This is a genomic window from Rhodoferax sp. (assembly GCF_028688795.1).
Taxonomy (GTDB): Bacteria; Pseudomonadota; Gammaproteobacteria; order Burkholderiales; family Burkholderiaceae_C; genus Rhodoferax.
Genome location: NZ_JAQTXM010000002.1, coordinates 57,316 through 114,535 on the forward strand (window position 1 = coordinate 57,316; position 57,220 = coordinate 114,535).

The following is a 57,220-nucleotide window of genomic DNA, read 5'->3' on the forward strand; positions in this document are numbered from 1 at the left end:
GGCATGCTCATCCAAATCATTGACGCCATCGAGCATGCAGTACTCAAACGTGATGAAGTCCCGGGGTGCGTGCAACAGGTAGCGCTGGCAAGCTTCCATCAACTCGACCAATGGGTATTTAAGATTTAGCGGCACCAACTGGTTTCGCAACAAGTCGTTAGGTGCATGCAACGAAACGGCCAAAGCCACCGGACAATCAAGCGACAAACGATCCATCATTGGAACCACGCCCGAGGTAGAAACAGTGACTCGTCGCCTTGACAAACCATAACCATGATCGTCAAGCATCACACGCAAAGCAGGCAACAGTTCCGTGTAATTTTGAAGCGGCTCGCCCATGCCCATCATCACCACATTGGAGATCACTCGATCATCGCGCTTCAGGTGTTTGCGCAAGAAATGCTCGGCAAACCAAAGCTGGGCAATGATTTCGCCGGTTGTCAGGTTTCGGCTAAAACCCTGATGCCCGGTTGAACAAAATCGACAACCCACCGCACAACCAGCCTGCGAAGAAACACAGAGTGTGCCGCGATCGTCTTCAGGGATGAATACGGATTCCACTGCATTGCCATCACCGACATCAAATAGCCACTTGATGGTGCCGTCAGTTGACAAGTTTTGCGACACCACAGGCATCGGCTGGATGCAAGCCACGCCTTTAAGCTTCTCGCGCAAAGATTTGGCAAGATCGCTCATGTCGTCAAATTGGCTGGCACCTTTTTGGTGAATCCAGCGAAACAACTGAACGGCGCGAAAGCGCTTTTCACCCAGCCGTTCGCAAAAAACGGCCAAGCCCTCGAGGTCGAGATCGAGCAGGTTGACCGTCATGCTATGAATTAACGCGAGTAAACGTTCATGCCAGCGAAGAAAAACCCGATTTCCACGGCAGCAGTTTCAGCGGCATCAGAGCCATGCACAGCGTTGGCATCAATGCTGTCCGCAAAGTCAGCGCGAATGGTGCCGGCAGCAGCCTTCTTGGGGTCGGTTGCGCCCATCAGGTCGCGGTGTTTTGCAATTGCGTTTTCGCCTTCAAGCGCCTGAATCATGACTGGGCCAGAGATCATGAAATCAACCAGATCCTTAAAGAAAGGACGTGCTTTGTGAACTGCGTAAAAAGCCTCGGCCTCACCGCGCGACAGGTGTGCCATTTTGGCGGCTACGACTTTCAAACCAGCTGCTTCAAAGCGGGCGTAAATTTGACCAATGACATTTTTAGCCACGGCGTCAGGTTTGATAATTGAAAGAGTGCGTTCGATAGTCATATGTTTTCCTAAGCAATTAATATAATTTTGACCCATTGGCCAAAGCCTTTGATCTTAACCTGAACCGGTCAACCTTTCATGGCGACCCGAAAGGCAAAGCCACACCGAGTCGGCGCCTCACGAAGATTTTCAGCGACTACGGCCCGTCATCGGACGACCGCCTTTCGAGCCTGAACCGCCGCCACGTTTTTTACCAGCCTCTTCGCGCTGGCGCGAAAAACTGTCTGCACCGATGTAGCCAAACGTCGTTTTCATCGGATCAGGCTGCGCTTGTGATGGCTGAGACGCCCGGCCGGGCTGTTTTTGTCCATTGCCCGAGGAACTGGGCACACCAGCCGAGCCTGATCGAGCACCCGGCCCACGGCCACCGGGTCGTCCTGAGCGAAGCGGCGCACCAGGGCCACGCGGCCTACGTTCGCCAGTGGCGGGAGCCGCCACCCTGTCATCACCGGACGCCGAATCCAGCACGGGCCGAATCAGCGCTGCACGGGTGAGTTGCGCAATATCGATCCCATCAAGCTCTATCCATGCACCACGTTTTAACCCACGTGGCAGCACCATGGCACCGTAGCGAATGCGAATCAGGCGGCTCACTGCATGGCCCACCGCTTCAAACATGCGTCTCACCTCACGGTTTCGTCCTTCTGAAATGGTGACCCGGTACCAGCAGTTGGAACCCTCGCCACCGCCCTCTTCAATCGACCCAAATTGCGCCATACCGTCGCCGAGTTGTACACCAGTCAACAGCTTTTGCTTCTCTTCAGGATTGAGTCCACCCAATACGCGCACGGCATACTCGCGCTCAAGGCCAAACCGGGGATGCATCAAATTGTTGGCCAATTCACCTGAACTGGTAAACAACAACAAACCTTCGGTATTCAAGTCAAGCCGCCCTACTGATTGCCATTTACCTTGAAACAATTTAGGCAGTTTTCGGAACACGGTAGGCCGATTTTGCGGGTCATCGTGCGTCACGACCTCGCCGGCAGGCTTGTGGTAAGCAAGTACCCGGGTTGGCGGCGGATCAATCCGGAAACGGATGGGTTTGCCATTGACCTTGACGTGATCACCAAACTGCACCCGCTGGCCAATGTGGGCAGGCTCATTGTTGACGGTGATGCGGCCTTCCATGATAAGTTGCTCCATTTCAAGCCTGGATCCCATGCCAGCCTGCGCTAGCACCTTGTGCAGCTTGGGGGACTCCGGCTGGGGAAGCAGCACACGTTTCAAAGGTGTCGTGTCCGGTGTGGATTCCTCGGCATCAAACTGCCCCGACACCACATCTTCGAACCGGATGGCATCAGATGCGGGAGCCGGGGGCTGCAGGTTTGGCAAAATCTCTTCAGTTGATGTAGTCATGGTTGCTCCCCTGAGGGGGACGCTTGTTGGTTGTCAATTTCCACAGATGCATCTGCGGACCAATTCAATTCAGGTGTATCGGCGGATGCCAAAAGGCCAATACTGCGCTGCCCAGCACCAGAAACTTGAGTCGAAGCAGCCTCATTTGCCAATATTTCAAACACATCTGTCGCCATGGTGGGTGACTCCAGAAGCGGCAGCTGATCCAAAGACGCCAACCCCAAATCATCCAAAAAATGACGCGTGGTGGCGAATAACGCAGGTCGCCCCACGGTGTCGCGGTGTCCAATCGCTTCAATCCAGCCCCGCTCTTCAAGCTGCCGTAGCGTCAACGCGTTGACCGTAACACCCCGAATATCCTCAATATCCCCCCGCGTAACCGGTTGCCGGTAAGCAATGATCGCCAAAGTTTCCAACGTAGCTCGCGCGTAGCGCGGAGGCTTTTCGGGGTGCAGACGATCCAAAAAGACACGCATCTCTGGTCGACTTTGAAACCGCCACCCACTTGCTAACGCCACAAGTTCAACACCACGCAACGACCACTCCTTCTGTAAATCAGCCAACAAACGACGGATCGTGTCCTGCGTGACTTCTTCACCCAGCAACGTCCGCATGTCGCGCACCGACATCGGTTGTTGTGAGCAGATCAGGGCAGTCTCAAGGACGCGTTTGGCATCCAGCGTGTTCATGGTTCACCAATAAAAAGCACCTTCAGGCGCTTGGTAAAAAAGATGTGGGTGACGCTTGTGGGCCAACAGACTTATTGGCAGCGTGGGCAAGAACTTAGGTGAAGTTCAGAATAAATTCAAGTCGGATTGTACTGGAGACCCCAGTGAACCAGCGCTTGCGACAAATCAAGCGGCAAATCCGCGCCAAAGACCAGCGCCTTGGCAGTCACAGGATGCGTGAATGCCAAACGAAAAGCATGCAATGACTGGCGCTGCATACCAACAGCGGCAGACCCACCATAAACCGCGTCGGCTACCAGCGGGTGTGCAATAGAGGCCATGTGGACCCTGATTTGATGGGTTCGTCCAGTGTGCAGCGTGCATTTCACGAAACAGCCCTGCGAACCGTTGGCGAGCAGTTCAATGTCTGTTCTGGCCGTCTTACCTGCATGCGTTGCCAATTCCACCACGGCCATCCGAAGCCGATTGGCAGGATCGCGCCCAATCGGCGCATGGACCTCGCGCCGGACGTCACCGCGCCAGGGGCCATGCGCCAAAGCGAGGTACTGACGCTTCACCTCACGCGCTGCAATCGCTCGAACCAGTGCATCCATGACGGCACGAGTGCGCGCGACCACCATTAACCCACTGGTGTCCTTGTCAAGCCGATGAACAATACCTGCACGCGGCAGATTGAACGCCTGGGCATCAAACCCCAGCAAACCATTCATCAAAGTTCCGCTCCAATTGCCCGGCGCAGGGTGCACCACCAACCCTGCTGGCTTGTTGATGACCATCAAATGTTCGTCTACATAAACCATGTCAAGGGCCATGACCTCGGCTTTAAAGGCCTGGCTTTGCGGTGTGGGTCTAAGTTCAATGCTGCCGCCATCAAAGGCCTTGACTTTTTGCGATGCTTTTTTTACGGTCTGACCCTTGATGCTGACCGATCCAAGCTCAATCAACTGTTGCAAGTAGCTACGCGAAAACTCAGGCACCAGATCCACCAATGCTCGGTCAAGTCGCATACCATGCTGGGCTGCAGAAAAGTCAAACTGGCGCAACTCCACCTCAGCGTCTGCCTCTGGCAATGGGTCAGTGTCATCACACCCCTGTGCCCCCGATATAATCATTTTGGAATTTTTCAAGAAAGCTAGTCCTACATGCGAAGCACCAAATTATCTGTCGTCTGCACAAGCATCCTGGCGGGTACCTTATTGTTGAGTGCTTGTTCCTCGACACCCATTGACCCGACAGCTGACTGGAGCCCGAACAAAATTTACGCGGAAGCCAAAGACGAGCTTAGCACTGGCGCTTACGACAAATCTGTTCGCTTGTTTGAAAAGCTGGAGGGCCGCGCAGCTGGCACACCACTGGCGCAACAAGCTCAAATCGACAAAGCGTATGCGCACTACAAAGCGGGCGAGCCTGCACTCGCAGTGGCTACGCTGGATCGATTCATGAAGTTGCATCCGGCAAGCCCGGCGATTGATTACGCGCTGTACCTCAAAGGCATTGTCAACTTCAACGACGACCTTGGGCTATTTTCCGCGGTCACGCGCCAAGATTTAGCCGAGCGTGATCAAAAAGCGGCCAAAGAGTCTTTTGAGTCATTCAAAGAACTTGTGGCCCGTTTTCCTGCATCGCGTTATGCACCGGATGCGGCTGCACGCATGAATTTTATTGTGAACTCTCTGGCACAGTCTGAAGTTCACGTGGCGCGTTATTACTACGAACGGGGTGCCTATTTGGCGGCCATCAATCGGTCACAAACGGCCATTCGTGATTATTCCGGCGTTCCCGCGCTGGAAGACGCCCTCTTCATCATGGTCAAGTCTTACGATGCACTCGGCATGACCGACCTGCGTGACGACACCCAACGCGTGCTGGCGAAAAATTATCCCCAAACCCCATATCTCACACAGGGCTTCAAGCCCAAAAACGACCCCTGGTGGAAAATTTGGTGAGTGCATGAGCGCCAAGGGCTACCGGCTTAGTGCTGCGACTGGCATTCACAAGGGCGACCGGGATTACCAACAAGATCAGGTTGTCCTGCTGAGCCATCCGCGGGTAAAGGGATGTGTTCTGGCGGTGCTGGCAGATGGCATGGGGGGACGCAGCGGCGGCCGCAAAGCTTCTGACCAAGTCATGATGACCGCGAAGCAGTTGTTTGACCGCTACTCACCCGAACTTGACGACCCGGTGGCCACACTGAAGCAAATGGTGCTGGAAGCGCACACCGTCATCCGTCTCACGGCCGTTTCATCCGAGGAAGAACCCCACAGCACCATCGCGGTTTTTATGGTTAACCCGCGCGGAGACTGCTATTGGGCCCATGCCGGTGACTCACGGATTTATCACTATCACGGCAAACAGTTGATTCATCGCACACTGGACCACTCCTATGTGCAAACTCTGGTTGACCGTGGCGAACTGACTGAAGATCAGGCCCATTTTCACCCTCAATCAAATATTTTGATGGGGTGTTTGGGCACCAACAAAGAGCCATCGGTAACCAGTCATTTCATGGCCCAAATCAAACCGGGCGATACTTTGATGGCGTGCAGTGACGGGTTATGGCATTATTTCAGCGACATGGAACTTGGCTCGGTGCTCTCGGGATTGTCGCCCCGGGAGGCCAGTGAATTCCTGATTGAAAAAGCGCGGGCGCGGGCGAAAGGCACGGGAGACAACCTGTCCTTGGTCATCCTGAAGGTAGAGCCGCTCAACCCACCAGAGGCAAGCAACACCAACTAAGAAGGTTGGCTATGGCTCACTGACCGACAGGGATGGGCAAAGAGTCGACTCTGTCAGCCTCACCTTGCTGGCGTTCCGGCGACAAATTGCGCTGAACCCGTTGCCGTTGCGCCAGCGCCTTGGCTTGACGATCCAGATCATTCAGCCGCACTTCTTGGCGGCGAAGTGGTTCCAGCGCTGCGCGGCGCTCGCGGCTGACCCGGCTCAGGCAATCCGACACCGCAAAGCGGGCATAGCAGCCTTGTTGCTTCGGTATATACAGAGCTTCGGCCTCGGAACGCTGCTGAGCGATGCGGCCCCGCTGAGCAGCGATATCCAGTGGCGTTTCTGTGGAGTTTTCAGCTTGGCCCATCATGGGCACAGACACGGCCATCAAACAAAATATAAAACGGAGGATCTTCATGTCAGGTGGGTGTCCACGTCACGACGTTCCAGAGCCAGAAACTCAGCCGACTGCATTTCCTGAATGCGCGACAGTGTGCGAGCAAACTCATTGACCATCATGCCTTCAACGTACAACTCAGGCGCAGGCACTTCCGCGGACATGATCAGCTTGACGCGCCGGTCATAAAGTACATCGACCAGCCAAGTGAAACGCCTGGCTTCGGACGACATGCGCGGCGGCATCTGCGGCACGTCACTCAACAACACGGTATGAAACTGCGTGGCAATTTCCAGATAGTCATTTTGCGAACGCGGGCCGCCGCACAAGGTCTTGAAATCAAACCACACCACACCCCCCGCCCTGCGGTGCGCATAGATCTTGCGTGCCTCAATTTGCAGCACCGGGCTCTCATCCTGGGTTTCAGCCAAGCGCTCAAACGCATCCTGCATGGCCGCCGCAGCCGGCTCACCCAGCGGCGTGTGATACAGGGCCAGTTGCTCCATGGTACGGCCCCGATAGTCAGTGCCGTTGTCAACATTGACCACATTGAGACGCGAATTGAGCAAGGCAATCGCCGGCAAAATCCGGTCACGGTGTAAACCGTTGGGGTACAAATCATCCGGCTTGAAATTGGACGTGGTCACCAACCCCACACCCTGTTCAAACAAGGCTGCAAGCAAACGATGAAGAATCATGGCGTCGGTGACATCCGACACATGAAACTCGTCGAAGCAAATCAACCGGTATTTCTCAGCCATGCGTTTGGCCAGCAAATTCAGCGGGTTCACAGTACCGTGCATCGCCGCCAACTCGCGATGCACTTCGCGCATGAACTCATGAAAATGCAAGCGAGTCTTACGTTTCAACGGAACCGCGTTGTAGAAACAGTCCATCAAAAAACTCTTGCCCCGCCCTACCCCGCCATACATGTAAACACCACGCGGAATGAGCGGACGGTTAATGAGCTTCTTGATGGCGTTAGAACGCTGCTCGCGGTATGCCGTCCACTCGCGCGCGCAGGTTTCCAGCGCCTGCACCGCCCGCAATTGCGCCGGGTCAGCGCTGTAACCGCGTGCTTCTAGCTCGGCCAGATAAATTTTCTTGACTGTCACAGTGAGGTGATGCGCTATATTAAATATAGCTTCTAGCGCTTATTTAATAATGGCTAGAAGCCAATTTCTTATATAAGATTAGAAATTAAGCGTGCGCTTGTCAACGGCCAGCGCCGCTTCTTTGGTTGCTTCGCTCAAGGTCGGGTGAGCATGGCAAATGCGGGCAATGTCCTCGCTGCTGGCGCGGAACGCCATCGCCACCACACACTCGGAAATCAGTTCACTGGCCATCGGCCCAACAATGTGCACACCCAAAATCTCGTCCGTGCTCGCATCGGCCAGCATCTTGACCATGCCCGTGGTGTCGCCCAGTGCGCGGGCGCGGCCATTGGCCAGAAACGGGAAAGTACCCGCCCTGTAAGCCACGCCGTCTGCTTTCAATTGCTGCTCAGTGCGTCCCACCCAGGCAATCTCGGGGCTGGTGTAAATCACCCAGGGAATGATGTTGAAATCAACATGACCGTGCTGACCCGCAATGCGTTCAGCCACGGCCACACCCTCTTCTTCGGCCTTGTGCGCAAGCATCGGGCCACGAACCACGTCACCCACGGCCCAGACACCGGGCAAGTTGGTTTTGCAATCGCCATCAACCACAATCGCACCGCGCTCGTCAAGTTGCAGCCCCACGGCTTCGGCATTCAAGCCGATGGTGTTGGCCACACGACCAATCGACACAATCAATTTGTCAACTTCCAGGGTCTGTGCTTCACCTTTGGCATTGGTCCAAGCCACGCTAACACCCTTTTTCCCCACCTTGACGTCGCCAACCTTCACGCCCAGCTCAATCTTCAGGCCCTGTTTGACAAACGCCTTGTGAGACTCTTTGGCGATTTGTTCGTCCACCGCGCCCAAGAACGTCGGCAAGCCTTCGAGAATCGTCACATCTGAGCCCAAACGGCGCCAAACCGAGCCCATTTCCAGACCGATAACGCCCGAGCCAATCAAGCCGAGTCTTTTCGGCACTGACGTGATGGCCAAAGCACCCTCGTTGGAAAGCACCAGCGATTCATCGAAAGGTGCGCCAGGCAAGGCGCGCGCATTCGAGCCAGTGGCCACAATGATTTGTTGGCCAACCAGTGTTTCGTCCGCAGCGCTGGATACCTTGATCTCGTAGCCCCCCTCGACGGCCTTCACAAACGAGGCGCGGCCATGAAAGAAGCTGACTTTGTTCTTCTTCAACAGGTACTGAATGCCGTCGTTGTTTTGTTTGACCACCGCATCTTTGCGCGCCACCATCTTGGCCGCGTCCATGCTGACACCTTTGACCTCAATGCCGTGCTCGGCAAAATGGTGGTTGGCGTGGTCAAAATGTTCTGACGACTGCAACAAAGCCTTGGACGGAATGCAGCCGGTGTTGGTGCAAGTACCACCCAAAGCCGGGCCACCCTTGCTGTTTTTCCACTCATCCACACACGCCACGTTCTTGCCCAATTGGGCGGCACGGATGGCCGCCACATAGCCACCAGGGCCGCCGCCAATCACGATCACGTCAAATATCTTGCTCATTTTTTCGCACTTTCTAAGATGTTAAGGACAGCGCTGACGACTCTTGGAGTTGCTCAGTTCTGTCACGCAAAGTTCTTCAAAACCAAAAGACCCACCGACCGCTTGCACTGAAAAAGCGCCGCGCGTGGTGGGTCAAACCGGAAGGCTTAAATATCGAACAGCAGGCGGGCTGGGTCTTCCAGCGCTTCTTTCATCGCCACTAGACCGAGAACTGCTTCACGGCCATCAATGATGCGGTGGTCATAACTCATGGCGAAGTAGTTCATAGGGCGAACCACCACTTGGCCGTTTTCGACCATGGCACGGTCTTTGGTGGCATGCACACCCAAAATAGCGCTTTGCGGCGGGTTGATGATGGGGGTGGACATCATGGAGCCAAAGGTGCCACCATTGCTGATGGAGAACGTGCCACCGGTCATTTCTTCCATGCCCAGCTTGCCGTCACGCGCTTTAACGCCGAACTCGGCAATCTTTTTCTCGATGTCGGCAAAGCTCATTTGATCGGCATTGCGCAAAATGGGCACCACCAAGCCGCGCGGCGAACCCACGGCAATGCCCACGTCAAAGTAACCGTGGTAAACGATGTCGGTGCCATCCACAGATGCATTGAGCACCGGGAATTTTTTCAACGCGTGCACTGCGGCTTTGACAAAGAAACTCATGAAGCCCAGCTTGCAGCCGTGCTCTTTCTCAAAACGCTCCTGCATGCGCTTGCGCATGTCCATCACCGGCGCCATGTTGATTTCGTTGAACGTGGTCAGAATGGCGTTGGTGGACTGCGATTGCAGCAAACGCTCAGCCACTCGGGCACGCAGGCGGCTCATGGGGACGCGTTGTTCAGGGCGACCTGCCAATTGCGCGGCCAAACTGCTGGCTGGTGCCGCAACTTGTGGCAACAATGGGGCTGCAGCCTTTGCTGGTATTGCAGGAGCAGCTACTGCCTTGGGAGCAACTACACCAGCAGCAACAGCGGCCAGAACATCGCCCTTGGTGACACGGCCATCTTTACCAGAACCTGCCACCGACCCTGTCGCCAGGCTGTTGTCAGCCATAAGCTTGGCCGCCGCAGGCATGGCCACACCAGCCATTGCACCGCCGGCAGCAGCGGGTGCTGCGGCGACTGGTGCAGGCGCAGCAGCGGATGCCACCACAGGTGTGGCAGCAGGTGCAGCCACAGCACCGGCCACACCTTCGGTGTCAATGCGCGCAATGAGCTGCTCAGCTGCCACGGTGCTGCCATCGGGCTGCACAATTTCGATGATCACACCAGCAGATGGCGCGGGCACTTCCAGCACCACCTTGTCAGTTTCAACATCGATCAGGATCTCATCCACAGCGACAGCATCGCCGACTTTTTTCTTCCACTGCAACAGGGTGGCTTCGGCCACGGATTCAGATAGCTGCGGTACTTTGACTTCTACGATTGCCATAACAATTCTTTCAAAAATATTCTTGGAGGTGTGCGCGGCGGGTGATGTGCCCGCCGCCAATAGTTTTTAATGGGCGCAATGTCTTATTTGGTCAGGACAAAGCCCTTGAGCTTGCCAAACGCACCTTCTACCAGCGCCTTTTGTTGCTCCTGGTGGAGGTGTGAATAACCCACAGCAGGTGATGCCGATGCGGCCCGGCCGGAGTAACCCAGCTTCTGCCCCTCAAGCATATTTTCGTGAATGTAGTGCTGCACAAAAAACCAGGCGCCCTGGTTTTGTGGCTCATCCTGCGTCCACACCACTTCGGTCGCATTGGGGTATTTCTTCAGTTCAGCTGCAAATGCCTTATGCGGGAACGGATACAACTGCTCGACACGGATGATCGCAACATCGTCTGAACCCCTTTCTTCACGCTTTTTAGCCAGGTCGTAATAGACCTTGCCTGAACAAGCCACCACACGCTTGACCTTGTCTCCCTTGAGCACCTTGTTCTCAGGGATGATGGTCTGGAAGCTGCCTTTGGTGAACTCGGACAAGGGCGACGCAGCGTCCTTGTGACGCAGCAGCGACTTGGGCGTGAAGATGACCAGCGGCTTGCGCAGGTTGCGCACCATCTGGCGACGCAACACGTGGAAGATCTGGCTGGCTGTGGTGGGTTGCACCAATTGCATGTTGGTGTCGGCAGCAAGCTGCATGAAACGCTCAACTCGGGCCGACGAGTGCTCTGGGCCTTGGCCTTCATAGCCGTGTGGCAACATCAAGGTGATGCCGTTGACGCGGCCCCACTTGACTTCACCGGAGGCAATGAACTGGTCAATCACCACTTGGGCGCCATTGGCAAAGTCGCCAAACTGTGCTTCCCAAATCACCAGCGTGTTCGGATCGTTGGAGGCGTAGCCGTATTCAAAGCCCAACACCGCTTCTTCTGACAGGATGGAGTCAATGACCACAAAAGGAGCTTGATTTTCGGCCACGTTTTGCAACGGCACATAGGTACCCACATCCCACTTTTCGCGTTTTTGGTCATGAATGACAGCATGGCGGTGGGTAAAGGTGCCACGACCGCAGTCTTCACCCGACAGACGCACAGGGTAACCACTGGCCACCAAAGAGGCAAACGCCATGTGCTCGCCCATGCCCCAGTCCACCGGAATGTCACCCCGCCCCATTGCAGCACGGTCGTCGTACACCTTTTTGACCAGCGAATGCGCTGTCAAACTGGCTGGCAAGGTGGTGATTTTTTCAGCCAGACGCTTCCACTCTGCCATGGGAATGGCAGTGTCGCCCGCATCGGTCCACTTCTTGCCCAAAAACGGGGACCAGTCCACCGCATATTTGCTCTTGAAATTGGTCAGCACCGGGTTGACCGTGTGTTTGCCAGCGTCCATCGCAGCGCGATAGGTCTTGAACATGTCGTCGCCCAAGGTGGCGCCAAGGCCTTGCGCAGCCAACTTGTCAGCGTAGAGCTTGCGAGTGCCTGGGTGCTGGGCAATCTTTTTGTACATCAACGGCTGGGTCAGCGCGGGGGTGTCTTGCTCATTGTGGCCGAGTTTACGGAAACAAATGATGTCAAGCACCACGTCCTTGCGGAACTCCATGCGGTAGTCCAGCGCCCATTTCATGGCCATCACGACCGCTTCAGGATCGTCACCATTTACGTGCATCACTGGCGCCTCAACACCCTTAACGATGTCGGTGCAATACAGCGTGGAGCGGTAGTCGCGGGGGTCAGAGGTGGTGAAACCAATCTGGTTGTTGATGATGATGTGCACTGTGCCGGCCGTGGTGTAACCACGGGTTTGGGCCAACGCCAGGGTTTCCTGATTGACGCCCTGACCCGCAAAAGCGGCATCACCGTGCACCAGCACCGGCAATACCTGACGCCCGGTTGGGTCAGCACGGCGGTCCATACGGGCACGCACCGAGCCTTCAACCACAGGGTTAACGATTTCAAGGTGAGATGGGTTGAACGCCAGTGTCAAATGCACGGGGCCGCCCAGGGATGTGACATCCGAGCTGAAGCCCTGGTGGTATTTCACGTCACCTGCGGGCAATTCTTCAGGCGCGGTGTGGTCGAACTCGGCAAACAAATCAGCGGGCATTTTGCCCAAGGTGTTCACCAGCACGTTCAGACGGCCGCGGTGAGCCATGCCAATCACAATTTCCTGCACACCCAAGCCACCGGCTTGTTGGACCAACTCGTCCATGGCTGCGATGAAACTTTCGCCACCTTCCAATGAAAAACGCTTTTGACCCACATACTTTGTGTGCAAGAAGCGCTCAAGGCCTTCGGCAGCGGTCAAACGATCAAGAATGTGTTTCTTTTGGTCAACATTGAAATTGGGCTTGCTGCGCACGCTTTCGAGCTTTTGCTGCCACCAGCGCTTTTGCGTCTGGTCGGTCAGGTACATGTACTCAGCGCCAATAGAACTGCAGTAGGTTTCGCGCAGGGCATTGAGCAGGTCACGCAAGGACATTACTTCTTTGCCAAAGAAGGTGTTGCTGGTGTTGAAGACGGTTTCAAAATCAGCGTCTGAAAAACCGTAGAAAGACGGTTCAAGCTCAGGAATCGCAGGGCGTTCCTGGCGTTTCAGGGGATCAAGGTCAGCCCAGCTGGCGCCGACGTTGCGGTAAGCCGCAATCAGTTGCTGCACCGAGACCCGTTTGCGACCCAGATCAGAGTCAGCACCGGCAGCCACCACCACTTTGGTGCCGCCGGCTTTGGCGCGCTGCGCAAAGGCATCAATGACGGGTTGGTGGGGGACGTCTTTGGCGTTGCTGCCGTCTACGGCCGGAACGTGTTGCAGAGCGTCAAAATAGTCACGCCAAGTGTCTGGCACGCTGCCTGGATTGGCCAGGTAGTTTTCGTACATCTCTTCGACGTACGGGGCGTTCCCACCAAAAAGGTAGGTGTTCGCCTGGTAGGCTTGATAAACCGTGTTTGTCTCACTCATGTTTCGCTGACTTTCATTTCCCTGGGGGAAACTTTAGCTGGTTAAAGCTGATTGTTGATTAACCTCCCGCGTCACGGCTTGACCGTTTGGCGGATGCGACAGTGGCGTTGGAAGGGCCTGATACACCGCAGAATTGTGCCACTGAAAGGCAGCACAATTCTTACAGTCAGAGATTGTCTTGGGGTCAGGCGCTGATCAAATCCTTGATTTGCTGCAGCGCAGCCGGGTCGTCCATGGTGGTCAAGTCGCCTGGGTCGCGGCCTTCACACACGGCGGTGATGGCGCGTCGCAGGCACTTGCCACTGCGTGTTTTGGGCAACACGGTCACAAAGCGGACGCGGGCCGGTCGCGCCACGGCACCCAGGTCGCGGTCGACCAATTTGAAGATCTCGGCCTCCAGCTTGGCTGCGCTGGCCTCATCCACCACCAGGCTGGCGTCCTTGAGCACGGCAAACGCCATCGCCACCTGGCCCTTGAGCTGGTCAGCGACGCCCACCACCGCCACTTCGGCAATGTTGGGATGGGCCGCAATGCTTTCTTCGATCTCGCGGGTACCCAATCGGTGTCCCGCCACGTTGATCACGTCATCGGTGCGACCCAAAATAAAGAAATACCCATCGGCGTCGCGCACCCCCCAGTCGAAGGTGCTGTAGACCAGCTTGCCGGGCACACTCTTCCAGTAGGTTTCAACAAAACGGGTGTCATCGCGCCACACGGTTTGCATGCAGCCCGGTGGCAGCGGACCTTCGATGGCGACCACACCTTTTTGGTTCGGGCCAACCAACTCTTCACCGGTTTGATCGTCCAGCAACTTCACGTCGTAGCCATACACGGCCTTGCCCGGCGAGCCAAATTTGCTTACCGCTTTTTCCACGCCATTGCACAGCGACAAAATTGGCCAGCCGGTCTCGGTTTGCCAGTAGTTGTCAATGATCGGCTTACCCAAACCAGCGCTGATCCATTGCGCAGTGGGCTCGTCCAGCGGCTCGCCCGCCAAAAACAGCGCACGCAGGCTCGATAAATCATATTTGCTGAGCAAGGCCGGGTCTTGTTTTTTCAGCACACGAATCGCCGTAGGGGCGCTGAACATCACGGTGACCTTGTACTTTTCAACCAGGCTCCACCAGATGCCGCCGTCAGGGCGAGTTGGCAGGCCTTCGTACATGATGGTGGCCATGCCGCCAATCAAGGGGCCGTAAATGATGTAGCTGTGCCCCACCACCCAACCAATGTCGCTGGTTGAAAAATAGGTTTCGCCCGGGTTGCCAGCGTAAATGTGTTTCATGCTGGCGGCCAGTGCCACGCAATAGCCACCGGTGTCGCGCTGCACACCCTTGGGCTTGCCCGTGGTACCGCTGGTGTAAAGCGTGTAGCTCGGGTGAGTCGCGTCGACCCATTCACATTCGACCACCGTGCTGAGGTTTTTTTCGCGCAGCGGGCCCCACAACCTGTCACGGCCTTCGACCAAATTCATAGGCACAAGCCCACGGTCCACCAACAGCACAGATTCAGGCTTGTATTTTGAGAGACTGATGGCTTCGTCCAGCAGCGGCTTGTAAGCCACGGGCTTGCCGCCACGCGAACCCGCGTCGGCGCTAATGATCACCTTGGGCTCGGCATCTTCAATGCGTGACGCCAATGAGCCCGAGGCAAAACCGCCAAACACCACCGAGTGAATCGCGCCAATGCGGGTGCAGGCCAACATGGCAAAGGCGGCCTCGGCAATCATGGGCATGTAAATCAGCACGCGGTCACCCTTGGTGACACCCAGCTCTTTCAGAACTGCCGCCATGCGCTGCACCTCAGCATGCAACTCACGGAAGGAATAAACCTTTTCCTGGTTGGTTTCAGTCGAGACAAAAATCAACGCCGCTTGGTCGGCACGGTCTTTCAGGTGGCGGTCTACCGCGTTGTGGCACAGGTTGGTCACACCACCAACAAACCACTTGGCAAACGGCGGGTTGCTGTAATCGCAAATTTGCGTGGGCTGAACCTTCCAATCCACCAACTGGGCTTGCTCGCCCCAAAAACCATCACGGTCGGTGAGTGAGCGTTGGTGAAATTCGGCGTATGAGGTCATGGGTTGTCTCCGGTGGTTATCTTTAAGCTATTTTTAAACTGAATTCATAATTATGAACGGTGAGCTTGCACGGCCCTGACTTGGTCGCAGAAAAGCATCCTGAACGCTCGCAAGGATGGGGCTGCGTTGAAATGCTTACCAACATGCCGAAAGCCTTTGACCGGCAATTCTTCGTGGGTAAGCGCACAAAGCCCCAAGCGCACCATGCCGCACAATCCTCGCCATGACATTCAAGCGCACACATTTTTATTGGGCTGGGGCTTTGCTGATCGTTGCAGCGGGGGTATTCGCATGGACGCAGCGCGGTCAGGCGGTAGACATGGTTCGGGTGGCGCAAGGCCCAATGGTTCAGTCGGTGGTGACCAGCGGTCGTATTGACAGCGTGGCGCGCATGGACATAGCCAGCCAAACCACTGCGCGCATTGACAGCATTTTGGTGCGCGAGGGCGACACCGTGCAAGCAGGTCAAGTGCTGGTGCGCCTGCAGGGCGATGAGGCCGCAGCCAATTTGAAGCTGGCGCAGGCCGCCATGAACGAGGCCCAAGCGCGACTGCGCCAACTCAAGACAGTTCAAGTGCCGGTGAGCCTGCAGCAACTGGCGCAAGCGCGCAGCGCCTCCGTGCAGGCTGAGCGCGAATTGTCCCGCGCGCAAGACCTGCTCAAGCAAGGGTTCATTTCCCAGTCCCGCCTGGATGACGCCATGCGCCTGGCCCAAAGTGCCCAGGCCCAAGTGCTGGCAGCGTCCGCACAGGCCCAGGGCAACCAGGCCGGTGGCGCTGAAGCCACGGCCGCGCAGGCCCGCCTTGAACAAGCCGCTGCCAACGCAGCCGCTGCAGCCACCCGGCTCAACAGCTTGAGCCTGCGCGCGCCAGTGGCGGCCAACGTCATCAGCCGCAGCGCCGACCCTGGCGACACCGCACAAGCCGGGCGCGTGATTTTGACGCTGGTCAGCGGTGCTGAGACGCGCATCCAAACCAGTGTGGACGAGAAAAACCTCAAGTACATCCGTCTGGGCCAATCCGCTCGCGCCAACGCCGATGCCTACCCGGAGCAGCCATTTCCTGCCACCTTGATCACCATCGCACCTGCCGTGGATGCGTTGCGCGGCACGGTTGACCTGAAACTGCGCGTCGACAAGGCCCTTGAGTTTTTGCGCCCCGACATGACCGTCAGCGTGGAAATCATCACCGCACAGGTGCCCGATGCCCTGATGCTGAGCACCGACGCGCTGCGCCGCGACGCCAGTGGTGCCGCGTTTGTGCTGGTTGAACGAGATGGGCGTGCGGCGCGCTCGGACGTGACCCTGGGTTTGCAAGGCATCGGCACCACGCAAGTGCTCAAGGGCCTGGCCGTCGGCGACCGTGTGATTTTGCCCACCACGACGGCAGCGCCTGGCGACAAGGTACGCCAGAAAAGCGAGCCTGTGGCCCGCGGCAACGCACAACCCATTCCTGGACTGACTCAGTAAGAAACGCATGACCAACGTTCCATTCATGCCATCGCAAGACGCCAGCACCCGGGTGTGCTGGCCTGTGATGCGGTGACTTTCCGTATGCTGCGCCTGCCCTTTGCCCCGATGGTGTGCCTGCGTTACTTGCGTGAAGGGCGCATGCAAACGGTGCTGATTCTGGCCGGCGTGACTGGCGGTGTGGCAGTGATCATCTTTTTGACCACCCTGATCAGCCAGCTGCAGACGTCCATCATCGACAAGACTCTGGGCAGCCAGGCCCACATCGTGCTCAAGGCGCCGCAAGCCGTGAACCACACCACCCTGCCATCCGAGCAGACGGCAGCCATCATCCAACCCCGCGCACAACGCCTGCAGTCCATTGACCAATGGGCGGCAGTAGCCAAACTGGCTGAACAAACCCCCGGCGTGCTGGCCGTCTCACCCATGCTCTCAGGCGCGGGCTTTGCCACACGGGCCGATGCCCGCCAGGCCATTTCCATGATGGGGGTCGATGCACAGGCCTACCAGCGCATTGTGCGTATGGAAAAATACCTTAAGGCAGGCCGCTTTGATGTCAGTGGCACGCACGCCGTGATCGGGGTGGAGCTGGCCAAAGACCTGGGCGTGACGGTGGGCGACAAGATTCGGCTGGTCACCATGGATGGCCGCGATGACCTGTTCAGCGTCACCGGCATCTTTGACATCGGTAACCGCGACCTGAACCGGCGCTGGGTCTACACCAGTGTCAAAGTTGCTCAAACCCTGCTGGACTTGCCCGGCGGCATCACCCAGATTGACCTACGCGTGGCCAACTTGTTTGATGCCGAAAGCATCGCGCGGCCCTTGCAGGCACAAACGGGTTTGAGTGTGGACAGCTGGATGCAAACCAACGCGCAGTTGCTCTCGGCGCTGAAAAGCCAGAGCGTGTCCAACAACCTGATCCGCGCCTTTGTCACCGCCATTGTGGCGGTGGGCATTGCCAGCGTGCTGGTGGTGTCGGTGGTGCAAAAGCAAAAGGAAATCGGCATTTTGCGGGCCATGGGGGCCAGCCCGTGGCGCATCATGTCAGTGTTTTTGCTGCAAGGTGGCTTTTATGGCTTGATGGGATCGGCACTGGGTTCAGCACTGTCACTGGGGCTGCTGAAATTTTTCTCCAAAATCACGCGCAATGCTGATGGCTCGGCACTGGTCAGCCCAGATTTGGATGTGTCGGTGGTGCTCAGTACCTGCGCCATGGCGCTGGCAGTGGGGCTGCTGGCTGCAGCCCTGCCCGCCCGCCGCGCCGCCAGGCTCGACCCGGTGCAGGCCATTCGCATTTGATGGCTGGCCCACGCCCGTGACCACCAACGACAAAGCCTTGAAGCCACACCCACCCCATCGCTGACATGGCCCACATCGTCGAGTTAAAACAAGTCCGCAAAAGCTACGGTGAAGGCACGCCGGTGGTCACCGAAGTGCTGCACGGCATTGACCTGGTCATTGCCGAAGGCGAGTTTGCGGCACTGACGGGCCCATCCGGCTCGGGCAAAAGCACGCTGCTCAACATCATTGGCCTGCTGGAGCATGCCAGCAGTGGGCAAATGTTCATCAATGGCGAGAACACATCCGAGATGGATGATGCCCGGCTTACCGACTTGCGGGGGCGCAGCATCGGCTTCATTTTTCAGTTTCACCACCTGCTACCGGGGTTCAGTGCACTGGAAAACGTCATGATGCCAGCCATCATCGACAACGGCTGGCCCACAGCCCGGGCCCAAGACGATGCCATGCGCCTCCTGACCCAAGTGGGTCTCAAGGACGCAGCGCACAAGCGCCCGGCACAGCTCTCGGGCGGCATGCAGCAGCGCGTGGCCATCGCCCGTGCGCTGGCCTTGTCCCCGCGCCTGATCCTGGCCGACGAGCCCACAGGCAACCTCGACACCCACAGCGCCAACGATATTTTTGAGTTGCTGGAAAATATCAACCGTGAGCAACAGTCTGCTTGCCTGATCGTGACGCATGACCCTGCGCTGGCTGCGCGCTGCATACGGCAGATTCAGATTGTGGACGGCCAATTAGTATGAATTAAATAGCTACTTGCGCAATATTTACAAGGGCCAGAGCCTAATTCATTCAAAAATTTTTATCCCGTGTGGGTAAGGGCTAAATGCTTCATATTCAGTAGCTACTCACGCTTTAAGCATAAGCTCTAGCGCCTTATTTAATCAAAGAATGCAGCGCTTTGAATTGCGGATGTTCGGCACTGCCAAGCCACTCAAACACCACCATCTCCGTGGTCACCAGTTCCGCGCCAGCACCAGCGAGGCGGTCAAACGCGGCGTCGCGGTTGCGCTCAGTACGCGAACTGCAGGCATCGGTCACCACCCACACCTCAAACTCATCTTCGAGCAAATGCAAGGCTGTTTGCATCAGGCACACATGCGCTTCACAGCCGGCGATCACGATGCTGCTGCGCTCGGTGGGTGTGTTGGACGGTTTTTGCAAATGCTTGGGCAGGCTGCGCGCATTACCGGCAGGCGCTTTCATGGGCGGACGCAACCATTCGCCCAAACCTTCTTCAACCCCGCTGAACTGCATTTTGGCCAGCGTGTTTTGGCACAAGCTACGTATGTCGGGTGGGTTCTGGCCCAATTTGGACGGATTTTGCTCGGTGCCCCACACCGGCACCTGCAGCAATTTGGCGGCTTGCGCCAGTCGTACTGCATTTGCCAGCACCAGCGGGGCCTCAAAAATGGCGGGCATCAGGCGCGCTTGGTAATCCACGAGCACCAATTGGGAGAGTTCAGCATCAAGCAGCATGGCGGGCTTTCTATAAATAAGGGAACAAATCTAAGCGTGATTAAACCGCAGGGCAGTCAATCCACATTAACCCATCAAAAACACTATTGAAAAAATAGCTACCTACGCTTATTTAATAAGGGCTATAGGCCTATTTCTTATATAAAACGAATTCGAGTAATACGTAAAAAGGCCCTCCGCCATGCGTACACTACTTGCTGTAACCCGCAGCGCACGCCGGGAATCCGACTCCGCGAATGTCCCCCGGCTTGCGCTGCGCCCAAGCCTCCTCCTTGATTTCGCTACGTCGGATACCCAGCGCACACCGCTAGTCGCGGTCAATGCGATTTCATGTTTTGGAGTGGCCATCTTGACCGTGCGTGTCAGCCCTGAATTTTCACCACGACACGACCACGCACCCGCCCGGCCATGAGCGCCTGCGCTTGGGGAATGCAGTCGTCCAGCGCCACCTCATGCACCATGGTTTCCAGCAGCGCCAGGTCCAGGTCTTGCGCCAGCCGGTCCCAGGCCCGTTGGCGTTTGGCCAGCGGCGCCATCACCGAGTCAACCCCTGCCAGCGTGACGCCACGCAAAATGAAGGGCATGACCGTGGTCGGCAAGTCCAAGCCCTGCGCCAAACCACAGGCCGCCACCACGCCGCCGTAGCGGGTTTGCGCCAGCGCGTTAGCCAGCGTGTGCGAGCCCACCGCGTCCACCACACCGGCCCAGCGTTCTTTTTGAAACGGCTTGCCAGGCGCAGATAACGTGGCCCGATCCACGATGCTGCTGGCACCCAGCGTTTTCAAGTAAGCCTCTTCACTGGCCTTACCCGTGGCCGCCACCACTGTGTAGCCCAGCCTGGCCAGCAAGGCAATCGCCACACTGCCGACCCCGCCAGTGGCACCGGTCACCAGCACCTCACCTGCGCCCGGCTTCACGCCATGGTCTTCCAGTGCCAGCACACACAGCATGGCGGTGTAGCCCGCCGTGCCAATGGCCATCGCTTGGCGCGGTGTGAAGGCGGTTGGCAGGCGCACCAGCCAGTCGCCCTTGAGCCGTGCTTTTTCAGCCAGGCAGCCCCAATGGGTTTCACCCACGCCCCAGCCGTTGTGCACCACCAAGTCACCCACCTGCCAATTCGGGTGGCTTGATTCGATGACCGTGCCAGCACCGTCAATACCTGCCACCATGGGCCAGTGCCGCACCACCGGACCGGTGTTGGTGATGGCCAAACCATCCTTGTAATTCAGCGTGGAATACGCCACGGCCATCGTCACATCGCCCGTAGGCAAGCGCGATTCATCGACTTGCGTCAAGCTGGCATGAAAGCCCTGTGCGTTTTCTAACAGCAATGCCTTGAACATATAAATCCTTTAAATCAATTACAAATCAACAAGTTAAGTGCAAATCAAAGAAATCAGTTTGGTCTGGCAAAGCAGGTAAACTCAAGCCATGCTACAACCCTTGCGAACCACCATCCTCTCTCTGAGTTTATTGTTGGCTAACTTCGCACATGCAGCGCCGCCTGAAATCCCCGATGACATGGGCCGATTGCTCGCCAAAAAGGGCTTGCTCAGTCAAATTGACCAGGTTCGTCAATCTGTCACTCACAAAGCCTCCGACTTGGTGGTGAACGCTTTGGGATTTTTGGGCGTGCCCTACAAACGCGGTGGCAATTCGGCAGACACCGGGTTTGACTGCAGTGGTTTTGTCAAAGCCATGTACGAACAAACCGTTGGGTTGATCTTGCCGCGCAAGGCCGAACAGCAAGCCGCCGCCACCCAGCAAATCGATCAGGGCGAATTGCGGCCCGGTGACTTGGTGTTTTTCAACACCATGCGGCGCGCCTTCAGCCATGTGGGCATTTACATCGGTGAGGGCAAATTCATTCACGCCCCTAAGCCTGGCGCAGAAGTTCGGGTGGAAAGCATGGGCTTGTCGTACTGGAGTCGCCGCTTTGACGGCGCACGTCGGGTTCAATCCTCGGCAACTGACGTCGCCTCACCTGCGCAGACTATCGAACCGAAAATGTAACCACGGGTGCGCCAAGGTCACCAAAAGGTGTGCCTAGCGCAATTTCACCCCGGCCGTGCAGCACACACTCTTCACGGCGCAACAGCAAATCGGACCCGCCGCCAAAAAATCTGACCCAGCAACCATAAGAGCTGACGTCTGTCAGCACCACACTGCCATTGCGCCAGTCAAGGCGCGCGTGTTTTCGTGAGACATGCAGGTCACTCACCACAAACTCCGCTTCGCGCATGCGCCCAATGTGCATAGGAAGTTCAAACGCCTTGAAAGTTTTGCGGCTGTCCAGATAGGACAACTCAATCTGACTGCCCAAAACATCACGCTGCGACGCATCAAAACCATCGGCCAACGGCGACTGGATGGTGAAAAACTCTGAATCGACATCTTCCTGCCATTCAATCTGGTACACCGTGCAGGGTTCCGCTCGCCCTCTGACATGAATCGGACCGAGCAACCGGGAGCGAATATCCGGCGACAACTTACCCCCCCCAATGGCTTCAGCATTGACCCAAATCTGGTGTGGCCCCGTCAACTCACTCAAGCGCGCTGCAATGTTGACGGCATCCCCGTAACAATCATCCTCTACCATTTCTACATCACCCCGTGCCACGCCAATGCGAAGCGGCATGTAAACGCCCGATCCGGCTGAGGTCAAGCGCTGCTCATAGGCTCGCTGAACATCGACCACCGCGGCAAGGGCGTGACGGTTTTCCTTGAAAAGAACCAATACCCCGTCACCCAGAAACTTGACGACACGGCCCCCGTTGGCCTTGAATTTTTCTGCCAACCAGGCAGTGATTTGCGTCACCGCCTCCGTGGCTTTGGCGTTGCCCAGGGATTCAAAGACGCCCGTGCTACCAAACAGGTCAGCAAAAACGACAGTGGATTGAACGCCCATGAACAGTGAACTCTTGAAGTGGTGTGCTGAGTTTAGGTGAACTTGATCAAGGTTTGGTTACAAATGACCCCAAACCAGCAAGGCATCACGCCCATCCACGCCCAAGTCAACTTTCGCACCGACCGGCAAAATCACCTTGGTTTGCACATGACCGTACGGCAAATTGGTCAACACAGGTGCCTTGACCTTTTGCCGCAACCGATCAATGACGGTCTGCAATTTAAATCCACGGTCGTGGCTAACAAGCTTGTAGTCGGTAAATTGCCCCAGCAAAATCGCCTTCTGGCGTGCCAACACACCCGCGTGTAACAGCTGTGTGAGCATGCGCTCGATGCGGTAGGGGTGCTCGCCCACATCTTCCAGAAAGAGCGTGCCGCCTTTGATATCCGGGAAATATGGCGTGCCAAGCAACGATGTCAGCACGGTCAGGTTACCGCCCCATAAAACTGAATTATTAACATTAAATGAGGCTGTAGCCCCTATATATAAAGCGTCGACAGCTAGACTATCAGTAGCAACCAGTGGGCGTTCCAGAGCTTGCCGCCAACCCGTGCCTTCCCCCTGCTCTTGCAGCAAATCATCAAAACAGGCTTCCATGATGTCATCAGGCACCGAGCTGGCACCTGCATCATGACCCACCGTGTCAGGCTTACCGCCCACGCCAAAGCCCTCACACAGCGCCGGACCAGCATAGGTGATGGCGCCGGTTTTTGCCAGCACGGCATTTTGAAACGCCGTGAAGTCGCTGATGCCGACAAACAGCATGCCCTTGTCGATGGCCTTGGCTACTTTTTTGTAATGGATGCCAGGCAGGATGCGGGTCAGTCCGTAGCCGCCGCGTGAAATCAACGCCACGTCAGCGCCACTGGCAGCTGACCGGTGGATGGCATTCAGGCGGGTGTCATCATCGCCCGCGAAGCGCTGGTAGCTGGTCAATGCATCGGCATCAATTTCAACTTCATGGCCCAAGGCTTGGAGCCTTTTGATGCCGCGCTTGAAGGCGGCCTTGTCGCGCACTGCACCTGAGGGTGAGTAGATGTAAATGTGTTTTTTCATGTATTCTGGCCAGAGAAAGAAGATGTGGTGCGTTTGGCCCTGGGGTTTTGAACCCATGCGCGCTGGGCCGCACGGTGACCATCGTCAGGGTATGGCGCATTCAAGGCGTCAGCCTTCAATGGGGGGAGTTGGCGCGTATCGCATCGAACAACTCGCTGCTGCGCCAGCGCCATCACAAGTTGCCCGAGTGTCTGATGCGGCAACCCATGCTGCGCCTCGGCCGCAGCATGCTGGTTTATCGCATCGTCGCACAGAGCGTCACCCACCAACTCCAGCACCACCACGTTTATCAAATTCAGTCGCTCCATCCATTGCAGAACAACTTGAGCATGCCAGGCAAGCGTGTGCATGGCTTTTTTCTTGGGTTTATCGCTCTTGCCAAAGCCAATCAGGTCCAGCGCCAGCACGCGCTCGCCCTGCACTACCCGCTCGACCATGAAAGGCTGCCACACCTGCGACCAACTGCGAGGGCCATGCAGACACAAAGTGACTTGGATCGCATTGACCGCACCGGCATCGACATAGTGCAGCCGCAACCCATTCAACGCCGGCAGGTCGCTGATATGGTGCGCCACGCCGGGCAGGGTCGTCAAGGCTTCAAATCGGCTCGCCGGGGTGCGCAGCGCGTCCTCACGCAGCGGGCTGGCGTTGATGGATTTTTGTTGCCGCTGTTGCCTGAAAAAATCCTGTAATAACTCTGAACATGCTGGCGCCAACACTCCACCTTGCACTTGGGTGTGGTGGTTAAGCTGAGGGTTGGCAAACAGGTCAATCACCGACCCGGCAGCACCCGTTTTGAGGTCAGATGCACCGAACACCACACGTTTGAGGCGTGCATGCAACATCGCCCCGGCACACATCGCGCATGGCTCTAGCGTGACAAACAGTTCGCAGTCATCCAACCGGTAATTGCCCAGATGCAAGGCTGCCGCCCGAAGCGCTGCCATTTCCGCGTGGGCGCTGGGGTCATGGGTGTGAATCGGGGCGTTGTGCCCGGCACCAATGATTTGACCGCGGTGCACGACGACAGCGCCTACCGGCACCTCGCCAGCGTCCCGAGCTGTCTGCGCTGCCTTCAGTGCGATGCGCATCCACTGCGCATCTGTCGCTGCGTCAGACGAGCTCACTTGTCGTCCGGCATGGGGCGCGCCTGCATGGCACTTTCCACGGCCTGCTTCATCTGCTGTTGAATCTGCTGATTTTGTTGAGCGACATTACCTGGTGTGGGCGATGCATTTGCTGGCCCAATGGCCGGTGTTTCCAGCGTGGGCAACGTGACCCGAACCGCTGTCATCTGCTTGCGCACCAGCGTGCCCACGATGACCAGTGCCAGGAGCAAACCCACCAGTCCAAACCATCCGCGCATCACGCCTCTCCCTGAACGTGGCCCACCATGCCGAGCCGCTCCATCCAGTCGGCCAGGGCGCGCTCATCATCGTTGCCACCTGAATAGGCAGCATGCAGGGCGACATGCGATTCTGGCCGATGCTGGTTCAACTTGAGCTTGCAATGCAGTTGGGTCACCTTCAACTCAAACGCCTGGATTCCGGCCATCATCTTGTGCTGAAAATCTTCACCGAGACCCCGCCATTGCTCGGCGTAGGTGGGATCGTGATCCTCGATCAGGTGTTTCAACAACCGGTCTTTATCCTCAAAGGTGTCAATCAACCGCGCCTGCACCACACAATGCACCATCAGGTAATTCCAGGTGGGTACGCGCGCCAGATCAGGGTAGACACGTGGACTCATGTAGGCCTGCGGCCCCATGAAGGTCACCACCGCTTGCGGGCGCGCTTGCAAGTAGCGCCAGTGTGGATTGGGTTTGGCGCAATGGCCCAACAGCAACCAGTCATCGCCCTCATCCAGCAAATGAAGTGGTAGCGGCGTCACAAACGGCAAGCCGTCATCCGCGACTGAGATCATGCTGGCCAGTGGGTACGCACGGATCAAATCACGCGCATAAGACCGGTCTTGGGCAACAAATTGAGGAGGCAAATACATTGGGCAATTATTGCAGCGCCACGCCAGTCACTCCCCACCGGGAAGTGATCTGAACGGTGTTATTCCCACTCAATTGTGGCGGGGGGCTTGCTGCTAACGTCATAAGTGACGCGGTTGATGCCGCGCACTTCATTGATGATGCGGCTCGACACTTTCTTGAGCAGCGCATAGGGCAACTCAGCCCAGTCTGCGGTCATGAAGTCGCTGGTTTGCACGGCGCGCAAGGCCACCACATAATCGTAAGTACGGCCATCGCCCATCACGCCGACACTCTTGACCGGCAAGAACACCGTGAAGGCCTGGCTCGTCAACTGGTACCAGGTTTTTCCAGTGGCCTCATCGACAAAATTGTTCAGCTCTTCCATGAAGATGGCATCGGCGCGGCGCAACAGGTCGGCGTATTCCTTTTTGACTTCGCCCAAAATCCGCACACCCAGACCGGGACCGGGGAACGGATGACGGTAGACCATGTGGTAAGGCAAGCCCAGCGCCACGCCCAGCTCTCGTACCTCGTCCTTGAACAGTTCGCGCAAGGGCTCCAGCAGCTTCAGGCCCAGTTGCTCAGGCAAACCACCAACGTTGTGGTGACTCTTGATGACCACTGCTTTTTTGTTTTTGGCACCACCGGACTCGATCACATCCGGGTAAATGGTGCCCTGAGCCAGCCATTTTGCTCCTATTTTAGAAGCATCTGACACAGTCAGTGCAAGGGCTTGAGCCTTAAAAACCTCAACAAATTCACGCCCGATGATTTTCCGCTTGGCTTCCGGTTCGCTGACACCTGCGAGATGCCCCAAAAACTGATCCGCCGCATCGACCCGAATCACCTTGGCGTGGAGCTTGCCAACAAACATCTCCATCACCAAGTCGCCCTCATTCAGGCGCAACAGGCCATGGTCAACAAACACGCAGGTGAGTTGATCGCCAATGGCGCGGTGAATCAGGGCTGCCGCCACCGACGAATCGACACCACCGGAGAGCCCCAAAATGACCTCTTCGTCACCCACCTGAGCGCGGATTTGCGCGATGGCTTCGCTGACGTAGTCACCCATGATCCAGTCGGCGCGGGTGCCACAAATGTCGAGCACAAAGCGCTCCAAAATGGCTGCACCGCGCTTGGTGTGTGTCACTTCGGGGTGGAATTGCACAGCGTAAAAATGACGCGCTTCGTCGGCCATACCGGCAATCGGACAACTGTCGGTGCTGGCCATCAGCTTGAAGCCCGGTGGCAGCTCGGTGACCTTGTCGCCGTGACTCATCCAGACGTCCAGCATGCCGTGACCTTCCGGCGTGGTGAAGTCCTGAATGCCATCAAGTAATTTGGTACGCCCATGCGCGCGCACGTTGGCAGAACCAAACTCACGTTGGTGTCCGCTTGTGACGATGCCACCGAGTTGGTGCGCCATGGTCTGCATGCCATAACAAATGCCCAGCACCGGTATACCCAACTCAAACACCGCTTGCGGCGCTTTGTCTGTGCTGTCTTCGTAGACACTGGCATGGCTGCCAGACAGGATGATGCCCTTGAGCTTGCCATCACGCGCGTAGGCACGAATCCAGTCGTCGGTCACATCACAGGGGTGCACTTCGCAAAACACATGGGCTTCACGAATACGCCGCGCGATCAGCTGGGTGACTTGTGAGCCGAAATCAAGGATGAGGATTTTTTGATGCATTATTCAGCCCGGTAATTCGGCGCTTCTTTGGTGATTTGCACGTCGTGCACATGGCTTTCGCGGATACCAGCCGTGGTGATTTCAACAAACTCGGCCCTATCTTGCATCTCCTGAATGGTGGCGCAACCGCAGTAACCCATGCTGGCGCGCAAGCCACCGGCCATTTGGTAAATGATGTTGACCATGGAGCCTTTGTAAGGCACGCGACCCTCAATGCCCTCAGGCACCAGCTTGTCGGCATTCGGGTTGCCAGTGCTCGATTCCTGAAAATAACGGTCGGCACTGCCCTGCTGCATGGCACCAATCGAGCCCATGCCGCGGTAGCTCTTGTAGCTGCGGCCCTGGAACAAAATCACCTCTCCAGGCGCCTCTTCGGTGCCTGCAAACATGCCGCCCATCATCACCGTGCCAGCACCGGCCGCAATCGCTTTGGAGATGTCGCCGCTGAAACGGATGCCACCATCGGCAATCAAGGGCACCCCGGTGCCCCGAAGTGCAGTCGCCACACTGTCAATCGCCATAATTTGCGGTACACCGACACCCGCCACGATGCGGGTGGTGCAAATCGAGCCAGGACCAATACCCACCTTGACGGCATCTGCGCCCGCCTCGACCAGAGCCAACGCCGCAGCACCGGTGGCAATGTTGCCGCCAATCACTTCAACATGCGGAAAATTCTGTTTGACCCAACGCACCCGGTCGATCACGCCCTTGCTGTGGCCATGGGCGGTATCCACCACGATGGCATCCACACCCGCGCGAGCCAAAAGCTCCACGCGTTCTTCGGTGCCCTCGCCCACACCAACGGCTGCACCCACGCGCAGTTTGCCTTGCGCGTCACGCGCGGCGTTGGGGAAACTGGTTTGTTTGGTGATGTCCTTGACGGTGATCAAGCCCTTAAGCTCAAAGGCGTCGTTCACCACCAGCAAGCGCTCGATCTTGTACTGGTTCAGCAGCACTTTGGCTTCGGTGATGGTGGTGCCATCGGGCACGGTGATCAACTTTTCACGCGGCGTCATGATTTGGCTGACGGGCAAGTCAAAACGCGTCTCAAAGCGCAGGTCACGCCCGGTGACCAAGCCAACGACCTTGCCGCCGTCGATCACGGGAAAGCCCGACACACCCAATTGCTCGGACAAGGACATCACCTGGCGCACGGTGTGCTGCGGCGTGATCACCACCGGGTCACGCAACACGCCAGACTCGTAGCGTTTGACCTTGGCCACTTTCGCCGCTTGCTGCTGTGCGGTCATGTTTTTGTGCACGATACCAATGCCGCCCTCCTGGGCGATGGCAATAGCAAGTCGGGATTCTGTGACCGTGTCCATGGCCGCTGAAACCAAGGGCAGGTTCAGTGCAATGTTACGTGTAAACAGGGTGGCGAGGGAGGTGTCCTTGGGAAGGACTTGGGAATATGCTGGCACCAGTAACACGTCGTCAAAGGTGAGCGCTTTGCCAATCAGGCGCATAGATAGAGCTCCAAATCGTCGATTGTATCTGTCGGCCACCAAGCGAGCTGGCATAAACTCACGCCATGAAGCATTCACTTTGTCTATTTATTGTCATTCTCGGCCTGCTCCCACTGGGTGCCAGCGCCCAATGGGCCTGGACTGACAAGGATGGCCGCAAGGTATTCAGCGACCGCGCGCCTTCAGCCGATGTGCCTGACAAAAGCATTTTCAAACGCCCAGGGTCTGGTGCGCGGTTGCCCTCGCAGGACTTGACCTTGAATTCTGTTGCGGGCGAGCCGGCGACCAAAACCTCAGCCCCGACATCGGAAGGCAGCAAACCAAATGCAACCGGTGTCGACAAAGACTTGGCCGAGCGCAAGAAGAAAGAAGAACAGGCACAAGCCGCACTGCGCAAAGCCGAAGAAGACCGCATCACCAAGGCCAAAGCTGACAACTGTCAGCGCGCCAGATTGGCCCAAAAAGGACTGGATTCAGGCGTGCGGATTGGCCGCATCAACAGCCAGGGTGAGCGCGAAATCATGGATGATGCCGCGCGCGCAGCAGAGGCCAAACGCATCCAGGCCATTGTGGAGAGCGACTGCAAATAAGCCTTTTGCAGTGTGCCAGCAGGCACATAAAGGTGAGTTGCCTGAGCAACCGCGTCTTAGTAGCCTGCCTCAATAACCCGCTTTAGCGCCCGCCCGCTTTTTGTCAAACAGGCCGGTGCCTCGGCTGCCTTGGCTGACGAAACGCTCCCGGCGCGCCACCTTGGGGTCGACTCGCAAAGGTCGATAAACCTCCACGCGATCCTGATCCCGCAACAATTGGTCCAGCGGCGCTTTTCGCCCCCAGACACCCACCGTGGTGAGCAGGTTGTCGATTTCCGGATAACGGGCCAGCAAGCCGCTTTGCTGCAAGGCCTGCAGCACGCTGCAAGGCGCCGCTAATTCGAGGGAGACTTCACCGACCTCACGTGCCGCTGGTGAATAAACCACCGTCACGCGCAGGCGGGATTCACTCACCATAAACCTGTTTGGCACGCTTGACAAACGCATCGACCATGCTGCCGGCAATCTTGTCAAACACCGGGCTAATGAGGCGCCCCAGGGCATTGTCAAAACCATAGGTCAACGCCAGCTCGACCTTGCAGGCACGCTGCTCGGTCTCACCCAAGGACAAAAAGTTCCATTCACCTTCCAGCTTTGAAAAGGGTCCGTTGACCAAATCAATGATCACCTGACGGTCTTGAATGTGGGCATTGCGTGTGGTGAAGGTTTGGTGAATGCCAGAAAAAGCAATGCCAATTTCGGCCAACATGCCGTTTTCTTCCAGCGACACCACGCGCGCTTTATCACACCAGGGCAAAAATTGCGGATATTGATCAACATCAGTGACCAGACGGTACATTTCGGCCGGGCTGTACCAAATTAAGACGGACTTTTTAACTGTTTTCATAGAATAGGGGTCTGCGCGGGATTGTAGTCAAGCCTGGTTCGCATTCACAAAAACTCCAAACGCACGACATGGCCAAAAAACCAGACACCTCAAGCCGCATTGCCGACAACAAAAAAGCCGCCTTCAATTATTTTTTTGAGGAGCGCTTTGAAGCGGGCATTGTTCTCGAAGGCTGGGAAGTCAAATCGCTACGCGAAGGCAAGGTTCAATTGACCGAGGGCTACGTGGTGATTCGCAATGGCGAGTTGTTCATCATCGGCCTGCAAATCCAACCGCTTGGCACCGCCTCAACCCACATCAGCCCGGACCGGCAGCGCACCAAGAAGCTACTGATGCACAAGGAGGAAATCAAGCGCCTGATCGGCAAGATCGAACAAAAAGGCTACACGCTGGTGCCCATCAACCTGCATTGGAAAAACGGCAAGGTGAAATGTGAAGTGGCCTTGGCCAAAGGCAAGGCCGAGCACGACAAGCGCGACACCATCAAAGACCGTGAAGGAAAGCGCGAGGTAGAACGCGCCATGAAAATTCACCGCAGTTAAATTATTTGCAAGGATGGGAATAAAACCTCTGATTCCGGTGTTCATGGTGTGCAAACGCTTGTTTGCGCTCACCTAATCAAGGAACTCACCATGACACTCAAATCACCAGCGCTGTTCATTGCATCTGTCACTCTGGCCATTTTGGCCGGTTGCGCCTCCATGGCATCGGCCCCCGTAAAAGTCTCCGACGGCGTGCTGGTTGGCCCCAGTGGCATGACGCTTTACACCTTTGACAAGGATGTGGCAGGCAGCAGCAAGTCCACCTGCAATGGCCCATGCGCAGCCAATTGGCCGCCGCTGGCTGCAAATCCGAGCGATTCAGCCCATGGTGATTACAGCATCATTACCCGCGACGACGGTAGCAAACAATGGGCTGTCAAGGGCAAGCCAGTCTATTACTGGATCAAGGACAGCAAGCCTGGCGACAAGACGGGTGATGGCGTCAACAAGGTTTGGCAGGTCGCAAAACCCTGACGCAGCACCGGCTCCATGTGTCTCGTTGCACCGTACGTCGGCTCAAGCCTGAGTCAAGCCCTTGAGCCCTGAACTCCTGGTGGCCCAGATTCCGTCGCTGCGCCGCTATGCGCGGGCATTGACAGGCAACGCCTGGGCAGCTGACGACTTGGTGCAGGACACGCTGGAGCGTGCCTGCAGCAAGTGGCGTTTGTGGCTCGTGGGCTCGAATCTGCGCGCCTGGTTGTTCAGCGTGATGCACAACCTGTTCATCAACCAGTTGCGCCAGACCGCTGCTGGCCAACACTTGACGCTGGTGGACATTGCCGATGTGGTCAATGAGTTGCAAGCACCCGAATCAGACACGGGCCAGACACTGGACTTGCAGCGCTGCCTGCTGCGTCTGCCCCCAGAGCAACGCGAGGTGCTGTTGCTGGTGAGCATGGAAGACATGAGTTATGCCGAAGTTGCCAAGGTCACGGGAGTCCCGATAGGCACGGTGATGTCACGGCTGTCGCGTGCCAGAGTCCGCTTGCAGGCGCTGCTGGATGCACCGGCCCATGCCTCTGACAACTCAACGCCTAACGGCGCAACTGTGACCCCGATCCAGGCACTGCACCGCTTGAAATAGGCCATTGACTTCCATGAACAAACCAAACCACGCCCCCTTGACTGACGATGAATGCCACGCGCTGACAGACAGCCAAGGCACGCCTGAGGTTTTGGCTGTGCTGCGGCAACGACTGGCGACCGACCCCGATGGGCAATGCCGCCTGACCCAATGGCATCATCAAAGAGATGCCCTGCAAAAGTTGTACACCGAGGTGCTGGACGACGCCGTGCCCCCGGCACTTGCACAAGCCGCGCTGAAAACGGGTGTCGCGCACGAAACCGCCACCCACACCTTGCGCCTAGGTGGCATGGTTGCTAGCGTGGTGCTGGCTTTTGCCGCGGGCTGGCTGGCCAATAGCAGTTGGCAGAGCACCGGGGCAATTGATGCCGCAGCGCCAAAATTGGCAAGGGCAAAGCTTGAACATGATTTCGTACGTCAGGCCAGTCTGGCCCACAACGTCTATGTGCCAGAAGTTCGGCATCCCGTCGAAGTCACGGCGCTGGAGCAGGCACACCTGGTGCAGTGGCTTTCTAAACGCCTCAGCAAACCGCTCAAGGTGCCTGATTTGACGGCGCAAGGGTTTGAGTTGGTGGGCGGCAGGCTGTTGCCTGGTGACACTGGCGCAAGGGCCCAGTTCATGTTCCAAAACGCAGCCGGTGGCCGGGTCACCCTGTATCTGGGAACGCTAACAGTACCTGCAAAAGCCAAGCCGTTTTCCGGCCAGGAAACAGCATTTCGATATGAGCCCCAAGCCGGTGTGCCCAGTTTCTATTGGGTGGACCACGGGTTTGGCTACGCGCTGACGGGCCAGCTGCCACGCGACGCACTCATGAAACTGGCGCAAGTGGTCTACCAGCAGCTGTAAAACCTATCAGGTGAGCGCACGCAGCGGGTGGCTGTGGGTAGGCCACGGGCTGCTGAAAAACGGCTGCACCATGTCAGGCGTAACGTCTTCAATGCGTGCTGGCTGCCAGCGGGGCGCGTTGTCCTTGTCAATGACCAAGGCGCGAATCCCCTCGGCAGCTTCGGTCTGGCGACCGCTTCGGTTCAAGTGCGCCGGGAAAAAGCAGTGCCGCATCATGTCGCGCTCCATACGCAAATCCTGCGCCACTGTCAGATGACGCGCCCGACGAATCTGCTCAAACGCTACATGCAGCATCAAGGGTGACCGTTGACGCAGCTGGGCCGCGCTTTGCTGCGCCCAATCTGAGACATCCGCTTCCAGTGCTTGCACGATGGCCCGCACCGAGCCCAGCGAAAAATAGTAATAAATTTGGTCTCTAGCCCTTATATCAAAAGCGTTAGAAGCTATCTTAAATGCAGCAACCCAGTTTGCTAACTGAAGTGAATCATGCGGATCAAGCGCCGCAAGTGCATCCCACGCCTGGGGCAGGTCGGCCACATCCAGACAGTGATCTGCCAAGCCAAGCTCAATGGCCTCGGTTGCCCCTACCGTTGTCCCTGTCAGGGCCAGCCACTCACCACAATAGCCGGGGCAGTGGCTCAAAAAATAGCCGCCGCCAACATCGGGAAACAGACCAATGGCGGTCTCAGGCATCGCCATCTTGGTGCGTGAAGTCACCAAGCGATGCGATGCACCCTGGCTGATGCCCATGCCGCCGCCCATCACAACACCATCCATGAAGGCGATGAACGGCTTGGGGTAGCTGTAAATCAAATGGTTGAGGGTGTATTCCTCGGTAAAAAAATCTTCTGGGCTTGGGTCACCCGACACCAAGGCCTGGTGAAAAAAGCGGATGTCGCCGCCCGCACAGAATGCACCAAACAGCCCGGCCTTGTTGCTGCCACGAATCGCCACCGCCCTGACACGATCATCCTCGCGCCAGGCCAGCAGGCAGGTCGTCAAATCCCGAACCATGGACAGCGTCAAGGCATTGAGCGCTTGCGGCCGGTTCAAGGTGATGAAACCCACCTGCCCGCGCACCCCGCATAACACATCATTCAACAGATCACTCATGCCCGGCCCCTCCATGCCACCAACTCATTGGCCACCAGCGCACCGATCACCAGCGCGCCTCCGACGAACACGTCATGCCCCGGCACCTCGCCAGCACCGACCCAAGCCAGCAAGATTCCAAAAATCACCTCCAACAGGCCCAGCAGCGCCACTTCCGGCGCCTTCAGCACACGCGCACAAACTACCACCAACACACATGGAATCGCCAATTGAACCAACCCAAGACCGGACAACAGCCACAAATCATGGATGGAGGCCTGAAACGGCCAGGCCAGTGGTAGCGTCACAAGCGCCGACAGCGCCGCGCCGATCAACACCGCTGGAACCAGGTCCACGTCGTGACCCTGTGCATGGGCGTGTTGCGTGATGGTCCAGTTGGCAGCACCGGCTACCGGCACACACAGCGCCACCAAGGTACCCGCCAGGCTAACACCCTGCCCCAACTGGCTGGCATACATGTAGGCAATGCCAGCGCCCGCAACCACAATGGCCAACCATGTGCGCAATGGAATGCGGTGACCGATGAAGATGCGTGCAGCCAGGGCGGTGAGCAAGGGGGTCAGGGCCATCGTGACCAGCACATTGGCCACCGTGGTGAGCATGAGGGCCACCATGAAAAAGGTCATCATGCCGCTCCAGCACAAGCCAGACAGCCACATGACTGCGCCGCCGTGGCGCATGCGCCTGAAGACGCCACGCCCTTTGAAAAGCGGCAACAGCACCAGCAGGCAAAGCATGGTGAAGAAGCTGCGCCAAAAGGTCACCTCAAACTTCTGCGCGTGCTCCAGATGCCGCGTCACCACGCCCGCGATGGACCACATCAGGGTCACACCCACCATCAAAAGTACGGCACGGTTATGGGAGAGTTTCAAACCTGACCTTCAAGCGTCCTATTGGACTCAAACATGAAAAAAGCGCTGCCACTTCAGCGCAAGCAGAAGTGACAACGCCCTGTTGGCTCCCGTTTTTACGGATGCCTCAGCAAGCTGCTGGATGATCAGCCGTTGCGGCCAGCCTTCTTGCGGTCATGTTCAGACAAATGACGCTTGCGCAGGCGAATCGACTTGGGTGTGATTTCAACCAGTTCGTCGTCTTCAATGAATTCCACACCATATTCCAGCGTCAACTGGATCGGTGGCGTGATCTTGATCGCGTCTTCCTTGCCACTCACGCGGAAGTTGGTCAGCTGCTTGGTACGCGTGGCATTCACCACCAGATCGTTGTCACGGTTGTGGATGCCCACAATCATGCCTTCGTACACCGGATCATTTGCCGTGACGAACATGCGGCCACGGTCATCGAGCTTGCCCAGGGCGTAGTTGAAGATTTCACCAGCGTCCATGGAGATCAACACACCATTTTTACGGCCGCCGATTTCACCCTTATGGGGTTCGTAGCTGTCAAAAATATTCGAGATCAGGCCAGAGCCACGCGTCAAGTTCAAAAACTCGTTGGTAAAACCAATCAAACCACGCGCTGGAATGCGGTATTCCAGGCGGACACGGCCACGGCCATCGGGTTCCATGTTGACCAGGTCGCCCTTGCGTTCACCTAAGGCTTGCATGACGCCACCTTGATGTTGCTCTTCCACGTCAACCGTCACCATTTCGATAGGCTCGTGCTTCTCGCCATTGACTTCCTTGATCACCACACGTGGCTTGCTCACGGCCAGCTCATAACCTTCGCGGCGCATGTTTTCCAGCAAAATGGTCAAGTGCAGTTCACCGCGGCCCATGACTTCAAAGATACCTTCTTCGTCAGTTTCCTTGACGCGCAGCGCCACGTTGTGTTGCAGTTCTTTTTGCAGGCGGTCCCAAATTTGACGGCTGGTGACAAACTTGCCTTCACGGCCAGCCAATGGGCTGGTATTCACGCAAAAATTCATGGTCAGGGTGGGTTCGTCCACCTTGAGCATAGGCAACGGTGCAGGATTGGTTGGATCGGTGATGGTGACACCAATGCCGATGTCTGTCAGGCCATTGATCAGCACAATTTCACCTGGACCCGCTTCATCGGTCTGCACGCGCTCCAGCCCCTGGAAGGTCAACACCTGATTGACCCGGCCCTTGACGGCCTTGCCATCTGTGCCTTCCATGACCACCACGTCCATCATGGGACGGATCGTGCCTTGGCTGATGCGGCCAACGCCAATGCGACCGACAAAGGTCGAAAAGTCGAGCGCCGAAATTTGCAATTGCAGCGGCGCCGCAGGGTCACCCTGTTGGTGGGGCACGTGTTGCAAGATGGTGTTGAACAGGGCCGACATGTCGGGACCCCATTGTTCGCCCTGGCCGCCCTCTTCCATTGACGACCAACCATTGATGCCCGAGGCATAAACCACCGGAAAATCAAGCTGCTCATCCGTGGCACCAAGCTTGTCAAACAAATCAAATGCAGCGTTCACCACAAATTGCGGACGTGCACCGGGCTTGTCCACCTTGTTGACCACCAAAATCGGTTTCAGACCCAAGGCCAGCGCCTTCTTGGTCACAAAACGGGTTTGTGGCATGGGGCCTTCTTGGGCATCAATCAACAGCACCACACCGTCAACCATGCTCAGGGCACGCTCTACTTCACCACCAAAGTCGGCGTGGCCGGGTGTATCAACAATGTTGATGTGTGTGCCTTCCCAGGTCACGGCACAGTTCTTGGCCAAAATGGTAATGCCACGCTCTTTTTCAATCGCGTTGTTGTCCATCACGGTGTCGACCACTTTTTCGTGTTCGGCAAAAGTGCCGGACTGACGCAGCAATTGGTCAACCATGGTCGTTTTACCGTGGTCAACGTGGGCAATGATCGCAATGTTTCGTATTTGTTTATGTGCCATGGTTCACTTTCTTAAATGGGTTGAACATCGGGTGTGTTGGGACACGCCTGAGTCCGGGATGCATTTGCAATCTGTTCAATTTCGATCGGGCTGAGCAGCCGCCCGGGGATTAACTCACCTGCTACCACATGGGCAGTGCCCAGCAGCGCTTTCGTTTTTTCTTCATACACCGCGACTTGCACCGCGTCTGGCCAAGCGCCACGACGGCGCACGCCGCTCAAGAATCGGCTGGTATTGTCAGCGTCAAGTGTGACCACCATATGATTCACCAACAAACTGTCCACCGGAAGCAGGCACGCCAACCGCTCGTCTTCGGTCATGGCCTCAAGGGCTTCCAGCGTCACACACTGTGGCTCTTCAAAGCCGCCCGTAGCCACTCGCCGCAGTGCGCTCAAATGCGCCCCGCAACCCAAGGCTTCGCCGACGTCTTCACCCAATGTACGAATGTAGGTGCCCTTGCTGCATTTCACTATCATATCAATAGCTGGTAGCGCAATATCATCAAGGGCTAGAGCCATATTTAACTCATAAATCGTAATCTGCCGCCGCTCCCGTTCTACCTCGATACCGGCCCTGGCATATTCATACAAAGCCTTGCCGTCTTTCTTCAACGCGCTGTGCATCGGCGGCAGTTGGCTGATAACTCCGGTAAATTGATCAGCAACCTGTAACACATCTTGTGCAGAGACCGCCACAGGCCGGGTTTCAATCACATCGCCTTCGGCATCGCCGGTGCTGGTCTTCTTGCCCAAACACACGACAGCTTGGTAAGTCTTGTCGGCATCCAATTGCAACTGACTAAACTTTGTAGCAGCGCCAAAACACAGGGGCAAAACGCCACTGGCCAAAGGATCCAGCGTACCTGTATGCCCAGCTTTTTCGGCCCGCAAGAGCCATTTCACCTTCTGCAAAATATCATTGCTGGACCAGCCCAATGGTTTGTCCAGCAACAGCACCCCATGCACAGGGCGCCTTGCAACCCGTGCACGTGGCGCTTTTGTCATGTTCAGTCCTCTTTGACTCGGGACGCCACTGCACGCGCAATCAGTGCATTCATGTCGGCCGCGCGCTCAGGCGTTTGGTCGTAGATGAAGTGCAAAGTCGGCACAGTGTGAATGTGCAAGCGCTTGAACAAGCCGCTGCGCAGGAAGCCAGCGGCCTGATTCAGCCCCTCAGAACAGGCCTTCACATCACCGGCAAGCAGGCTGAAAAAAACCTTGGCATGGGCGTAATCAGGTGTTACTTCAACACCCTGAATAGTGACCATGCCCACGCGCGGATCCTTGAGCTCACGGGCGATCAGTTCAGTCAGATCCCGCTGGATCTGATCGGCAACTTTGAACGCCCGGTTGGGAGTAGATGACTTTTTAGGCACGTCTTTGACTCACTGCGATCACAAGGTACGGGCAACTTCACGAATTTCAAAGAACTCCAACACGTCCCCGATTTCGATGTCGTTGTAGTTCTTGATGTTCAAGCCGCAGTCGAAGCCTTCGCGCACTTCCTTGACATCGTCCTTGAAGCGTTTGAGCGAATCGAGTTCGCCGGTGTATATCACCGTGTTCTGACGCAGCAAACGCAAGCGTGCGGTGCGACGCACCACGCCAGCAGTAACCATACAGCCAGCAATGGAGCCAATCTTGGTGACCTTGAAAATCTGGCGAATTTCGGCGGTACCAATGACTTCTTCCTTCTTGTCTGGCGTCAACATGCCGGACATGGCCAACTTCAAATCGTCCACGGCGTCATAAATGATGTCGTAGTAACGGATGTCGACCCCGTTGTTTTCGGCCAACTTGCGCGCGCCGGCATCGGCACGGGTGTTGAAGCCAATGATGACGGCTTTAGAAGCAATCGCCAAATTGACGTCGGATTCACTGATACCACCCACTGCGGCGTACACCAGTTGAACCTTGATTTCGTCTGTGGAAAGCTTGAGCAGCGACTGCGCCAAAGCTTCTTGCGAACCCTGCACATCGGCCTTGACGATGATCGGCACCATCTTGACTTCACCAGCGGTCATATCCGTGAACATGTTTTCCAGCTTGGCTGCTTGCTGCTTGGCCAGCTTGGTATGACGGAACTTGCCGGCACGGTAAGTGGCGATTTCACGGGCCCGACGCTCGTCAGTCAGCACCATGAACTCGTCACCCGCTTGCGGCACCTCGGTCAAGCCCTGAATTTCCACCGGAATCGACGGCCCAGCGGACTTGACGGACTTGCCGTTTTCATCCAGCATGGCTCGCACACGACCATAGGTTTGGCCGGCCAACACAATGTCACCAGTTTTGAGGGTACCGGACTGAACCAGCACAGTTGCCACTGGCCCGCGACCCTTGTCAAGTTGCGCTTCAATCACCAGGCCCTTGGCCATGGCATCCACCGGTGCCCTGAGTTCAAGCACTTCAGCCTGCAGCAACACCTGCTCCAGCAACTCGTCAATGCCTTGGCCGGTTTTTGCCGACACAGAGACAAAAGGTGAGGTACCACCAAAATCTTCTGGAATCACGTCTTCGACCACGAGCTCGTTTTTGACACGCTCAGGGCTGGCATCGGGTTTGTCCACTTTGGTAATGGCCACCACGATCGGCACACCAGCTGCCTTGGCGTGCTTGATGGCTTCCTTTGTTTGGGGCATGACACCGTCGTCCGCTGCCACCACCAAAATCACAATGTCGGTAGCCTGTGCACCACGGGCACGCATGGCAGTGAACGCCTCGTGGCCAGGGGTATCCAGGAAGGACACGACACCGCGGGTCGTTTCCACATGGTAGGCACCAATGTGTTGGGTGATGCCACCAGCTTCGCCAGAGGCCACTTTTGTGCGGCGAATGTAATCGAGCAATGACGTCTTGCCGTGATCGACGTGACCCATCACAGTCACCACGGGGGCGCGCGGCAACGATTCTGCATGCTGTTGCTGCACTTCATCGTCAGTAAACGCTTCGGGGTCATCAAGCGCAGCCACAATGGCTTTGTGACCCATTTCTTCCACCAAAATCATGGCAGTGTCTTGATCCAGAGGCTGGTTGATGGTGACCATCTGACCCAGCTTCATCAGGTGTTTGATCACTTCCGACGCCTTGACCGCCATCTTGTGGGCCAATTCGGCCACTGTGATGGTTTCTGGCACATGGACCTCAAGCACACGGACCTCCGCCGGTGCCGATTGGCCATGTTGATCATTGCGGTCGCGGTCATTGCTGCCACGACGGCCCCTTGGACCTCCGCGCCAGTTGCCACCACGCCCGGCACCTGCGCCGGTATCGCCACGGGTTGGAATGCCTTTTTTCTTGGCCGGGTCCCCTGCCCAGCTGCTAGACAGCTTGGCTGATTTAACTTCCTTGCCAGCACCGGCTGCGGCACCTGCTGCGGGTGCGGCAGCGGTGGCAGGTTTGGCTGGTGCGCCACCTGGTGGCTTGTGCAGGGTGCCCTTGATACCAGCTTTGGCCGCATCAACCGTCTTGACGACCGGCTTTGGTTCTGGTGGTTTTGGCGGGGGTGGCAGCTTCTTGCCAGGCTGAGACATCATCAGGCGAATCGCCGCAGCCTCATTTTCCGCCTTGCGTCGGCGATCGGTTAAGTCCAACGCGCGCGCTTGCTCCTCAGCCAGGCGGATTTGTGACTCAGCTGCAGCCTTTTCCTTGGCAACCGCGCGAGCTTGCAGGTCGGCACTTTCCTTGGCCTGTGCTTGTGCAGCAGCAAGCTCTTTGGCAGCCTGGGCGGCACTGTCATCGGCAGCACTTGGGGCGACTTTGGGCTGACTCTGCAGCGCTTGCTGGCGTGCACGTGCCAAGGTCTCCGCCGCTTGGGCGGCTTGGGTTGCAGCCAATTCAGCCGCCTGTTGGGCTGCAGCCTCCTGGGCTTCACGTTGGCGACGACGCTCAGCCAATTCTTCTTCCTGGTGACGGATCAGTTCAGCCTGGCGACTGGCTTCTTCTTCACGACGTGAAAGTTCTGCGTGATCAATTTCAGGCGTTTCATCTTGCACCACCTCGTGTTCAGCCGCCTCCGCAGGCACATCCAGCGTATCGTCGCGGCGCACAAAGGTGCGCTTTTTACGCACTTCCACCTGAATCGTGCGAGCTTTACCGCTGGCATCGGCCTGCTTGATCTCGGTGGTCGATTTTTTGACCAACGTGATCTTTTTGCGCTCACCCGTTGCAGTGCCATGACTGGCCTGCAGGTAGCTCAACAGGCGCTGCTTGTCAGATTCAGTGAGATGATCAGACGCGGCTGTTTTAGCCACGCCTGCCGACTTGAATTGTTCGAGCAACGTATCGGTAGATTTTTTGAGTTCATTGGCAAACTCGGCGACGGTCATACTGGACATTTTTTGGGTAACCTTTAGTTCCGACTTTCACGCCCTGCGGGCAGTGTTGAGTCCTTACTTAAACTGTGTATTCATGATCAAGACTCTTGTGAAGATGCGTCATTGGAAAACCAATGTTCGCGCGCCTTCATGATCAAAGATTTGGCTTCATCTGCGGACTGGCCGGTAATTTCTGTCAATTCGTCAACGGCCAGGTCACCCAGATCGTCAAGCGTATGGACACCATTTTCCGCCAGTTTGGCGATGAGTTCAGGCGTCAAACCTTGCAGGTCACGCAACTCAAGCACCCCATCGCCCACGCTTTCCTCGTTGGCGATTTCCATCGTCAACAAAGCATCTTTGGCGCGTGTACGCAATTCGTTCACGGTGTCCTCGTCAAAGCTCTCGATTTCCAGCATTTCTTCAAGTGGCACATAAGCCACTTGTTCCAGACTGGCAAATCCTTCAGCGATCAACAGATCAGCAATCTCCTGGTCGACATCAAGCTTTTCCATGAACAGTTGCCGGCTCACATCAACCTCAGAGGCTTGCTTCTCGGCAGATTCAGCAGCATCAAGGATGTTGATTTTCCACCCTGTGAGTTCAGCCGCCAAGCGGACGTTTTGCCCGCCACGGCCAATGGCAATCGCCAGGTTTTCTTCATCAACCACCACATCCATGGCGTGGCGCTCTTCATCCACCACAATGCTGCTCACATTGGCAGGTGCCAGCGCGCCAATGACGAACTGCGCCGGGTCTTCGCTCCACAGCACAATGTCCACGCGTTCGCCAGCGAGCTCGTTGGTGACCGCATTGACACGCGTGCCACGCACACCGACACAGGTCCCAATGGGATCAACGCGCTTATCGTGCGACAACACGGCGATCTTGGCACGTGAACCCGCATCACGGGCACAGGTTTTGATCTCTAGCAGACCCTGCTCAATTTCAGGCACTTCGTTGCGAAACAGCTCGATCATGAATTCCGGCGCAGATCGCGACAACACAATGGGTGCGCCGCGCAGGGTCAGGTCAACTTCCATGATCATGGCGCGCACACGGTCGCCAGTACGAAAGTTTTCCTTCGGAATCATCTCGTTACGACGCAGACGGCCCTCAACGCGACCAGATTCCACAATCAGATCACCCTTGTCCATGCGCTTAACGGTGCCAACAAAGATTTTGTCGCCACGCGACATGAAATCGTTGAGCAACATTTCACGCTCGGCATCACGAATTTTTTGCAGAATGACCTGTTTCGCAGCCATGGCGCCAATGCGACCAATCGGCACGGACTCGATGGTTTCCTCGATGTACTCATCCACCTCGATGTCCGGAATTTGCTCTTTGGCTTCAAACAGCAAAATTTCCTGGTCAGGCAATTGCAGGCCCGCCTCATCCGGTACCACATGCCAACGGCGGAAAGTTTCGTACACGCCGGTGTCACGATTGAGCGACACGCGAATGTCGACCTCACCAACATAAAGCTTCTTTGTGGCCTGGGCCAGCGCAGCCTCTACAGCACCAAACACCACGTCGCGTTCGACGTTTTTCTCACGTGAGATGGCGTCCACCAACATTAACATTTCGCGATTCATGCCATGACTCTCCTGTTTCAATTCAAATTGGGTTCCGACAGATCCAATGGAGACGCTTGCGCGCGGCCTTTGAAACTGACGATGGGCGCCAGACGCGCCTCTTTGATCTCACTCAATACAAATCCAAGCGCCTGCAGCGGAGGCAACACGCGCTTTTTGCTGATCTTTTGGCCTGGTTTTGCATCAATCTCGTCACGCCAGACGATCTGCCAAGCCAACTCAGCTTGCGCAGCCTCGGTCGCACCCGGCGTAGCCTCAGCACGCTCCAGAACACCCCGGAACTTCTTGCGATTGGCATTAACCTGACCGGATGCTGCTGCGCCAATTGGCGCCTTCAGGGTCACATCAATGGTGTGACCGACAAAACGTTCAAAATCCTGATCGTTGCGCAACGGGCGATCGATACCGGGCGACGAGACCTCAAGACGGCTGTACTCAATTTGATCCACCTCAAGCGCAAATTGCAGTTGCCGAGTGACCTTTTCGCAGTCTTCCACCGTCACAAACTGCTCAACGACAGATTCAGCATCAACAGGTTTGGCCCAAGGCAAGTCGATGGTGATGCGCAGCAAACCACCAGCAGAACGTTCAATTTCCACCAAGTCATAGCCTAAGCCGGTCACAATTTGTTCAACAATTTCCTTGAGCGCCACCAATTTCCCAGCCTTAAATTCGATCTAACAAAAACAATCGACCAAAAAAAACGGGCGGAAATGACTCGCCCGTTTGGTCGTGAAGCCACGGATTGTAGCCGAAAACGCGCCAGAAAGCCTTGATTTGTAACGACTTGTCAGACGGCGCTGAGCAAGGCCTGGGTGTAGCTGTGCTTTGGACTCAGCAACACTGAAGCCACCGGACCAGATTCCACCACCACAGCGTCCTTCATGACCAGTATCGTGTGGGCCATGGCGGAGATCACTGCCACATCATGCGTGATCAGCAAATAGCTCAAGCGATGTTCCCGCTGCAGTTTCTGGAGCAACTGCAAGATCTGCTTTTGCACGGTTACATCCAACGCACTGGTCGGCTCATCCAACACCAGGACCTTGGGCGACACGATCAGCGCCCGGGCAATCGCCAGCCGCTGGCGTTGCCCACCAGAAAATTCGTGTGGGTAACGGGCCAGCAATTGCACGGCATCACCCCCCAATTCATCACCTAGCCCGACATCGGTCAGGGCTGCCAGCACGCGGGTACGACGCTGCGCCGCAGACAAGTGCGGCTCATGTACCTCCAAGCCCTCGCCCACGATGGCCTCTACCGTCATTCGTGGCGAAAGCGATGAAAAAGGGTCTTGAAACACCACCTGAACCTGTCGGCGCAGCGCCCGATTTTTAACGGCATCAGTCCCCCAGCTTGACCCCATCACGCTCAAATGCCCCTCAAAGGGCAGCAGCCCCAAAGCCGCCAGCGCCAAAGTGGACTTGCCCGACCCCGACTCACCCATGACGCCAAGCGTTTGCCCGCCAACCAATTCAAAATCAACGCCCTGCACTGCCACATACTCACCGTGGCCAAACCAGCCCTTGATGCCCGGCAAGGGCGTGCGATAAGCCACACGCAACTGCCTGGCAACCATCACCGGCGGCTCGTCATGACGGGGAAGCAGCGACACCAGCAGATCGCGCTCCGGCTTGCTGGCCATCAGTCGCTGGGTGTAAGCATGTTGCGGGTGGTCAAACAGCGCCTGGGTTGCACCCTGCTCGACCACCTTGCCACGCTCCATCACCACCACGCGGTCGGCGAAGCGGCGCACCAAGTTCAGGTCATGGGTGATCATCAATACCGCCATACCGTAGCGACGCTGGAGGTCGGCCAGCAGTTCAAGAATTTGTCCGCGCAAGCTCACATCCAGCGCAGTGGTTGGCTCATCGGCCAGCAGCAACTTGGGCTGGCAAGCCAGTGCCATGGCAATCATGGCGCGCTGACGCTGGCCGCCACTGAGTTGGTGGGGGTACGCCTTGGCCCGGCGATGCGGTTCTGGAACCCCAGTATCCGCTAGCAAATCTATAGCTACTTGCATAGACCTTACTTGGCCTATACCCTGTTTTAGCATCACAACTTCGGCAATCTGATCACCCACCGTCATGAGCGGGTTCAGTGCTGTCATGGGCTCCTGAAAAATCATGGCAATGTCACGCCCGCGAATCGCGCGCAGGTCTTGCTCGGGCATGGAGATGAGGTCCTTCCCCTGAAACATCGCTTGGCCAGTGATCTCCGCATTGCCTACCAGCCGCAGCAAGCTTAACGCTGACACCGTTTTCCCCGAGCCCGACTCCCCCACCAAGGCCACCTTCTCGCCAACGGCCATCGAAAAACTGAGGCCATGCACCACCTCGTTGCCGGCAAATGACACCGACAGCCCATGCACGGCCAATAACGGCGAGCCATTTGCAACTGGCGTGCGCATCATTTCTCCGCCTTGCGAGGGTCTAACGCATCGCGCAAAGCGTCGCCCATGAAGGTTAGCAATAGCAAGGTCACCACCAGCACGGCAAAGGTGGCCAGCGAAATCCACCAGGCGTCAATGTTGTTCTTGCCTTGTGACAATAGCTCACCCAAAGAGGGCGTGCCCGGCGGTACACCCAGGCCCAAAAAATCAAGCGAGGTCAGCGCCAAAATCGCCCCGCTCATGCGAAATGGTAAAAACGTCACCACCGGCGTCATGCTGTTGGGCAACAAGTGCCGGGTAATGATGTGCCAATTGCTCACCCCGAGCGAGCGGGCAGCGCGCACGTAGTCGAGCTGGCGGTTGCGCAAGAACTCGGCCCGCACGTAGTCCGACAAGCCCATCCAGCCAAACAAGCTGAGCAACACCAGCAACAGCGCCAGACTTGGCGCAAACACGGCGCTGAAGATGATCAGCAAATACAACTCAGGCATGGAGCCCCAGATTTCAATGAAGCGCTGAAAGGCCAGGTCGGTCTTGCCACCAAAAAATCCTTGAATGGCGCCGGTGATGATGCCCAAAAGAGTACCCGTAAAGGTCAACGCCAGCGCAAACAGCACACTAACCCGAAAACCATAAATCAATTGCGCCAACAAGTCACGTCCCCGGTCATCGGTGCCCAGCCAGTTGTCACGGGTCGGTGGCGATGGGTTGGGGCCCTTGGCAAAGTAGTTGAGCGTTTTGGGGCCGTAAGGATTGGGGGCAAACAGCGCCCAATTGCCGTTCTGGCTCAAACGCTCACGGATGAACGGGTCCAGGTAGTCGGTCGTGGTATCGAAGTCGCCACCAAAGGTCTTTTCGGAATAATCCTTGACCATCGGGAAATAGGTTTGCCCCTGGTAGCGCACCAGCAGTGGCCGGTCATTGCTGATCAATTCGGCCACCAGGCTCAGACCCAACAGCAGACAAAAAAGCACCAAACTCCAGTACCCAAGCCGATTGCGCTTGAAGCGCTGCCAGGCGCGACGGGTCGGACTCAGACTGGCTGCAGGGGGCTTAGTCAAACCGAACACGCGGGTCCACCCAAACGTATGACAAATCAGAAATCAGCTTGGTCACCAGACCAATCAAGGTAAAGAAATACAGCGTGCCCAGTACCACCGGGTAATCACGCCGGATCACGCTCTCATAACTCAGCAGCCCAAGGCCATCGAGCGAAAACAGCGTTTCAATCAACAGCGACCCGGTAAAAAATGCCCCGATGAACGCGGCTGGAAAACCGGTGATGATGGGAATCAGCGCGTTGCGAAACACGTGTTTCCAAAGCACTTGACGTTCGTCAAGCCCCTTGGCGCGCGCAGTGACCACATATTGCTTTCGAATTTCTTCCAGAAACGCGTTTTTTGTCAACATGGTGGTCACCGCAAAGCTGCCCAGCACCATAGCGGTGACGGGCATAGCGATATGCCACAGGTAGTCCACCACGCGCGCAACCCAGCTGAGTTCGTCCCAATTGCTGCTGGTGAGTCCGCGCAGCGGAAACCACTGAAGTTGCCCGCCAAAAATTACCAACAGCGCTACGCCCAGCACAAAGCCTGGAATGGCGTAGCCCAACAGCACCAGCAACGTGGTCAAAAAATCAAAGCGCGAGCCTGCCCGCACGGCTTTGGCCACTCCCAACGGCACCGCAATCAAATAACTGATGAAAAATGTCCACAAGCCCAGACTGATGGACACCGGCAGCTTTTCCCAAATCAAATCCGACACGCTTTTGTTTTGAAAGAAACTTTTGCCAAGGTCAAACCGTGCAAACTGACCCAGCATTTGTACAAACCGCTCGTGTGCGGGTTTGTCAAAACCGTACAAGGCCTTGATTTGTTCAATGCGTTTGGGGTCTACGCCTTGCGCGCCCCGGTAGCTCAACCCACCGCCCTCAGCAGCAGCGCCTTTGCCGGTGCCCGCTTTGGCCTCTGCCATGTACTGCTCGACCGGGCCACCTGGCACGAACTGAATCACGACAAAGGTGAGCAACAGCACCCCAAACAAGGTGGGGATCATCAATAACACGCGTTTGAGGATGTAACTCAGCATGGTTAGCGCGGGGCTTTTGCCCACCAGGTGTCAATAGCCCAGCCCTCGCCCTGCGAATAGGGAGGCATGGCGGCCGGCTGATCCAGTCGCCAGGCATTGAACACCATGCGGTGTGTGGGGGCAGACCATTGTGGAATCAACACATGGCTGTGGGCAATGACCCGCTCCAGCGCGCGGCAAGCGGGCAACAACTCTGCCTTGGATTTCGCCCGCGTCATGGCACTGATCAAGGCGTCCACCGCTGGGCTTTTGATGCCTGACATGTTGCCGGAATCTTCCTGGTCTGCTGCCTTGGAACCAAATAAATCGGCATATTCCTGGCCCGGGTTGTGCGTACCTCCATAGGCCAGCGAGGTCATATCAAATTCAAATGTCTGCAGGCGCTGTTGGTACAGGGCAAAGTCCACCGGACGAAAGTTAAGGGTGATGCCCAATTTCTCAAGGTTGCGCGCCCATGGTGTCACCACGCGCGCGCTTCCCTCGTTGCTGTCCAGGTATTCCATCTCGAAAACCTGGCCCTGTGCATTGCGCAACTTGCCATTTGAAACGTTCCAACCTGCCGCGTTGAGCAGGGCTTGGGCTCGACGCAAATTAGCCCGTAAAGATGATGGTGCATCGGTGCGTGGCGGCTGCGTCATGGGGCCAAAAACGTCCGCAGGCAACACCTCGCGCCAAGGCTCCAGCAAGACCAGTTCCTGCGCTGAGGGCGATCCGCTTGCCTGACAATCGGTGTTGCCGAACAAACCATTGACTCGCTGGTAAGCGTTGTAAAACAACTGGCGGTTCATCCACTCGTAATCCAGCGCCAAGCCCAGCGCTTGGCGCACCCGGACGTCCTTGAACCGCTCGCGGCGGGTATTGAGCACATAACTTTGAAAGCCGGTGGGCAAACGGTGTTGGTACTCGCGCTTAACCAACTCACCTGTGTCGAATTTTTTCCCATTGACCCGGCGCGCCCAATCACCTGCCGAGAAAAAACGCATCAAATCAAACTCACCGGCTTTCAGTGCCTCCAGCCGGGCTGTCGCATCTTTGTAAATCTTGACCGTGATGCGATCAAAATTGGCCGTGCCGCGTCGCACGTTCAGGTCTTTGGCCCAATAGGTGGTGTCCCGCACATAGGTAATGTCTTTGCCAAAGCGCACCGGGCCAATTTTGTAGGGGCCGCTGCCAATGGGTGTGTCGGTCACGATCTGATCAAACGGTTTGGGCTCGGCGCCTTCCATGCCCCAAGCACGGCTGAACACTGGCAGGCCGCCCACGGTCAACGGCAGTTCGCGGTTAGGCTTCTTGAAGCGGTAACGCACCGTGCGTTCGTCCAGCACATCCAGTCCGCCCACATCTTCCAGCATGGTCTTGTAGGCTGGCGAGGTAAAGGGGCCCATCAAAGCATCAAAACTGTACTTCACATCTGCTGCCAGCACGGCATCACCATTGTGAAACCGCGCCTCTGGACGCAGCTTGAAGGTGGCACTCATACCATCTGCCGACACCACCACATCTTGCGCCAACAAGCCATAACCTGAGCCGGTTTCATCCAGTGAACCAGTCAACAAGCTGTCAAACATCAAATCAGACAGGTAGGCCGGGGCCGAACCCTTGATCGTAAATGGGTTGTATTTGTCAAAGGTAGACACCCGCAGGTTACTGACCAGACGCAACTCGCCACCCTTGGGTGCGTCGGCGTTCACATAGTCGAAGTGCGCAAAACCGGCGGGATATTTCAGGTCGCTCCACAAGGCGTAGCCGTGCGCGGCCCAACCGGGGTTGACCCAACACAAAGCAACAAAAATCAGCAGGCGGCGCATGCGACAATTCTGCATCATTTGTCACTGCATATGACCAAGCTCAAGGGCCAAATCCGCAGTGATTCGACAGACGTTAAAAGACAAAAGAGGTTGATATGGGTTTCCTGACTGGCAAAAAGTTTCTGATCACGGGCGTGTTGTCCAACCGCTCCATCGCCTATGGCATTGCCAAAGCTTGCCATGCCCAAGGGGCAGAACTAGCGTTCAGCTATGTAGGTGAGCGCTTCAAGGAACGCATCACCGAATTTGCCGCCGATTTCAACTCGACCCTAATTTTTGATTGTGATGTGGCTGACGATGCGCAAATCGACAACCTGTTCAAAGACTTGGCCAAAACATGGCCGACCTTTGACGGCTTTGTGCACAGCATCGGTTTTGCCCCGCGTGAAGCCATTGCTGGTAACTTTCTGGATGGTCTAACGCGCGAAAACTTTCGCATTGCCCACGATATCAGTGCCTACAGCTTTCCCGCCATGGCCAAAGCCGCCCTGCCCTACCTGAGCAACACCGCGTCGCTGTTGACGCTGACTTATTTGGGGGGTGTACGTGTGGTGCCGAGCTACAACACCATGGGCCTGGCCAAGGCCTCTCTGGAGTCTTCGGTGCGCTACCTGGCCGATGCCGTGGGTGCCAAGGGCATTCGCGTGAACGGTTTGAGCGCCGGTGCCATCAAAACGCTGGCAGCCAGCGGCATCAAAGACTTTGGCAAACTGCTGGGCATTTCAGCTGCTGCCTCACCACTGAAGCGCAATGTGACCATTGATGAAGTGGGCAACGTGGCCGCCTTCTTGCTCAGCGATCTGGCTTCGGGCATGACCGGTCAGATTTCTTATGTCGACTGTGGCGTGAGTCAGACCGCCGTTGCGGTGGTAGATTCAACTTCTTGATAAAAACAGCTTCTAGCCCTTATAGAATAAGCGCGAGAAGCTATTTATTTCATAGCACTTAACTGGCCACGCAGTCAGCAAAGTAGCGCACTTTACCGTCTGCACCGGGCTCCTCTACGAGGCCGTGAATGTCAGACTCAAACCCTGGGCACTGGCTGTTGAACTCGCGTGAGAACTTCAGGTAATCCACAATCTTTTTGTTGAACACCTCGCCCGGAATCAACAAGGGAATGCCCGGCGGATAAGGTGTCACCAAGCCCACGGTAACGCGACCTTCCAGGTGGTCAATTTCAACCCGCTCGGTTTTGCGCAACGCAATGTGCGCGTAGGCGTCGCTGGGCTTCATGGCCGGACTCAGGTCACTCAAATACATCTCTGTGGTCAAGCGTGCAATGTCGTATTTTGCGTAAAGCTGGTGAATATGCTGGCACAAATCGGCCAAGCCCATGTTTTCATATTTTGGGTACTTTTGACAGAATTCCGGCAAGATGCGCCACATCGACTGGTTCTTGTCGTAATCGTCCTTGAACTGCTGCAGCGCCGTCAACATGCTGTTCCAGCGGCCTTTGGTAATGCCTATGGTGAACATGATGAAAAAGCTGTACAGCCCGGTTTTTTCAACAACGACACCGTGTTCAGCCAAAAATTTGGTCACCACACTGGCGGGAATACCGGTCTTCGCAAACTTGCCGTTCAAATCCATGCCGGGCGTGACCACCGTGGATTTGATCGGATCAAGCATGTTGAATCCGGTCGTCATCTTGCCAAAACCATGCCAGTTCACACCACCCTTGTTGGTGCGCGACTCACCCTTGAGCACCCAATCATTCGCACGGCCAATGCCCTCTTCGGCGAGTTTGTCAGGACCCCAAACCTTGAACCACCAGTCGGTGCCGTATTCGTCATCAATTTTGCGCATGGCACGCCTGAAATCAAGCGCTTCAGCAATGCTTTCCTCCACCAAGGCGGTACCGCCTGGGGGCTCCATCATGGCCGCCGCCACGTCGCAACTGGCAATGATGCTGTATTGTGGGCTGGTGCTGGTGTGCATTAAATAGGCATCATTGAAAAGATGCTTGTCAAGCTTGACGGTTTGTGAGTCTTGCACCAGCACCTGACTGGCCTGACTGATACCGGCCAACAACTTGTGAATCGACTGGGTGGCGTACACCATGGCTTTCTTGGGCCGCGCACGCTTCTTCCCCATGGAATGGTAGGTACCATAAAACGGATGAAACGCCGCATGCGGCAGCCAGGCTTCGTCAAAATGAATGTTCTCGACATAGCCGTCGAGCATGTTCTTAACAGTTTCTGTGTTGTACAGCACCCCGTCGTAAGTGGACTGTGTGAGCGTTAACACCCGAGGCTTGATCTGGTTCACATCAATGTCTGGCAGATGCTGCCGGATCAATGGATTGATCTTGATCTTGGCCTTGATCGCTGCAGGCTCAAACTCGCTTTTGGGAATCGGGCCAATGATGCCAAAGTGATTGCGGGTGGGCTTCAGAAAGACTGGAATAGCCCCCGTCATGATGATCGCATGCAGGATGGACACATGGCAATTGCGGTCAACCACCACCACGTCGTTAGGCGCCACGGTGTGATGCCACACCATCTTGTTTGACGTAGAGGTCCCATTGGTCACAAAAAAGCAGTGGTCTGCATTAAAAATGCGCGCCGCATTGCGTTCGCTCTTGCCAATGGCGCCGTCGTGGTCCAGCAGTTGGCCGAGTTCTTCCACCGCGTTGCACACGTCGGCACGCAGCATGTTTTCACCATAAAACTGGTGATACATCTGACCCACCGGGCTCTTCAAAAACGCCACGCCACCGGAGTGGCCGGGGCAATGCCATGAGTACGATCCGTCTTCAGCATAGTCCAGCAAGGCCTTGAAAAACGGCGGCTGCACGCCTTCAAGGTAGCTTTTAGCCTCGCGGATGATGTGGCGCGACACAAATTCAGGCGTATCCTCAAACATGTGAATGAAACCGTGCAATTCCCGCAAAATGTCATTGGGCAAATGGCGCGAAGTTTTGGTCTCGCCATAAATATAAATCGGCACATCCAAATTGCGGCGCCGCACTTCTTCAATGAAATGCCGCAAATTCACCACGGCGGGATCCAGGTCTGGCCCGGGTGTGAACTCTTCGTCATCAATCGACAAGATGAAGGTGCTTGCCCGGCTTTGTTGCTGGGCGAACTGACTTAAATCACCATAAGTGGTCACGCCGAGCACCTCAAAGCCCTCCGTCTCAATGGCTTGCGCCAGCGCGCGGATGCCCAGTCCTGAGGTATTTTCTGAGCGGTAGTCTTCGTCGATGATGACAATCGGAAAGCGAAATTTCATGGCAAGCTCCAGCGACACACGGTAAATAAGAGAAATAGGCGCGAAGTGTAAGGAGTAATCATGACACTTCAGGCCTGCGCTTCCCCTTTCGGCTGAAAATGTCGTGGTCGCAACACAGTAGAAAGAAGATATGGCTGATTCGACACTTTGGTGGCTGGTCGCAGGTGGCCTGATTGCCGTAGAGCTGATCACCGGCACTTTTTACCTGCTGATGATTTCGCTTGGGTTGGTGGCCGCCGCGCTGTCCGCCCATGCGGGGCTTTCACAGCCCTTGCAATGGGTGTGCGCTGCCGTCGTAGGTGGCGGATCTGTACTTGTCTGGCGGCGTTACAAAAAAACGCTAGCACCCATCGCACCGGCACAGGCCAACCACGATGTCAACATGGATGTTGGCGAAACCGTGCAAGTCGACCACTGGCAGGACGACCATACCTGCAGCATCAAATACCGTGGTGCCCATTGGGACGCCGCCTTGCAAGATGGTCAGGTCGCCAGGCCTGGCCCCTACGTGATTGCAGAAGTCATCGGCAGCCGATTGATCCTTAAAAACCCACAGCCCCTTTAACTTCGAAAGCTCCTCATGGAAATTGCCATCGTATTATTTGTCATTGCAGTGATTTTTGTCACCCAGTCGGTCAAGGTCGTGCCCCAACAGCACGCCTGGGTGGTTGAACGTCTCGGTAAATACAACGGCACACTGACGCCGGGTCTGAATTTTTTAGTGCCGTTTGTGGACAAAGTGGCCTACAAACACTTGCTGAAAGAAGTTCCGCTGGACATTGCCAGCCAAGTCTGCATCACCAAGGACAACACCCAATTACAGGTGGACGGCATTTTGTATTTTCAGGTCACAGATGCCATGCGCGCCAGCTACGGGTCCAGCAACTACATCATGGCCATCTCGCAACTGGCACAAACCTCCTTGCGCTCGGTGATTGGCAAGCTCGAACTGGACAAGACTTTTGAAGAGCGCGACATCATCAATGCCCAAGTAGTGCAAGCCATTGACGAGGCGGCCCTGAATTGGGGCGTGAAGGTGTTGCGTTATGAAATCAAAGACCTGACTCCGCCGAAAGAAATCCTGCACGCTATGCAACAGCAAATCACCGCTGAACGTGAAAAGCGCGCACTGATCGCAGCCTCTGAAGGCCGCCGCCAGGAGCAGATCAACATTGCAACAGGCGAACGCGAGGCCTTCATTGCCCGCTCTGAAGGCGAAAAACAAGCGGTGATCAACAAGGCCCAAGGTGATGCTCAATCGATCTTGGCCGTGGCTGAGGCAACAGCGCAGGCCATTGAACGCATTGCCTCTGCCATCAATCAGCCAGGCGGTGCCGCCGCGGTGCAGCTCAAGGTGGCAGAAAAAGCCGTCGACGCCTACTCAAAAGTTGCTGCAGATGCCACCACCACACTGGTCATTCCCAGCAACATGACCGAAGTATCGACGCTGATCACCTCCGCCATGAAAATGATTCAAACTCAAAAATAGCTAACCAACCTTGTATCGCGTTCAAGATGCGAGGGATTTTTGATTACCCTAGCCGAGCACAGACTGTCATTCGTCTTCGCTGGCCCTGTCTGGCAAGGGCAGATCCTGAATGCGAACAGCCGCAGTTGCTTAAACATCAGCAAGCACGTGAGTCTGCGCCCATCTGCAAAGCACTTGCGAGGAATTCTCTAAAACTTGCCGCCATTTTCGTGACCTTCAAAAAATATCATTGCTGGGTAAAAGGCTACTTTTCTGGCGCTCAATTTGTAGAGAAGCCACGTTACCGCAGTCTGTAAGCAGTGTGCGAACGCCATCAATGCAAAAACCCCGCTATCTTATAAATAGCGGGGTTTCTTTATATTACTTGGGGTGGCTGATGGGGCTCGAACCGATCCCCCCGGCTCAAATAAAAGCGTTTATGGAGCACTCACACAATGACGGCATGCCCCTATACGCCCCCCAATGCCCCCGGTTTATCCCCCATTTATCCCCAACACGGAGACATGCATGATGCAAAACAGAATCGCGACTGAGTTGCTGGCAATAAGGCATGCTGTAGTTGGGTACCCACCAGCAAATGCCACACAAAGTGATGCTTGCGGCACAAAAACTGCCCTCTGGAAGCCTGTGTCGCTATTACGGCTTAAGGCTGAATGCTGGCATACACGGCCGTCAGCTTTAGGGTGGCCCAGTTCGTCGCCCTTCAGAAGCCGGTGCTCAATAATTTGTAGATCGGTCATTCGATTTTTGCCAAAAATCAGATAACTGACCTTGGAGTCTGCCAGACACTTTTTTTAGAATGTCGGACTCAATTGCAGCGTGTGCTGACGGTGGGTGTTGCCAGGCGTACTCACGCTGACTGCCACTATGCGGCTGTTGGATACAGCGACCGGAGCTGGCCCGAATGGCAACTGTAGCTGATTGCGGACTTTGACGAAAGCATGCTACATGCAGTCCTGTTGAGTTTCAAACTCTGTGTCATTGATTCTGCGTCACAAAAAATGTGCAATCAGACCCCAATCTGAACAGACAATTCGAGTGCGTCTTCTACCTCAGTCCTCGGGCACCCCGGCTGCCAACTTCCGCGGCTAACAGAACTCAAGAATCAAAATAATTAGGCTCTTGATAACCCAAACCGAAGCGTAGGTTGATAGCAGTCAGCCAAGCTTCGTCAGCCACCTTCTTCATGTCATTGAAGAGTTCTGTGCCTGCAAAGCGATAGACATCGAAACCTGCCCGCTGCAAATTTCTGTCTCGCTTTCTGTCTGCGATGAATTCTGACTTTCCGCTGTGAAATTCGTAGCCATCGCACTCAATAATCATTTGAAGCTGTGGTTGAGCAGGGCACCAGAGGTACATGTCGACCCTTGCATTTTTTCCATCTGCCCCGAGGCCTGGAAAGACTGATTGCGGCGACAAAATAAATGCGGACCATGCCAAATAGCCTGTTGAAACAATTGGATGCTTGAAAAGCAGTTCAAAATCGTCATTCTGCAGTTTCCCTGAGTCGCGCAAGTGAATCCCAGGACATCGCATCCGCAATCCGCGACGTCATTGGCTGGCTTTGCCGGGGCATTGGCTGGCCGCGCTGGGCCATTGATCGGCACCGGTGGCGAGATCCCTGGCTTCGTCGCCAGCATAGCACCGTCAGCGCCCTTCCCTTCCTTGGCGGCCTCCATGTCTGGAATCCACCGAGAGAATGGCGTGAGGTTCGCCACATCGACGATGTACCAGCACTTCTTTGCGGCATCCCAGCGAGCGCCGAGTGCCTTCACGGCGTCTTTTTCTGCGAAAGGGGTGACCAGATTGATTCTCATGCGGAGAATTATCCTTTTTGGCTGGAGCCGTCCTTCAGTGCTTCTTCAAATTCAGCCAACTCTGCACCAATGGCCACGTATTTCTTCGACTTGGCTTTGTTGTCGGCCCAATTGAGCACGGCTGCTTCCAGGTCTTCTTTGAAATAGGCGAGTGCTGATTCTTTGACCGCTTTGGTGGCAGTCTTCGATGTGCTGGACCATAGGTCAATGAGCTCTGACAGCCCGTTGTCGAAGTCTTCGAAGGTTTCAAGGTGGATCCACTGGCCGCTTTTATCAAACATTTTTTCTTTCGTTAATTGCGTCTGTTTCAGTTAAAAACGGGGATCGGCCGAACCACAGCAATGGCCGGCTTGAGCTAGATTTCAACCACCCTGCATTTCACCCGACAGGAGCTTTACCACCCCTGGTTTGGCTGTCTTGACGACGCGGATCAGGACATGGGCCATATCTTTGGCCAGAATGGCACGGTAGTTCGACGGTAGAAGTGGGCGCAACCCGCGCATAAGCGTTAAGCCAAGACCCTCACCACCACGTTCAGGCTGGCCCAGAGCTGCCCTGTCGCCATCCAGCAATGAGGGTCGCGCAATCACCAGGCTTTTCAACCCCAAGCTGGCAAGGGCAAGCTCCATCTCGCCTTTGATGCGGTTGCAGAAGAAACGGGACTGGGGGTTGGCAACCATGGCGCTGACCACGCCAACTTTAGTCGCTCCGGCCATGGCTTTGTAATTTCGAGCGCAGGTTACCGACAATCGTCACCTGTTGGATCAGTTCCACTTGATTTACGAAACCATGCCGACGTATCTGAAGCCCAACTCTTGACCAGCTTGCAGATATTGCTTGAAATATCATGTGCGATTTTCCATACCCGAAAGTGAGACGCTGTCATGTCTGATTTGCCCGCTTACACCCCACCCAAGGTCTGGACCTGGAACAAAGCCAACGGGGGTCAATTCGCCAACATCAATCGACCGATTGCCGGGCCAACGCACGAGGCAGCGCTGCCGCGAGGCAGTCACCCTTTGCAACTGTATTCACTGGCCACCCCCAATGGTGTCAAAGTCACGGTAATGTTGGAAGAGTTGCTCTCACTCGGCCACAGTGGCGCCCAATACGATGCCTGGCTAATCCGCATCAACCAGGGTGAGCAGTTTGGCAGCGGGTTTGTAGAGGTGAATCCCAATTCCAAAATTCCCGCCCTGCTGGACTACAGCGAACCCGAGCCGGTCCGGGTGTTCGAGTCCGGTTCCATCCTGTTGTACCTGGCCGAGAAATTTGGCGCGTTCCTGCCGACCGATCCAGCCCGACGCGCTGAATGCATGTCGTGGCTGTTTTGGCAAATGGGCAGCGGACCCTACTTGGGCGGCGGTTTTGGCCACTTTTACGCCTATGCGCCAACAAAGATTGAATACGCCATTGACCGTTTTGCCATGGAAGTCAAACGCCAGTTGGATGTGCTCAACCGGCGCTTGGCTGAAAGCCCCTACGTGGGTGGTGACGATTACACGATTGCTGACATGGCCATCTGGCCTTGGTATGGGGCACTGGTCAAAGGGCTGGTGTATGACGCTGGTGAATTCCTGCAGGTTCATGAGTACACCCAGGTGATCCGTTGGGCTGACGAGATCGCCAAACGTCCGGCGGTCCAACGAGGGCGCATGGTCAACCGCGTCACCGGGCCACTGGAGTCACAGTTGCATGAACGTCACTCTGCCAGCGACTTCGAGACCAGCACCCAAGACAAGCTGAAGGATTCAAAATGA

General features: G+C 56.2%; 55 protein-coding genes (2 of these 55 running past the window's edge). 16 read left to right on the forward strand and 39 right to left on the reverse strand.

The genetic code is table 11. From position 1 onward, the window contains the following. The 5 genes from rlmN to PHQ58_RS01905 all read right to left on the reverse strand — a co-directional run. Positions 1-828 carry the 5' portion of a 23S rRNA (adenine(2503)-C(2))-methyltransferase RlmN gene (rlmN, locus tag PHQ58_RS01885; protein ID WP_300106172.1) on the reverse strand. 315 nt of this gene lie to the left of the window's left edge, so only the first 828 of its 1,143 coding nucleotides appear in the window; it begins with the start codon at positions 826-828; the stop codon falls past the left edge of the window. A gap of 8 nt (positions 829-836) precedes the next feature. Then, the gene (ndk, locus tag PHQ58_RS01890; RefSeq protein WP_300106174.1) at positions 837-1,262 is read right to left on the reverse strand and encodes a nucleoside-diphosphate kinase; all 426 of its coding nucleotides are present in this window, start codon (positions 1,260-1,262) and stop codon (positions 837-839) included. Positions 1,263-1,391: 129 nt separating this feature from the next. After that, positions 1,392-2,621, reverse strand: a complete 1,230-nt coding sequence (locus PHQ58_RS01895) for a pseudouridine synthase (RefSeq protein ID WP_300106175.1) — start codon at positions 2,619-2,621, stop codon at positions 1,392-1,394. Further along, the gene (gene scpB, locus PHQ58_RS01900; protein WP_300106177.1) at positions 2,618-3,310 is read right to left on the reverse strand and encodes an SMC-Scp complex subunit ScpB; all 693 of its coding nucleotides are present in this window, start codon (positions 3,308-3,310) and stop codon (positions 2,618-2,620) included. The genes PHQ58_RS01895 and scpB overlap by 4 nt, the downstream gene beginning before the upstream one ends. A gap of 116 nt (positions 3,311-3,426) precedes the next feature. Further along, positions 3,427-4,422 (reverse strand): RluA family pseudouridine synthase, encoded by a 996-nt coding sequence (locus PHQ58_RS01905; protein ID WP_300106178.1) that lies wholly within the window; start codon positions 4,420-4,422, stop codon positions 3,427-3,429. A 30-nt stretch (positions 4,423-4,452) separates the two neighbouring features. Here PHQ58_RS01905 and PHQ58_RS01910 point away from each other — a divergent pair, with 30 nt between their 5' ends. Then, entirely contained in the window at positions 4,453-5,256 is an 804-nt protein-coding gene (locus PHQ58_RS01910) for an outer membrane protein assembly factor BamD (RefSeq protein WP_300106180.1), read from the forward strand. Between the two features lie 4 nt (positions 5,257-5,260). Next, positions 5,261-6,046 (forward strand): protein phosphatase 2C domain-containing protein, encoded by a 786-nt coding sequence (locus PHQ58_RS01915; RefSeq protein ID WP_300106181.1) that lies wholly within the window; start codon positions 5,261-5,263, stop codon positions 6,044-6,046. Between the two features lie 16 nt (positions 6,047-6,062). Here PHQ58_RS01915 and PHQ58_RS01920 read toward each other — a convergent pair whose 3' ends face one another. The 6 genes from PHQ58_RS01920 to PHQ58_RS01945 all read right to left on the reverse strand — a co-directional run bounded on the left by PHQ58_RS01920 (position 6,063) and on the right by PHQ58_RS01945 (position 15,513). Then, the gene (locus tag PHQ58_RS01920) at positions 6,063-6,449 is read right to left on the reverse strand and encodes a hypothetical protein (protein ID WP_300106183.1); all 387 of its coding nucleotides are present in this window, start codon (positions 6,447-6,449) and stop codon (positions 6,063-6,065) included. Beyond that, the gene (gene zapE, locus PHQ58_RS01925; RefSeq protein ID WP_300106185.1) at positions 6,446-7,543 is read right to left on the reverse strand and encodes a cell division protein ZapE; all 1,098 of its coding nucleotides are present in this window, start codon (positions 7,541-7,543) and stop codon (positions 6,446-6,448) included. The genes PHQ58_RS01920 and zapE overlap by 4 nt, the downstream gene beginning before the upstream one ends. A 78-nt stretch (positions 7,544-7,621) precedes the next feature. Continuing rightward, positions 7,622-9,049, reverse strand: a complete 1,428-nt coding sequence (lpdA, locus tag PHQ58_RS01930) for a dihydrolipoyl dehydrogenase (protein WP_300106186.1) — start codon at positions 9,047-9,049, stop codon at positions 7,622-7,624. A 146-nt stretch (positions 9,050-9,195) separates the two neighbouring features. Then, positions 9,196-10,479, reverse strand: coding sequence for a 2-oxoglutarate dehydrogenase complex dihydrolipoyllysine-residue succinyltransferase (gene odhB / locus PHQ58_RS01935; protein ID WP_300106188.1), 1,284 nt, complete (start codon positions 10,477-10,479; stop codon positions 9,196-9,198). An 83-nt stretch (positions 10,480-10,562) separates the two neighbouring features. Further along, the gene (locus tag PHQ58_RS01940) at positions 10,563-13,433 is read right to left on the reverse strand and encodes a 2-oxoglutarate dehydrogenase E1 component (RefSeq protein ID WP_300106189.1); all 2,871 of its coding nucleotides are present in this window, start codon (positions 13,431-13,433) and stop codon (positions 10,563-10,565) included. A 184-nt stretch (positions 13,434-13,617) separates the two neighbouring features. Continuing rightward, positions 13,618-15,513: a propionate--CoA ligase gene (locus PHQ58_RS01945; protein ID WP_300106190.1), complete on the reverse strand. Its 1,896-nt coding sequence runs from the start codon at positions 15,511-15,513 to the stop codon at positions 13,618-13,620. A gap of 223 nt (positions 15,514-15,736) precedes the next feature. Between PHQ58_RS01945 and PHQ58_RS01950 the strand changes: the two genes are divergently transcribed. From PHQ58_RS01950 to PHQ58_RS01960, 3 genes are all read left to right on the forward strand, one after another. Then, on the forward strand, positions 15,737-16,981 hold the full coding sequence (locus PHQ58_RS01950) for an efflux RND transporter periplasmic adaptor subunit (protein WP_300106192.1): 1,245 nt from the start codon (positions 15,737-15,739) through the stop codon (positions 16,979-16,981). A gap of 84 nt (positions 16,982-17,065) precedes the next feature. Beyond that, on the forward strand, positions 17,066-18,283 hold the full coding sequence (locus PHQ58_RS01955; protein ID WP_300106194.1) for an FtsX-like permease family protein: 1,218 nt from the start codon (positions 17,066-17,068) through the stop codon (positions 18,281-18,283). Positions 18,284-18,348: 65 nt separating this feature from the next. Next, on the forward strand, positions 18,349-19,026 hold the full coding sequence (locus tag PHQ58_RS01960; RefSeq protein WP_300106196.1) for an ABC transporter ATP-binding protein: 678 nt from the start codon (positions 18,349-18,351) through the stop codon (positions 19,024-19,026). 133 nt (positions 19,027-19,159) lie between these two features. On the opposite strand, the gene PHQ58_RS01965 is transcribed toward PHQ58_RS01960, so the two are convergent. Both PHQ58_RS01965 and PHQ58_RS01970 read right to left on the reverse strand, forming a co-directional pair. Further along, a complete protein-coding gene (locus PHQ58_RS01965) occupies positions 19,160-19,762 on the reverse strand; it encodes an isochorismatase family protein (protein ID WP_300106198.1) in 603 nt (200 codons plus the stop codon). 362 nt (positions 19,763-20,124) lie between these two features. Next, positions 20,125-21,105, reverse strand: a complete 981-nt coding sequence (locus PHQ58_RS01970) for an MDR family oxidoreductase (protein ID WP_300106199.1) — start codon at positions 21,103-21,105, stop codon at positions 20,125-20,127. Positions 21,106-21,205: 100 nt separating this feature from the next. On the opposite strand from PHQ58_RS01970, the gene PHQ58_RS01975 reads away from it, so the two are divergent. Then, a complete protein-coding gene (locus tag PHQ58_RS01975) occupies positions 21,206-21,775 on the forward strand; it encodes a C40 family peptidase (protein ID WP_300106201.1) in 570 nt (189 codons plus the stop codon). On the opposite strand, the gene PHQ58_RS01980 is transcribed toward PHQ58_RS01975, so the two are convergent. The 7 genes from PHQ58_RS01980 to guaB are packed head-to-tail and all read right to left on the reverse strand — an operon-like array spanning position 21,756 to position 28,872. Next, on the reverse strand, positions 21,756-22,670 hold the full coding sequence (locus tag PHQ58_RS01980) for an adenylate/guanylate cyclase domain-containing protein (RefSeq protein WP_300106202.1): 915 nt from the start codon (positions 22,668-22,670) through the stop codon (positions 21,756-21,758). The genes PHQ58_RS01975 and PHQ58_RS01980 overlap by 20 nt on opposite strands. A 57-nt stretch (positions 22,671-22,727) precedes the next feature. Then, positions 22,728-23,726: an LD-carboxypeptidase gene (locus PHQ58_RS01985; protein ID WP_300106204.1), complete on the reverse strand. Its 999-nt coding sequence runs from the start codon at positions 23,724-23,726 to the stop codon at positions 22,728-22,730. Next, positions 23,723-24,853: a tRNA adenosine(34) deaminase TadA gene (gene tadA, locus PHQ58_RS01990; RefSeq protein ID WP_300106206.1), complete on the reverse strand. Its 1,131-nt coding sequence runs from the start codon at positions 24,851-24,853 to the stop codon at positions 23,723-23,725. Before tadA ends, PHQ58_RS01985 begins: the two co-directional genes overlap by 4 nt. Continuing rightward, a complete protein-coding gene (locus tag PHQ58_RS01995; protein ID WP_300106207.1) occupies positions 24,850-25,092 on the reverse strand; it encodes a hypothetical protein in 243 nt (80 codons plus the stop codon). The genes tadA and PHQ58_RS01995 overlap by 4 nt, the downstream gene beginning before the upstream one ends. After that, positions 25,092-25,727 (reverse strand): FMN-binding negative transcriptional regulator, encoded by a 636-nt coding sequence (locus PHQ58_RS02000; protein WP_300106209.1) that lies wholly within the window; start codon positions 25,725-25,727, stop codon positions 25,092-25,094. Before PHQ58_RS02000 ends, PHQ58_RS01995 begins: the two co-directional genes overlap by 1 nt. A 59-nt stretch (positions 25,728-25,786) precedes the next feature. Continuing rightward, positions 25,787-27,406: a glutamine-hydrolyzing GMP synthase gene (gene guaA, locus PHQ58_RS02005; protein ID WP_300106693.1), complete on the reverse strand. Its 1,620-nt coding sequence runs from the start codon at positions 27,404-27,406 to the stop codon at positions 25,787-25,789. Next, positions 27,403-28,872, reverse strand: a complete 1,470-nt coding sequence (gene guaB / locus PHQ58_RS02010; RefSeq protein ID WP_300106210.1) for an IMP dehydrogenase — start codon at positions 28,870-28,872, stop codon at positions 27,403-27,405. Before guaB ends, guaA begins: the two co-directional genes overlap by 4 nt. A 65-nt stretch (positions 28,873-28,937) precedes the next feature. Here guaB and PHQ58_RS02015 point away from each other — a divergent pair, with 65 nt between their 5' ends. Beyond that, positions 28,938-29,462 (forward strand): DUF4124 domain-containing protein, encoded by a 525-nt coding sequence (locus PHQ58_RS02015; protein ID WP_300106211.1) that lies wholly within the window; start codon positions 28,938-28,940, stop codon positions 29,460-29,462. Positions 29,463-29,531: 69 nt separating this feature from the next. On the opposite strand, the gene PHQ58_RS02020 is transcribed toward PHQ58_RS02015, so the two are convergent. Together PHQ58_RS02020 and PHQ58_RS02025 are read right to left on the reverse strand one after the other, a co-directional pair. Next, complete coding sequence (locus tag PHQ58_RS02020) at positions 29,532-29,879, reverse strand: RnfH family protein (protein WP_300106212.1); 348 nt, start codon at positions 29,877-29,879, stop codon at positions 29,532-29,534. Then, positions 29,869-30,309 (reverse strand): type II toxin-antitoxin system RatA family toxin, encoded by a 441-nt coding sequence (locus PHQ58_RS02025; protein ID WP_300106214.1) that lies wholly within the window; start codon positions 30,307-30,309, stop codon positions 29,869-29,871. Before PHQ58_RS02025 ends, PHQ58_RS02020 begins: the two co-directional genes overlap by 11 nt. A 68-nt stretch (positions 30,310-30,377) precedes the next feature. Here PHQ58_RS02025 and smpB point away from each other — a divergent pair, with 68 nt between their 5' ends. The 4 genes from smpB (at position 30,378) to PHQ58_RS02045 (ending at position 32,782) form a co-directional block, all read left to right on the forward strand. Continuing rightward, a complete protein-coding gene (gene smpB, locus PHQ58_RS02030; protein ID WP_300106216.1) occupies positions 30,378-30,851 on the forward strand; it encodes an SsrA-binding protein SmpB in 474 nt (157 codons plus the stop codon). A 90-nt stretch (positions 30,852-30,941) separates the two neighbouring features. After that, positions 30,942-31,325, forward strand: a complete 384-nt coding sequence (locus PHQ58_RS02035) for a hypothetical protein (protein ID WP_300106217.1) — start codon at positions 30,942-30,944, stop codon at positions 31,323-31,325. Between the two features lie 61 nt (positions 31,326-31,386). Continuing rightward, complete coding sequence (locus PHQ58_RS02040) at positions 31,387-31,935, forward strand: RNA polymerase sigma factor (protein ID WP_300106219.1); 549 nt, start codon at positions 31,387-31,389, stop codon at positions 31,933-31,935. Positions 31,936-31,948: 13 nt separating this feature from the next. Continuing rightward, the gene (locus PHQ58_RS02045) at positions 31,949-32,782 is read left to right on the forward strand and encodes an anti-sigma factor (protein ID WP_300106221.1); all 834 of its coding nucleotides are present in this window, start codon (positions 31,949-31,951) and stop codon (positions 32,780-32,782) included. A 6-nt stretch (positions 32,783-32,788) separates the two neighbouring features. On the opposite strand, the gene PHQ58_RS02050 is transcribed toward PHQ58_RS02045, so the two are convergent. From PHQ58_RS02050 to PHQ58_RS02105, 12 genes are all read right to left on the reverse strand, one after another. Then, entirely contained in the window at positions 32,789-33,895 is a 1,107-nt protein-coding gene (locus PHQ58_RS02050; protein ID WP_300106223.1) for an enoyl-CoA hydratase/isomerase family protein, read from the reverse strand. Continuing rightward, complete coding sequence (locus PHQ58_RS02055; RefSeq protein ID WP_300106225.1) at positions 33,892-34,767, reverse strand: DMT family transporter; 876 nt, start codon at positions 34,765-34,767, stop codon at positions 33,892-33,894. Before PHQ58_RS02055 ends, PHQ58_RS02050 begins: the two co-directional genes overlap by 4 nt. Positions 34,768-34,892: 125 nt before the next feature. Continuing rightward, on the reverse strand, positions 34,893-36,722 hold the full coding sequence (typA, locus tag PHQ58_RS02060) for a translational GTPase TypA (protein ID WP_300106226.1): 1,830 nt from the start codon (positions 36,720-36,722) through the stop codon (positions 34,893-34,895). Between the two features lie 11 nt (positions 36,723-36,733). Further along, the gene (truB, locus tag PHQ58_RS02065; protein WP_300106228.1) at positions 36,734-37,726 is read right to left on the reverse strand and encodes a tRNA pseudouridine(55) synthase TruB; all 993 of its coding nucleotides are present in this window, start codon (positions 37,724-37,726) and stop codon (positions 36,734-36,736) included. A gap of 2 nt (positions 37,727-37,728) precedes the next feature. Further along, positions 37,729-38,097, reverse strand: coding sequence for a 30S ribosome-binding factor RbfA (gene rbfA, locus PHQ58_RS02070; RefSeq protein ID WP_300106229.1), 369 nt, complete (start codon positions 38,095-38,097; stop codon positions 37,729-37,731). 18 nt (positions 38,098-38,115) lie between these two features. Further along, on the reverse strand, positions 38,116-41,055 hold the full coding sequence (gene infB, locus PHQ58_RS02075; protein ID WP_300106231.1) for a translation initiation factor IF-2: 2,940 nt from the start codon (positions 41,053-41,055) through the stop codon (positions 38,116-38,118). Between the two features lie 77 nt (positions 41,056-41,132). Next, positions 41,133-42,632 (reverse strand): transcription termination factor NusA, encoded by a 1,500-nt coding sequence (gene nusA, locus PHQ58_RS02080; protein ID WP_300106233.1) that lies wholly within the window; start codon positions 42,630-42,632, stop codon positions 41,133-41,135. Positions 42,633-42,649: 17 nt separating this feature from the next. Continuing rightward, positions 42,650-43,285: a ribosome maturation factor RimP gene (rimP, locus tag PHQ58_RS02085; RefSeq protein ID WP_300106235.1), complete on the reverse strand. Its 636-nt coding sequence runs from the start codon at positions 43,283-43,285 to the stop codon at positions 42,650-42,652. A 137-nt stretch (positions 43,286-43,422) separates the two neighbouring features. Beyond that, complete coding sequence (locus PHQ58_RS02090) at positions 43,423-45,042, reverse strand: ABC transporter ATP-binding protein (protein ID WP_300106237.1); 1,620 nt, start codon at positions 45,040-45,042, stop codon at positions 43,423-43,425. Beyond that, entirely contained in the window at positions 45,042-46,085 is a 1,044-nt protein-coding gene (locus tag PHQ58_RS02095; RefSeq protein ID WP_300106238.1) for an ABC transporter permease, read from the reverse strand. The genes PHQ58_RS02090 and PHQ58_RS02095 overlap by 1 nt, the downstream gene beginning before the upstream one ends. Beyond that, positions 46,078-47,112, reverse strand: a complete 1,035-nt coding sequence (locus PHQ58_RS02100; RefSeq protein WP_300106240.1) for a microcin C ABC transporter permease YejB — start codon at positions 47,110-47,112, stop codon at positions 46,078-46,080. The genes PHQ58_RS02095 and PHQ58_RS02100 overlap by 8 nt, the downstream gene beginning before the upstream one ends. A gap of 2 nt (positions 47,113-47,114) precedes the next feature. Next, positions 47,115-48,920 carry an extracellular solute-binding protein gene (locus tag PHQ58_RS02105; RefSeq protein WP_300106697.1) on the reverse strand — a complete coding sequence of 602 codons (1,806 nt, stop codon included), beginning with the start codon at positions 48,918-48,920 and terminating at the stop codon, positions 47,115-47,117. A gap of 95 nt (positions 48,921-49,015) precedes the next feature. Between PHQ58_RS02105 and fabI the strand changes: the two genes are divergently transcribed. Further along, positions 49,016-49,807 (forward strand): enoyl-ACP reductase FabI, encoded by a 792-nt coding sequence (fabI, locus tag PHQ58_RS02110; protein ID WP_300106242.1) that lies wholly within the window; start codon positions 49,016-49,018, stop codon positions 49,805-49,807. A 58-nt stretch (positions 49,808-49,865) separates the two neighbouring features. Here fabI and PHQ58_RS02115 read toward each other — a convergent pair whose 3' ends face one another. Continuing rightward, positions 49,866-52,154 carry an arginine/lysine/ornithine decarboxylase gene (locus tag PHQ58_RS02115; protein WP_300106244.1) on the reverse strand — a complete coding sequence of 763 codons (2,289 nt, stop codon included), beginning with the start codon at positions 52,152-52,154 and terminating at the stop codon, positions 49,866-49,868. A gap of 130 nt (positions 52,155-52,284) precedes the next feature. Between PHQ58_RS02115 and PHQ58_RS02120 the strand changes: the two genes are divergently transcribed. Together PHQ58_RS02120 and PHQ58_RS02125 are read left to right on the forward strand one after the other, a co-directional pair. After that, the gene (locus PHQ58_RS02120; protein WP_300106245.1) at positions 52,285-52,719 is read left to right on the forward strand and encodes an NfeD family protein; all 435 of its coding nucleotides are present in this window, start codon (positions 52,285-52,287) and stop codon (positions 52,717-52,719) included. A gap of 15 nt (positions 52,720-52,734) precedes the next feature. Continuing rightward, positions 52,735-53,643 (forward strand): SPFH domain-containing protein, encoded by a 909-nt coding sequence (locus PHQ58_RS02125; RefSeq protein WP_300106247.1) that lies wholly within the window; start codon positions 52,735-52,737, stop codon positions 53,641-53,643. Positions 53,644-54,741: 1,098 nt separating this feature from the next. On the opposite strand, the gene PHQ58_RS02130 is transcribed toward PHQ58_RS02125, so the two are convergent. The 4 genes from PHQ58_RS02130 to PHQ58_RS02145 all read right to left on the reverse strand — a co-directional run bounded on the left by PHQ58_RS02130 (position 54,742) and on the right by PHQ58_RS02145 (position 56,176). Further along, positions 54,742-54,966, reverse strand: coding sequence for a DUF559 domain-containing protein (locus tag PHQ58_RS02130; protein WP_300106249.1), 225 nt, complete (start codon positions 54,964-54,966; stop codon positions 54,742-54,744). Next, on the reverse strand, positions 54,963-55,460 hold the full coding sequence (locus tag PHQ58_RS02135) for a DUF5710 domain-containing protein (RefSeq protein WP_300106251.1): 498 nt from the start codon (positions 55,458-55,460) through the stop codon (positions 54,963-54,965). Before PHQ58_RS02135 ends, PHQ58_RS02130 begins: the two co-directional genes overlap by 4 nt. Positions 55,461-55,468: 8 nt before the next feature. Further along, complete coding sequence (locus tag PHQ58_RS02140) at positions 55,469-55,741, reverse strand: hypothetical protein (RefSeq protein WP_300106253.1); 273 nt, start codon at positions 55,739-55,741, stop codon at positions 55,469-55,471. An 81-nt stretch (positions 55,742-55,822) separates the two neighbouring features. Continuing rightward, complete coding sequence (locus PHQ58_RS02145; protein ID WP_300106254.1) at positions 55,823-56,176, reverse strand: hypothetical protein; 354 nt, start codon at positions 56,174-56,176, stop codon at positions 55,823-55,825. A 168-nt stretch (positions 56,177-56,344) separates the two neighbouring features. Here PHQ58_RS02145 and yghU point away from each other — a divergent pair, with 168 nt between their 5' ends. Further along, positions 56,345-57,220 carry a glutathione-dependent disulfide-bond oxidoreductase gene (gene yghU, locus PHQ58_RS02150; protein WP_300106256.1) on the forward strand — a complete coding sequence of 292 codons (876 nt, stop codon included), beginning with the start codon at positions 56,345-56,347 and terminating at the stop codon, positions 57,218-57,220. Further along, positions 57,217-57,220, forward strand: the beginning of a protein-coding gene (locus tag PHQ58_RS02155; protein WP_300106258.1) for a glutathione S-transferase. It continues 629 nt past the right edge of the window; only the first 4 of its 633 coding nucleotides appear in the window; it begins with the start codon at positions 57,217-57,219; its stop codon lies off the right edge, out of view. The genes yghU and PHQ58_RS02155 overlap by 4 nt, the downstream gene beginning before the upstream one ends.

What these genes read in the sequence shown, in the direction of transcription:
- ndk (WP_300106174.1), bottom strand. Translation starts at nt 1,262, where the DNA reads ATGACTATCGAACGCACTCTTTCAATTATCAAACCTGACGCCGTGGCT.
- PHQ58_RS01895 (WP_300106175.1), bottom strand. Translation starts at nt 2,621, where the DNA reads ATGACTACATCAACTGAAGAGATTTTGCCAAACCTGCAGCCCCCGGCT.
- scpB (WP_300106177.1), bottom strand. Translation starts at nt 3,310, where the DNA reads ATGAACACGCTGGATGCCAAACGCGTCCTTGAGACTGCCCTGATCTGC.
- PHQ58_RS01905 (WP_300106178.1), bottom strand. Translation starts at nt 4,422, where the DNA reads ATGATTATATCGGGGGCACAGGGGTGTGATGACACTGACCCATTGCCA.
- PHQ58_RS01910 (WP_300106180.1), top strand. Translation starts at nt 4,453, where the DNA reads ATGCGAAGCACCAAATTATCTGTCGTCTGCACAAGCATCCTGGCGGGT.
- PHQ58_RS01915 (WP_300106181.1), top strand. Translation starts at nt 5,261, where the DNA reads ATGAGCGCCAAGGGCTACCGGCTTAGTGCTGCGACTGGCATTCACAAG.
- PHQ58_RS01920 (WP_300106183.1), bottom strand. Translation starts at nt 6,449, where the DNA reads ATGAAGATCCTCCGTTTTATATTTTGTTTGATGGCCGTGTCTGTGCCC.
- lpdA (WP_300106186.1), bottom strand. Translation starts at nt 9,049, where the DNA reads ATGAGCAAGATATTTGACGTGATCGTGATTGGCGGCGGCCCTGGTGGC.
- odhB (WP_300106188.1), bottom strand. Translation starts at nt 10,479, where the DNA reads ATGGCAATCGTAGAAGTCAAAGTACCGCAGCTATCTGAATCCGTGGCC.
- PHQ58_RS01940 (WP_300106189.1), bottom strand. Translation starts at nt 13,433, where the DNA reads ATGAGTGAGACAAACACGGTTTATCAAGCCTACCAGGCGAACACCTAC.
- PHQ58_RS01945 (WP_300106190.1), bottom strand. Translation starts at nt 15,513, where the DNA reads ATGACCTCATACGCCGAATTTCACCAACGCTCACTCACCGACCGTGAT.
- PHQ58_RS01950 (WP_300106192.1), top strand. Translation starts at nt 15,737, where the DNA reads ATGACATTCAAGCGCACACATTTTTATTGGGCTGGGGCTTTGCTGATC.
- PHQ58_RS01955 (WP_300106194.1), top strand. Translation starts at nt 17,066, where the DNA reads ATGCTGCGCCTGCCCTTTGCCCCGATGGTGTGCCTGCGTTACTTGCGT.
- PHQ58_RS01960 (WP_300106196.1), top strand. Translation starts at nt 18,349, where the DNA reads ATGGCCCACATCGTCGAGTTAAAACAAGTCCGCAAAAGCTACGGTGAA.
- PHQ58_RS01965 (WP_300106198.1), bottom strand. Translation starts at nt 19,762, where the DNA reads ATGCTGCTTGATGCTGAACTCTCCCAATTGGTGCTCGTGGATTACCAA.
- PHQ58_RS01970 (WP_300106199.1), bottom strand. Translation starts at nt 21,105, where the DNA reads ATGTTCAAGGCATTGCTGTTAGAAAACGCACAGGGCTTTCATGCCAGC.
- PHQ58_RS01980 (WP_300106202.1), bottom strand. Translation starts at nt 22,670, where the DNA reads ATGGGCGTTCAATCCACTGTCGTTTTTGCTGACCTGTTTGGTAGCACG.
- PHQ58_RS01985 (WP_300106204.1), bottom strand. Translation starts at nt 23,726, where the DNA reads ATGAAAAAACACATTTACATCTACTCACCCTCAGGTGCAGTGCGCGAC.
- PHQ58_RS01995 (WP_300106207.1), bottom strand. Translation starts at nt 25,092, where the DNA reads ATGCGCGGATGGTTTGGACTGGTGGGTTTGCTCCTGGCACTGGTCATC.
- PHQ58_RS02000 (WP_300106209.1), bottom strand. Translation starts at nt 25,727, where the DNA reads ATGTATTTGCCTCCTCAATTTGTTGCCCAAGACCGGTCTTATGCGCGT.
- guaB (WP_300106210.1), bottom strand. Translation starts at nt 28,872, where the DNA reads ATGCGCCTGATTGGCAAAGCGCTCACCTTTGACGACGTGTTACTGGTG.
- PHQ58_RS02015 (WP_300106211.1), top strand. Translation starts at nt 28,938, where the DNA reads ATGAAGCATTCACTTTGTCTATTTATTGTCATTCTCGGCCTGCTCCCA.
- PHQ58_RS02020 (WP_300106212.1), bottom strand. Translation starts at nt 29,879, where the DNA reads ATGGTGAGTGAATCCCGCCTGCGCGTGACGGTGGTTTATTCACCAGCG.
- PHQ58_RS02025 (WP_300106214.1), bottom strand. Translation starts at nt 30,309, where the DNA reads ATGAAAACAGTTAAAAAGTCCGTCTTAATTTGGTACAGCCCGGCCGAA.
- smpB (WP_300106216.1), top strand. Translation starts at nt 30,378, where the DNA reads ATGGCCAAAAAACCAGACACCTCAAGCCGCATTGCCGACAACAAAAAA.
- PHQ58_RS02035 (WP_300106217.1), top strand. Translation starts at nt 30,942, where the DNA reads ATGACACTCAAATCACCAGCGCTGTTCATTGCATCTGTCACTCTGGCC.
- PHQ58_RS02045 (WP_300106221.1), top strand. Translation starts at nt 31,949, where the DNA reads ATGAACAAACCAAACCACGCCCCCTTGACTGACGATGAATGCCACGCG.
- PHQ58_RS02050 (WP_300106223.1), bottom strand. Translation starts at nt 33,895, where the DNA reads ATGAGTGATCTGTTGAATGATGTGTTATGCGGGGTGCGCGGGCAGGTG.
- typA (WP_300106226.1), bottom strand. Translation starts at nt 36,722, where the DNA reads ATGGCACATAAACAAATACGAAACATTGCGATCATTGCCCACGTTGAC.
- truB (WP_300106228.1), bottom strand. Translation starts at nt 37,726, where the DNA reads ATGACAAAAGCGCCACGTGCACGGGTTGCAAGGCGCCCTGTGCATGGG.
- infB (WP_300106231.1), bottom strand. Translation starts at nt 41,055, where the DNA reads ATGTCCAGTATGACCGTCGCCGAGTTTGCCAATGAACTCAAAAAATCT.
- nusA (WP_300106233.1), bottom strand. Translation starts at nt 42,632, where the DNA reads ATGAATCGCGAAATGTTAATGTTGGTGGACGCCATCTCACGTGAGAAA.
- PHQ58_RS02090 (WP_300106237.1), bottom strand. Translation starts at nt 45,042, where the DNA reads ATGCGCACGCCAGTTGCAAATGGCTCGCCGTTATTGGCCGTGCATGGG.
- PHQ58_RS02100 (WP_300106240.1), bottom strand. Translation starts at nt 47,112, where the DNA reads ATGCTGAGTTACATCCTCAAACGCGTGTTATTGATGATCCCCACCTTG.
- PHQ58_RS02105 (WP_300106697.1), bottom strand. Translation starts at nt 48,920, where the DNA reads ATGCGCCGCCTGCTGATTTTTGTTGCTTTGTGTTGGGTCAACCCCGGT.
- fabI (WP_300106242.1), top strand. Translation starts at nt 49,016, where the DNA reads ATGGGTTTCCTGACTGGCAAAAAGTTTCTGATCACGGGCGTGTTGTCC.
- PHQ58_RS02115 (WP_300106244.1), bottom strand. Translation starts at nt 52,154, where the DNA reads ATGAAATTTCGCTTTCCGATTGTCATCATCGACGAAGACTACCGCTCA.
- PHQ58_RS02120 (WP_300106245.1), top strand. Translation starts at nt 52,285, where the DNA reads ATGGCTGATTCGACACTTTGGTGGCTGGTCGCAGGTGGCCTGATTGCC.
- PHQ58_RS02125 (WP_300106247.1), top strand. Translation starts at nt 52,735, where the DNA reads ATGGAAATTGCCATCGTATTATTTGTCATTGCAGTGATTTTTGTCACC.
- PHQ58_RS02130 (WP_300106249.1), bottom strand. Translation starts at nt 54,966, where the DNA reads ATGATTATTGAGTGCGATGGCTACGAATTTCACAGCGGAAAGTCAGAA.
- PHQ58_RS02135 (WP_300106251.1), bottom strand. Translation starts at nt 55,460, where the DNA reads ATGAGAATCAATCTGGTCACCCCTTTCGCAGAAAAAGACGCCGTGAAG.
- PHQ58_RS02140 (WP_300106253.1), bottom strand. Translation starts at nt 55,741, where the DNA reads ATGTTTGATAAAAGCGGCCAGTGGATCCACCTTGAAACCTTCGAAGAC.
- PHQ58_RS02145 (WP_300106254.1), bottom strand. Translation starts at nt 56,176, where the DNA reads ATGGCCGGAGCGACTAAAGTTGGCGTGGTCAGCGCCATGGTTGCCAAC.
- yghU (WP_300106256.1), top strand. Translation starts at nt 56,345, where the DNA reads ATGTCTGATTTGCCCGCTTACACCCCACCCAAGGTCTGGACCTGGAAC.